Genomic DNA, 44,325 nt, shown 5'->3' on the forward strand with positions numbered 1-44,325 from the left:
GCCCGGCGGCGACCGCCGAGGCGAGGGTGCAGCCGGTCCCGTGGGTGTGCCGGTTGTCGTGGCGCGGGGCGCGCAGCCAGTGCTCCTCGGTGCCGTCGGTGAGCAGGTCGACGGCCTCCCGGCCGGTGGGCAGGTGCCCGCCCTTGATCAGCACCCACTCCGGGCCGTACGAGAGGACCGCCTCGGCCGCGACCCGCAGATCGGCCTCGTGGACGACGTGCACACCGGTGAGCTGTGTCACCTCGTCCAGGTTGGGGGTGGCGACGGTGGCCCTGGGCAGCAGCTTCGTACGGAGGGAGTCGAGGGCGCTCCCGGCCAGCAGCGGGTCGCCGTGCTTGGAGACGCCGACGGGGTCCACGACGACCGGTGCCGGGGTGTCCGCGAGGAGCGCGGCGACGGTCTCGACGAGTTCGGCCGAGGCCAGCATCCCGGTCTTGACGGCGTGGACGCCGATGTCGTCGACGACGGAACGGTACTGGGCGCGGACGGCGTCCACGGGGAGTTCCCAGACGCCCTGGACGCCCCGGGAGTTCTGGGCGGTGACGGCGGTGAGCACGCTCATGCCGTGGACGCCGAGCGCCAGCATCGTCTTGAGGTCGGCCTGGATGCCCGCGCCGCCGCCGGAGTCGGAGCCGGCGACGGTCAGCACCAGCGGCGGCGCGGCGCTCACTCCGTCTCCCCGAAGTGGTCCCAGCCGCCCGCGCTGTGCCAGGGCGCGCCGTCGACGGTGACCTGCGGCAGCGCGGAGGGGTTGAGGACCTCGCCGATGACCTTCCAGCGGGCGGGGAGCTTCACCTCGGGCGGGAAGGTGGCCACGATGGCGTGGTCCTCTCCCCCGGTGAGCACCCACTGCATGGGGTCGACGCCGACGGCCTGGCCGATGTCGTTCATCTGGGTGGGGATGTCTATGAGGCCGGAGCGCAGGTCGATGCGGACCTTGCTGGCCTCGGCGATGTGGCCGAGGTCGGCGATGAGGCCGTCGCTGACGTCGCACATGGCGGTGGCGCCGAGTGCGGCGGCGGCGGGGCCCGCGTGGTACGGGGGCTCGGGCCTGCGGTGGGCCTCGACGAAGGCGCGCGGGGAGCGGAAGCCCCGGGAGAGGACGGCGTACCCGGCGGCGGACCAGCCGAGCCAGCCGGTGTAGGCGACGACGTCGCCGGGCTGGGCGCCGCCCCGGGTGACCGGGTCGTGGTTGCGGAGGTCGCCGAGGGCGGTGATGGACACCATGATCGTGTCGCCGCGCACGACGTCGCCGCCGACGACGGCGGCGCCCGCGACCTGACATTCGTCGCGCAGGCCGTCCATGAGCTCGGTGGGCCAGGTCACGGGGAGTTCCGCGGGGACGACGAGGCCGAGGAGGAGCGCGGTGGGGACCGCGCCCATGGCCGCGATGTCGGCGAGGTTCTGCGCGGCGGCCTTGCGGCCGACGTCGTACGCCGTCGACCAGTCGCGGCGGAAGTGGCGCCCTTCGAGGAGGATGTCCGTGCTGGCCACCACGCGCCGGTCGGGGGCGGAGACGACGGCGGCGTCGTCACCGGGCCCGATCCGTACCGCCGGGGTGGACGTGAGCCGGGACGTGAGCTCCTTGATGAGCCCGAACTCGCCGAGCTCTCCGACTGTGCCCTTCACCGCGCCTCACCTCGTGTCTTCGTGCCGTCCTGCGGGTGGCGGCGCGTCCGTGCGCGCCGCGGGTCGCGGGCCGTCACCGTGCTGGGTACCGTCAAGTAGACCGTCAACTTCTGTCCTGCGTGTGCCACCGGGCGGGCGCCTCGGGTGGCGCGGGTCTCCCCGTCGCCCGTGGCGACGCGGTACCGTGGCGTCCCTTTCTCCCACAAGATCCTCGTGGTCGCCCTGGAGGTTCCGTGGTTCAGGCGTACATCCTCATCCAGACCGAGGTGGGCAAGGCGTCGTCCGTCGCCGACACCATCTCCAAGATTCCGGGGGTGATCCAGGCGGAAGACGTGACCGGGCCGTACGACGTGATCGTGCGCGCGCAGGCGGACACGGTCGACGATCTGGGCCGCATGGTGGTCGCGAAGGTCCAGCAAGTGGACGGCATCACGCGCACCCTCACCTGCCCGGTCGTTCATCTGTAGCCCCCGTCTACGCTTGGCCGGTGATGTCTTCCCACCGGCCCTTCGGCCTGCCCGCCGCCGTCACGGCGGCCGTGCTGCTGTCGGCCGTCACCGGCTGTTCCCCGTCGGACGCCTCGGCTTCCGTCGTGGTGCCCAGTCCTCCGGCGGCCGAGGCCGCCGTCTGCCGGGCCCTGGCGAAGGAGCTGCCGGACACCGTCGCGGGACTCGGACGGAGTGACCCGGAGCCGGGCTCCGAGCTGACCGCCGGTTGGGGTGACGGTGCGATCGTACTGCGCTGCGGGGTCCCCCGGCCCGAAAAGATGAGCGATCCGAAGGCGCGGGCCGTGGAGGCCGACGGTGTGAACTGGATGCTGGAGGACCCCGAGGGGAGCGGGCCGCGTTTCACCTCGACGTACCGCGTGACGTACGTCGAGGTGAGCTTCGGCGAGCGCTTCGCGCACGACGCGACGCCGCTCGCGGACCTGGCTCCGGCCGTGCGGAAGACCGTGCCGTCGAGCCTGTGAGGGGCGTCGGCACGGTCTCCGGGTGGGACCGGGTCAGCGCAGTCCCGTGGAGCGGGTCAGCGCCGCCTGGACGAGCCGGTCGACCAGCTCGGGGTAGCTCACGCCGCTCTCCTGCCACATGCGCGGGTACATGGAGATGGGCGTGAAGCCCGGCATGGTGTTGATCTCGTTGATGACGAAGTCGCCGTCCTCGGTGAGGAAGAAGTCGGCGCGGACCAGGCCTTCGCAGGACACCGCCTCGTAGGCGGCGACGGCGAGGCGCTGGACCTCGGCGGTGGCCTCGTCCCCCAGGGGGGCGGGCACGATGCCGGAGGCCGAGTCGATGTACTTCGCCTCGAAGTCGTAGAAGTCGTGGTCGGTGACCGGCGGGATCTCGGCGGGCACGCTGGCGCGCGGGCCGTCCTCGAACTCCAGGACGCCGCACTCGATCTCCCGGCCGCGCAGCAGCGACTCGACGAGGATCTTCGGGTCGTGGCGGCGGGCCTCCTCGACGGCCTCGTCGAGGCCGGAGAGGTCGTCGACCTTGGTGATGCCCATGGAGGAACCGCCGCGGGCGGGCTTCACGAAGAGCGGCCAGCCGTGCTCGGCGGCGAACTCGACGATCTTCTTGCGGGCCGCGGCCGGGTTCTGCTCCCACTCGCGCGGCCGGATGACCTCGTACGGGCCGACGGGCAGGCCGAAGGAGACGAAGACCCGCTTCATGTACTCCTTGTCCTGGCCGACGGCGGAAGCGAGGACGCCCGCGCCGACGTAGGGGACGCCGGAGAGCTCCAGGAGGCCCTGGAGGGTGCCGTCCTCGCCGTACGGACCGTGCAGCACCGGGAAGACCACGTCCACCTCGCCGAGGGCCCTGGGCACGCTGCCCGGCTCGGTGAGGACGACCTCGCGGTTGGCGGGGTCCACGGAGAGGACGACGTCGCCCTTCTCGGACTCGGCCAGGTCGGCGACGTTCGGCAGGGCGCGGTCGGCGATGGCCATGCGCTCCGGGGCGTCGGCGGTGAGCGCCCAGCGCCCGTCCGTCGTGATGCCGATGGGCAGCACGTCGTACTTGTCCCGGTCGATGGCGCTCAGGACGGCGCCCGCCGTGACGACGGAGATGGCGTGCTCGGAGCTGCGGCCGCCGAAGACGACGGCCACGCGCGGCTTGCGGGGGCTCTGGGTGTTCTCGCTCATATCGCGTTGAGAGTACCTTGCGGTTCCCGAACTCCTGAGCGCCCCGCTGCCGCCGCGCGCGTACGGCGCAGTGCCGTGCCGCGCGGCCGGGACCGGTCAGCGGCGCTCGGGCTTGGCGCTGCGGGACATCAGTTCCTTGAGGGCCACGACCGGCGGCTTCCCGTCGTGGACGATGGAGACGACGGTCTCGGTGATGGGCATGTCGACGCCGTGGCGGCGGCCCAGATCGAGCACCGACTCGCAGGACTTGACGCCCTCGGCGGTCTGCCTGGTGGCCGCGATGGTCTCCTGGAGGGTCATCCCCCGGCCGAGGTTGGTGCCGAAGGTGTTGTTCCGGGAGAGCGGCGAGGAGCAGGTGGCGACGAGGTCGCCGAGACCCGCGAGACCGGAGAAGGTCAGCGGGTCGGCGCCCATGGCGAGGCCCAGCCGGGTGGTCTCGGCGAGGCCCCGGGTGATGAGCGTGGCCTTGGAGTTGTCGCCGAGGCCCATGCCGTTGGCGATGCCGACGGCGAGGCCGATGACGTTCTTCACCGCGCCGCCGAGCTCGCAGCCGACGACGTCGGTGTTGGTGTACGGGCGGAAGTACGGGGTCATGCAGGCGGCCTGGAGCCGCTGGGCGACCGACTCGTCGACGCAGGCCGCGACGGCGGCGGCGGGCTGCCGGGTCGCGATCTCCATGGCCAGGTTGGGTCCGGTGAGGACGGCGACCCGCTCGGCGGGCACGTCCGCGACCTCGATGACGACCTCGCTCATCCGCTTGGCGGTGCCGAGTTCGACGCCCTTCATCAGGGAGACGAGGACGGTGTCGGGGGCCAGCAGCGGGGCCCAGGTGGCGAGGTTGCCGCGGAGGGTCTGGGAGGGGACGACGAGGACGGTGAAGTCCGCGCCCGAGGCGGCCTCCGCCGCGTCGGCGGTGGCCGTGATCCGCCGGGGAAGCTCGACGCCCGGCAGGTAGTCGGGGTTGGTCCGAGTGGCGTTGATCTCCTTCGCGAGTTCGGCACGGCGGCCCCAGAGGCTCACCTCGCACCCCGCGTCGGCGAGCACCATGGCGAAAGCCGTGCCCCAGGATCCGTTGCCGAAGACAGCTGCCTTGGTCACTTCGTGCCCTCCCCCGCGGCCCTGCGCCGCTGTTCGAGTCGCGCCCTGCGGTGGTCGTACGGCTCGGCGGGCGCCTTCTCGCCGCGAACCTCCTCCAGGAGGGCGGTGATGGCGGCCATGATGGTCTCGGTGGCCTCGCGGAGCACCTCGGGCGTGGGCTCCAGCCCCTCGAAGCGCGAGAGGTCCACGGGCGGACCGGCCTGCACGATCAGCGTCTTGCGGGGGAACAGCCGGAACTTGTTCTCCTCGGCGTACGGCGGCATCGCCAGGTTCGCGCCCCACTGGGCCACCGGGATGACGGGGGCCCGGGTGACCAGCGCGACACGGGCGGCACCGGTCTTGCCCGCCATGGGCCACATGTCGGGGTCACGGGTCAGGGTGCCCTCGGGGTAGAAGGCGACGCACTCGCCGCGCTCGACGGCGTCGACGGCGGCGCGGAACGCGTCGAGGGCGTTGGTCGTCTCCCGGTAGACCGGGATCTGGCCGGTGCCGCGCAGCATCATGCCGACGAAGGGCGTCCTGAAGAGACCGGCCTTGGCGAGGAGGCGGGGGACGCGGCCGGTGTTGTACTGGTAGTGCGCGTACGACAGCGGGTCCAGGTAGGAGTTGTGGTTGACGGCGGTGATGAATCCGCCGTCGGCCGGAATGTGCTCCGTTCCGCGCCAGTCCCGGTTGAACAGAACCACCAGGGGGGGTTTGGCGATGACCGCCGCGAGGCGGTACCAGAAGCCGATTCTGCGGCGGGGCACGCGGACACCTTTCTCCGGGACGGGCTGGCAGGGGATCAAGTGTCGCCCCCCGCTCCTGCTGTGTCGAGTGACACCGTACGCCCCGGGCCCTGGGGCGGACCGGGTGGGCGGGACAGAATGATTCCGATGAACGCGACGCACCCGACGCACCCGGACGCGGCCGACGGCTGGTCCCTGGTCGTGCCCCTGAAGCCGCTCTCACGGGCGAAGAGCCGCCTGGCCGCGACCGCCGGGGCGCGGCTGCGCCCCCGGCTCGCGCTGGCCTTCGCGGAGGACACGGTGGGCGCGGTCCTCGCCTGTTCGCGGGTGCGGGATGTGGCGGTCGTCACGGACGATCCGGCGGCGGCGGAGGCGCTGGCGGCGCTGGGCGCGCGGATCGTGCCGGACCTTCCGGCGGCGGGGCTCAACGCGGCGCTCGCGCACGGGGTGCGGGCGGTGCGGTCCCGGCGGCCGTGCGCGCGGGTGGCGGCGCTCAACGCGGACCTGCCCGCGCTGCGCCCCGGGGAACTGGCCCGGGTCCTGGACGCGGCCCGGGATTTTCCGCGAGCTTTTCTCGCGGATGCCGCCGAAATAGGTACGACATTCCTCTCGGCGGGTCCGGGAGTGGAATTGGAACCCGCATTCGGAGGCGCGTCGCGGCTTCGGCATTTGTCTTCGGGAGCGAGGGAAATCAGGCTCGCCGGAGTGGATTCCGTACGCCGGGACGTGGACACCGGCGAGGATCTGGCGGCGGCGGAGCTGCTGGGGCTCGGTCCCCGGACGGCCGCCCGGTGGCTCCCCGCCGCCGGATAGGCTGCGGTCCATGCAGGCGACCGCGTTCACGTACGACCCCGAGACCCGCAGCGGCAGTGTGCTGCTCGACGACGGCACCCCCGTGGAGTTCGGGGCGGCGGCCTTCGAGGCGGGCGGGCTGCGGCTGCTGCGGCCGGGGCAGCGGGTGCGGATCGAGACGGCGCCGGGGCCCTCGGGGGGCGCTCCGGCGATCACCCTGGTGACGCTGCAGACCTTCTGAGGTCCCGCACGGCCTTCCGGGGCCTGCCGACGCCCTTCCAGAGTCTCTCGGGGCTTCACCTCCCGACGTACTCCTGGCGCACTTCCGACGTACTTCCGAGAGCCTTCCGCGTATTTCCGAGGGCTCTCGGGGCCTGCCGATGCCTTTGCGGGGGCCTGCCGGAGCCTCTGCCGAAGCCCTCGCCAGGGTCCTTCCGCGGCCCTCCGGACGCGCCGCGGGCCGGGCTCCCCCTGAGGGAGCCCGGCCCGGCGGGTGTCCACCGTGGGTCCTACTTCTTGGCGGCGGCCTTCTTGGCGGTCGTCTTGCGCGCCGTCGTCTTCTTGGCGGGCGCCTTCGTCGCCGTGGCCTTCTTCGCGGCCGGCGCGGTCTTCTTCGCCGCGGCCTTGGTGACCTTCTTCGCGGCGGCCGTGGTGGCCTTCTTCGCCGCGGCCTTGGTCGTCGCCTTCTTGGCGGCGGTCGTGGCGGTCTTCTTCGCCGGGGTCGCCTTCTTGGCGGCGGCGGTCGTGACCTTCTTCGCGGGCGTCGCCTTCTTCGCGGCGGCCGTCGTGGTCTTCTTCGCCGGGGTCGCCTTCTTCGCGGCGGCCTTCTTGGCGGTGGTGGCCTTCTTGGCGGCGGCCTTCTTCACGGTCGCGGAGGCGCCACCGGTCAGGCTGCCCTTGGGGGCCTTCTTGACGGAGACCTCGCCGCCCTTGGGGAGCTTCTTCGAGCCGCTGACCAGGTCCTTGAAGCCCTGACCTGCGCGGAAGCGCGGGACGGAGGTCTTCTTGACCCGGACCCGCTCACCCGTCTGCGGGTTGCGGGCGTAGCGGGCCGGGCGGTCGACCTTCTCGAACGAGCCGAAACCCGTGACCGAGACACGGTCTCCCCCGACCACGGCACGCACGATGGCGTCCAGCACGTGGTCGACGGCTTCGGCGGCCTGCTGGCGACCGCCCATCTTGTCGGCAATCGCTTCTACGAGCTGCGCCTTGTTCACGTCTTCCCCTTCGGAGACATTGCCAGAACGAAAGTGTTCAAGCTTTTTCGCACGTTAGGCATGTATATACCGCAAATCAAACACGAAACGGTCTAATCACCCTAGTGCCGCAACGCGGAAGTCCCGTTGCGGAGTTCTCGGTGTCAGTCGTCCTCTGGGAATCGGCCCTCGTCGAGGTCCTTCATCAACCGGTCCAGACGCGTTGCCGCGTCCTTGAGATCGTGCTTCGCCGCGGCCGTCACGACCAGCAGCTTCCGGGACAGCGCCATCCTTACGCCCTCCGGGACTTGCAGTGAGCGCACTCTTGTGTGCGCTTCCTTCAATCGGGCGGCGACTGCCCCATAGAGCTCGAGTTGGCTGTCGCGTTCCATGCACCGATTGTGCCATCTAGGGCGAGTTGTCGCCCGACAGGGTCTCAACAAGCGACTGCGCCCCCCACCGGGCGGTGGGGGGCGCAGTCTTGGAAAAGCGCTGCTCAGGCCGTAATTGTACGGGGCTTGTGGGACGGCCTCACCGCTTCGAAGGCCGCGATGTCGGCTTCGTTCTGAAGGGTGAGGCTGATGTCGTCGAGCCCGTTGAGGAGCCGCCAGCGGGCGTTCTCGTCGAGCTCGAAGTCAGCGTCGATCCCGGTCGCCAGGACCTTGCGGCGCTCCAGGTCGACGGTGATCTCGGCCGTCGGGTCGGCCTCGGTCAGCTCCCAGAGGGCGTCCACCGTCTCCTGCGGCAGGACCACGGTCAGCAGTCCGTTCTTCAGCGAGTTGCCCCGGAAGATGTCCGCGAAGCGGGCGGAGATCACGGTCTGGAAGCCGTAGTTCTGGAGCGCCCAGACGGCGTGCTCGCGGGAGGAGCCGGTACCGAAGTCGGGGCCCGCGACCAGGACCGTGGCGCCCTGCCGCTCGGGGCGGTTGAGGACGAACTCGGAGTCCCGGCGCCAGGCCTCGAAGAGGCCGTCCTCGAAGCCGTCGCGGGTGACCTTCTTCAGCCAGTGCGCCGGGATGATCTGGTCGGTGTCGACGTTGCCGCGGCGCAGCGGGACGGCCCGGCCGGTGTGCGTGGTGAAAGCTTCCATGGTTCCTCAGACCCCCGCGGGCGTAGCGACGTCGGACAGATCGGCCGGGGAGGCCAGATGGCCCAGGACGGCGGTGGCGGCGGCGACCTGGGGGGAGACCAGATGGGTGCGGCCTCCCTTGCCCTGCCGGCCCTCGAAGTTGCGGTTGGAGGTGGATGCGGAACGCTCACCGGGCGCCAGCTGGTCGGGGTTCATGCCCAGGCACATGGAGCAGCCCGCGTGCCGCCATTCGGCCCCGGCCTCCTTGAAGACCTTGTCCAGGCCCTCCTCGACGGCCTGGAGGGCGACCCGGACGGAGCCGGGGACGACCAGCATACGGACACCCTCGGCGACCTTGCGGCCTTCCAGCAGGTTCGCCGCGTTGCGCAGGTCCTCGATGCGGCCGTTGGTGCAGGAGCCTACGAAGACGGTGTCGACCCTGATGTCCCGCAGCGGCTGCCCGGCGGTCAACCCCATGTACTCCAGGGCCTTTTCGGCGGCGAGGCGCTCCGAAGCGTCTTCGTACGAAGCCGGGTCGGGGACGTTCGCCGAAAGCGGCGCGCCCTGGCCGGGGTTGGTGCCCCAGGTGACGAACGGGGCCAGCGAGGGGCCGTCGATGACGACCTCGGCGTCGAAGACGGCGTCCTCGTCGGAGCGCAGGGTCTCCCAGTACGAGACGGCGGCGTCCCACTCCTCGCCCTCGGGGGCGTGGGCGCGGCCCTTCAGATAGGCGAAGGTCGTCTCGTCGGGGGCGATCATGCCCGCGCGGGCGCCGGCCTCGATCGACATGTTGCAGATGGTCATCCGGGCCTCCATCGAGAGTTTCTCGATGGCGGGGCCCCGGTACTCCAGGATGTAGCCCTGGCCGCCGCCGGTGCCGATCTTCGCGATGATCGCCAGGATGAGGTCCTTGGCGGTGACGTCCTCGGGCAGCTCGCCGTCGACCGTGATGGCCATGGTCCGGGGACGGGCCAGCGGGAGGGTCTGGGTGGCGAGGACGTGCTCGACCTGGCTGGTGCCGATGCCGAACGCCAGCGCGCCGAAGGCGCCGTGCGTGGAGGTGTGCGAGTCGCCGCAGACCACGGTGGTGCCGGGCTGGGTCAGGCCCAGCTGCGGCCCCACGACGTGGACGACGCCCTGCTCGACGTCGCCCAGCGGGTGCAGCCGGACGCCGAACTCGGCGCAGTTCTTGCGCAGGGTCTCCAACTGGGCCCGGGAGACCGGGTCGGCGATCGGCTTGTCGATGTCGAGGGTGGGGGTGTTGTGGTCCTCGGTGGCGATGGTGAGATCGAGGCGCCGCACCTGCCGGCCGTTCTGGCGCAGGCCGTCGAAGGCCTGGGGACTGGTCACCTCGTGCAGCAGGTGCAGATCGATGTAGAGGAGGTCGGGCTCGCCCTCGGCGCGCCGGACGACGTGGTCGTCCCAGACCTTCTCCGCGAGTGTCCTACCCATCGCTTTCCCTCCGGCCGACGTCAGCGTCGACACAACTAGAGACCCGTTCCGCGGGCCGTTGTGCGGCCGCCCCACCAGAGTGACAAGTTCCCGGGAAAATTGAACTTGCGTTTCACAGAGTGAGACGCGAATATCGTTGCATGGACAACTCTAGCGGCGTAGGCGTTCTCGACAAGGCAGCCCTTGTCCTGGGCGCCCTGGAGTCCGGTCCGGCCACCCTCGCAGGACTGGTCGCGGCGACGGGACTCGCACGACCCACGGCACATCGTCTCGCCGTGGCACTGGAACACCACCGCATGGTGGCGCGCGACATGCAGGGCCGGTTCATTCTCGGGCCCCGCCTCTCGGAGCTGGCCGCGGCGGCGGGCGAGGACCGCCTCCTCGCGACGGCGGGCCCGGTCCTGACGCATCTGCGGGACGTCACCGGCGAGAGCGCTCAGCTCTACCGCCGCCAGGGTGACATGCGGATCTGCGTGGCGGCGGCCGAGCGGCTCTCGGGTCTGCGGGACACCGTCCCGGTCGGCTCGACGCTGACGATGAAGGCGGGTTCGTCGGCGCAGATCCTGATGGCCTGGGAGGAGCCCGAGCGACTGCACCGGGGTCTCCAGGGCGCCCGCTTCACGGCGACGGCCCTGTCGGGCGTACGGCGCCGGGGCTGGGCCCAGTCGATCGGCGAGCGGGAGCCGGGCGTCGCGTCCGTCTCGGCGCCCGTGCGCGGCCCCTCGAACCGCGTGGTGGCCGCCGTGTCGGTCTCCGGCCCGATCGAGCGCCTGACGCGCCACCCGGGCCGTATGCACGCCCAGGCGGTCATCGACGCCGCCGCCCGGCTCTCCGAGGCGCTCCGCCGCACCGGCTGACACCCCCGCACCTTCTCGTACGGTCCCGGCCCACCGCTCCAACGCCGCAGCGGTGGGCCGGACTTGTGCGTACGGCCGGGAACAGCGAGGAAGCCCTCCCCCGAAGGGAAGGGCTTCCTCGTCTCGTACCCCCGACCGGATTCGAACCGGCGCTACCGCCTTGAGAGGGCGGCGTGCTAGGCCGCTACACAACGGGGGCCTTTGTGGATCTGATCCACGATGTGCAGATGAGCTCTGCGAGCTGGCCTACCTGGACTCGAACCAAGAATGACGGTACCAGAAACCGTAGTGTTGCCAATTACACCATAGGCCATGGCGGTTAAACCGTACCCCCGACCGGATTCGAACCGGCGCTACCGCCTTGAGAGGGCGGCGTGCTAGGCCGCTACACAACGGGGGCCCTAGCGATCCCACCCGGCCTGAGCCGGGTGATGTCACCACGTTTTCACCGGGAGCTACCCAAGTGTTCCGCAGGATGGATCTGTACCCCCGACCGGATTCGAACCGGCGCTACCGCCTTGAGAGGGCGGCGTGCTAGGCCGCTACACAACGGGGGCCTTTGTGGATCTGATTTCCACGATGCAGATGAGCTCTGCGAGCTGGCCTACCTGGACTCGAACCAAGACTAACGGAACCAGAAACCGTCGTGCTGCCAATTACACCATAGGCCACCGGGACAACCTCCCCCACCAGGAGGGATCTTGTTCGGCTTGCGCTTTCCGGGTTCTTGCCTTTCGGCTTGTTCCCCTCGGCGCAGGAAGAACATTACCCGAAGGTGGACGGTGCTCCAAAACGGGTATCCCCGCGGAGCAGGTCAGGGAGCTGACGGAGGCTGGTGATCCGGTTCAGCTCGGGTCGTCCGCCGGTGTCGGCCCGGTCCAGCCAGATGCCCACCAGCCCCGCCTCCACCGCGCCCCTGGCGTCGATGTCGGGCTGGTCCCCGACGTACGCCACCTCCCCCGGACGCAGGTCGAGGGCCTCGCAGGCGGCGTGGAAGGCCTCCGGGGCCGGTTTGGCCACCCCCAGCTCGGCGGCGCACAGCAGGGCCTCGAAGCGGTCCCGTACGCCGAGGACCCGCAGCTTGCGGTCCTGGTTGCGGAGGCTGGAGTTCGACAGGATCCCGTGACGATAGTCATCGGCCAGGAGGTCCAGGACGGGCACGGTGTCGGGGAAGAGTTCCCAGGCCGCCTCGTAGTGGACGAGATAGCGCATGAACCAGTCGTCGGCCTCGGCGGCGGTGAGCCCCGGCGCCCCGAGGAAGTCGCGGACGCGGTCCCTGCGCTGGTCCTCGAAGTCGATCCCGCCCGCCTCGAAGCGGCGCCAGTGGAGCGTGGTCAGCTCCCGCCAACGGCCGAGGGCCTGGTGGACGGAGTCGAATCCGTCCACCAGGCCCTCGGCCGTCAGGTGCGCGCCCATGCCGAGGTGGTCGGCGCGCGCGTAGTCGAAGATCGTGTCGTCGACGTCCCACAGCACCGCGCGGATGGTCATGGGCCGACCGTACCGCGCGGTGGGGGTCAGGCGGTGAGCTTCGCCAGGGCCGCGTCGATGCGGGCCAAGGTCTTCTCCTCGCCGAGGATCTCCAGGGACTCGAAGAGCGGCAGGCCGACCGTGCGGCCGGTGACGGCGACACGGACCGGGGCCTGGGCCTTGCCGAGCTTGAGGCCGTGGGCCTCGCCCGCGGCCAGGACCGCGTTCTTCAGGGACTCCGGGTCGTTCCAGTCGGCGGCGGCCAGCTTCTCCCGGGCGGTGGTGAGCAGGGCCACCGGGTCGCCCTTCATCGCCTTGTCCCACGAGGGCTGGTCGAGGACCGGCTCGGGCAGGAAGAGGAAGTCCACGTTGGCCGTGATGTCCGAGAGGACGGTCACCCGGGTCTGGGCGTGCGGCGCGACGGCCTCCCAGGCGGCCCGGTCGAAGTCCTCGGGCGCCCAGGGAGCGCGCGGGGCCACCAGCCAGGGCTCGCAGGCCTCGGCGAAGGCCTTCGGGTCCAGCATCCGGATGTGGTCGGCGTTGATCGACTCGGCCTTCTTGAGGTCGAAGCGCGCCGGGTTGGCGTTGACGTCGGCGATGTCGAACTTCGCCACCATCTCGGGGATCGTGAAGATGTCCTGGTCGGCCGAGAAGGACCAGCCGAGGAGCGAGAGGTAGTTCAGCAGGCCCTCGGGGAGGAACCCGCGCTCCCGGTAGAGGTTGAGGGAGGCCTCCGGGTCGCGCTTGGAGAGCTTCTTGTTGCCCTCGCCCATCACGTACGGCAGGTGGCCGAAGGAGGGGATCTCCTTGGCGACGCCGAGTTCGATCAGCGCCTTGTAGAGGGCGACCTGGCGGGGGGTGGAGGAGAGCAGGTCCTCGCCGCGCAGGACGTGGGTGATCTCCATCAGGGCGTCGTCGACCGGGTTGACCAGGGTGTAGAGCGGGGCGCCGTTGGCCCGGAGGATGCCGTAGTCCGGCACGTTCTCCGGGGTGAAGGTCAGCTCGCCGCGGACCAGGTCGGTGAAGGTGATCGGCTCGTCGGGCATCCGGAAGCGGACGATCGCGGTGCGGCCCTCGGCCTCGTAGGCGGCCTTCTGCTCGGCGGTGAGGTCGCGGCAGTGGCCGTCGTAGCCGGAGGGGCGGCCGGCGGCGCGGGCGGCGGCGCGGCGCTCGTCGAGCTCCTCGGTGGTGCAGTAGCAGGGGTACGCGTACCCGCCGGCGAGCAGCTTGTCGGCGACGTCCTTGTAGATGTCCGTCCGCTGCGACTGCCGGTAGGGCGCGTGCGGGCCGCCGACCTCCGGGCCCTCGTCCCAGTCGAGGCCGAGCCAGCGCAGCGAGTCGAGCAGCTGCTCGTACGACTCCTCCGAGTCGCGCGCCGCGTCGGTGTCCTCGATGCGGAAGACCATGGTGCCCTCGTTGTGCCGGGCGAAGGCCCAGTTGAAGAGAGCGGTGCGGACCAGACCCACGTGGGGGTTGCCGGTCGGCGAGGGACAGAAACGGACGCGGATCGCGTTAGCCACGCTTGATCACCCTATTGGTGAGAGTGCCGATGCCTTCGATGGTGACGGCGACCTCGTCGCCGGGGTTGAGGGGGCCGACCCCGGCGGGGGTGCCGGTGAGGATGACGTCGCCGGGCAGCAGCGTCATGGCCTCGGTGATGTGGACGACCAGGTCCTCGATGGAGCGGATCATGTCGCTCGTCCGACCCAGCTGGCGCTGCTCCCCGTTGACCGTGGCCTGGAGGGTCAGGTCGCCCGCGGCGGCCACGCTCAGGCCGGTCTCGACCCAGGGGCCGAGGGGGCAGGAGGTGTCGAAGCCCTTGGCGCGGGCCCACTGGTTCTCGCGCTTCTGGACGTCACGGGCGGTGACGTCGTTGGCGCAGGTGTAACCGAAGATCACGTCCTGGACGCGCTCACGGGGGACCTCGCGGCACATGCGGCCGATCACCACGGCCAGCTCGGCCTCGTAGTGCAGCTCCTGCGAGAAGGAGGGGTACTCGATGGCGTCGCCGGGGCCGATCACCGAGGTGGTGGGCTTGAAGAAGGCGACGGGGACGTCGGGGACCTCGTTGCCCAGCTCGGCGGCGTGCGCCGCGTAGTTGCGGCCGATGCCCACGACCTTGTTGGGGAGCACGGGCGGCAGGAGCCGGACCTTGCTGAGCGGGACCTTGGTGCCGCTGAGCTCGAAGTCGGTGTACGGGATGCCCTTGATGATGTCGAGGACGAGGCCGCCGGACTCGACGGTTCCCTCGCCCTCGACGGCGCCGAAGGCCACATTGCCGTCGATGGAGAATCTGGCGATGCGCACGAGTGCTGTCGCCCCTCACTTGATGCTTGCTGGAGTCTGACGCTCCAGGCTAACGCGGCGCGGGGGCGCTCGACCTGCGATGCCGGCGCCTCCCATGACGCGCGTCACAGGAGGCGGGGAAGCGCTACGGGGTCAGCGGGCGTACACGGCGTAGGGCTGCGGCTCGAACGGCGCGGGGGCCTGCATGAGGACGGTGCGGCGCGGGTTGGCCGTACGGGCGGGCAGCGCGGCCGGGTACTCCGGCCGGGCGCCCCGGTCGAGCTCTGCGGCGTCCGCGAGGTGGACGAGGGTGGAGCGGCGGGGGTTGGCCGTGGAGCCGGGCGTCGTCGTCTTCGTCGGGTTCATCGGGATGGTCTGACCCTGTTCCGGTACGGGCGCCGCCGAAGGGCGCGAAGGGGTGTAAAGCGTCAGGCTAAGCACGGGATTCCCCGGAGGAGCATGGCCAAGACATCGGGAAGAGTGTGAGTTTGCTCACCCATGGGTGAGCATTTCAGGCATTACGGGCAACAGTTTGTCACCTCTGAAAGGTACATTCCGCCACTGAATACTCCATTCCGCTCCTGATCATGGCGACTGGGACACAGGGGTATGCCCACTCATTGGAGTGGAAAAGTCCGAATCCTCCGCGATCATCGTCTACATGGGGTGACCCACCGGGCACGGGTTGTCATTCCCCTCCCGGCCGGGTACTCGGCCCTTGTTGGAGATCCTGCACTGTGCTGCAATTCCACGCACCGCCGCGGGTTTCGAAGCCGGCGCGCACGGGGCGCACCGCAGCGCCGGCCGAGTGGCGGGAAAGGGGGAGCTGCGCCGGTCACCGATGACCACCTGGGGCGTCACACACGCCCCGACGAAGCCGACACCGTCCTCCGTTCATCCGGAAGGACGCCTGGTCAAGAGGTTGCGACGCTAGTGCAGGGACGTTTCAAGAGGGATGGCTCCGGGTCTGCCCAGGCCCGTCAGGGCCGCGCGGATGCTCCGGCGGAGCAGGAACCGCGCGCCGGGACCGACCGCGGTCCCTCGGCCCCGCGCACCCCGAAGCAGGGCCAGGGCCCGTCCGGCGACGCCGGTGACGCGGGCAGGCGCCCCCACGCCGGTGCCGCCCCCGCCGAGTCCGCCGAGGTGCCCGTCAAGCCCCGCGCCGAGAACGAGGTCGGCCCGCGAATAGCCCTGCGCAACTGGCGCATCTCCACGCGTCTGGTCGCCCTGCTCACCCTCCCCGTGGTCGCCGCGACCTCCCTGGGCGGCATCCGCATCAACGAGTCGCTCAAGGACATGGAGCAGCTCGACCACATGCAGCTGCTCACCAAGCTGACCCGTGAGGCGACCGACCTCGCGCAGGCCCTCCAGGCCGAGCGCGACCTCTCCGCGGGGCCGCTGGCCAACAGCCGCCCCGTCAGCGACTACCAGGTCGCCAACAACCGCCGGAAGACCGACCGCGAGTACAAGGCGTTCCTCGAGGCGACCGAGGACATCCCGGCCACCGAGGGCGACGAGGCGCTGCGCAGCATCCGCCAGAACGTCAGCCAGATCGCCTCGCAGGTCATCCAGCTCAACACGATCCGCGGCAACGCCTACTCCAAGGGCGTCTCGCACTCGGTGACGGTCGAGGCGTACAGCCGTCTCGTCCGCTCGCTGCTCAGCCTGTCGCAGGACATGGCGCAGGCGACCAGCAACCCCGACATGATCAAGCGGACCCGGGCGCTCGCCGCGTTCTCGTCCGCCAAGGAGTACGCCTCCATCCAGCAGGCGATCATCGCCGGTGCGCTCCCGCAGGGCGACAAGACCACCGGGAAGCTCCAGCAGGGCGACCGCCTCTACGGCGAGGCCGCGCTCAACTCCGAGGGCGTCGAGCTCAAGTCCTTCCAGGCGATCTACGAGTCGACCGGCGGCGACGCCAACGAGCTGACCGCCTCCCTGAACAGCGGCAACCCCTCGATCCTGGCCGCCGAGAAGTACGCCGAGCGCGTGCTGAAGTCCGACGAGGCGATGCAGTCCGGCGCCAAGCGCGGCCACCTGAACTTCACCGACGAGTACGGCACCAAGATCGCCGCCATGAACCGCATCGAGCGCGGTCTGCTCGGCGACATGGAGACCATGGCCCGTGAGCTGCGGCAGGAGTCGCAGCGCGAGGCCATCGTCAACGGTGCGCTGATCCTCATCGTCCTCGGCGTCTCGCTCATCGGCGCCTTCGTCGTGGCCCGGTCCATGATCCGCTCGCTGCGCCGCCTCCAGGACACCGCCACCAAGGTCGCCCAGGAACGCCTGCCCGAGCTGGTCAAGCAGCTCTCGGAGTCCGACCCGCAGGACGTCGACACCTCCGTCGAGTCCGTCGGTGTGCACTCCCGGGACGAGATCGGCCAGGTGGCCGCGGCCTTCGACGACGTGCACCGCGAGGCCGTCCGCCTCGCCGCCGAGCAGGCCCTCCTCCGGGGCAACGTCAACGCGATGTTCACCAACCTCTCGCGCCGCTCCCAGGGCCTCATCCAGCGTCAGCTCTCGCTCATCTCCGAACTGGAGTCCCGCGAGGCCGACCCGGACCAGCTGTCCTCGCTCTTCAAGCTCGACCACCTCGCCACCCGTATGCGCCGGAACGGCGAGAACCTCCTCGTCCTCGCCGGTGAGGAGCCGGGCCGCCGCTGGACCCGTCCGGTCCCGCTGGTCGACGTCCTGCGCGCCGCCGCCTCCGAGGTGGAGCAGTACGAGCGCATCGAGCTGTCCTCGGTCCCCGCGACCGAGGTCGCCGGCCGGGTCGTCAACGACCTCGTGCACCTGCTCGCCGAGCTCCTCGAGAACGCCACCTCGTTCTCCTCCCCGCAGACCAAGGTCCGGGTCACCGGTCACGCGCTGCCCGACGGCCGGGTGCTCGTCGAGATCCACGACACCGGCATCGGCCTCTCGCCCGAGGACCTGGCGGCGATCAACGAGCGGCTCGCCTCGCCGCCCACCGTGGACGTCTCCGTCTCCCGCCGCATGGGTCTGTTCGTGGTCGGCCGCCTGTCCCTGCGACACGGCATCCGCATCCAGCTGCGTCCGTCCGACTCGGGCGGCACCACCGCGCTCGTCATGCTCCCGGTGGACGTCGCCCAGGGCAACAAGAAGCCGATGCCCAAGCCGGGCGGCCAGGGCGCGATGCCGCCCGGTACCGCCCCCGGCGGCCGTCTCCCCGCGGGTCCCGGTGGCCCCGGCGGCGCACGGCCCGGCCAGGGCGGCGCGTCCTCGGCGGCCGGCCGGCTCGCCTCGGGCGCCGCGGCGGCCCGCGGTCAGGTCGGTACGGGCGCTCCCCGCCCCGCGCTGCCCGCCCGCGACGGCTCCCCCCTCCCCGGCGGCCCGCAGCACGCCCCGCAGCCGCAGAACGCCCAGCTCGACCAGACCGGTCAGCTGCCGCAGGTCCCCCAGGGCCCGCAGGCACCCCAGGGCCCGCAGGTCCCGGGGGTCGACACGATGCGCCCCGGCGGCGGCCTCATCGGCGGCGCCGCGAGCGCCATCCCGTCCCGCACCGACGTGTGGGGCAACCAGGGGAACCAGGGCAACCGCGCCCACCAGGCACCGGCCGTCCCCCAGCAGCCCCAGCAGCCCCAGTCGCAGCAGGGGAACCAGCCCGGCGGGTACGAGTTCCCGCGCGCCGAGCTGCCCGGCGGCAACCCGCAGCAGCCGCGCCCGCAGGCCGCGAGCTGGGGCGACGACCCGGCGCAGCCGCCGGTCCGGCGTCCGCAGCAGGAGATGAGCCCGCTGGACGCCCCGCGCGGCCACGAGGAGCCCGAGACCACGGGTCTCTTCGGTGCTCCGCAGGGTCCCGGCTCCACCGGCCAGTTCCCGCGCCCCGACTTCGGCGCCCCGCAGAACCCGGCCGCCACCGGCCAGTTCGCCCGCCCGGACGCGCCCCAGGATCCCGCCTCCACCGGCCAGTTCCCGTACCCCGACTTCGGCGCCCAGGCACCGCAGCAGCAGGGACTCCCGCAGCGGGCCCAGCAGCCGCAGGCACCGCAGCCGTACCAGGGTGTCCAGGACCCGGCGGAGACCGCGCAGTTCCCGCGTCCGGACTTCGGCGCCCCGCAGGGTCCCGGCTCCACCGGCCAGTTCCCGCGCCCCGACTTCGGTGCTCCGCAGGGTCCCGGCTCCACCGGCCAGTTCCCGCGCCCCGACTTCGGCGCCCCGCAGAACCCGGCCGCCACCGGCCAGTTCGCCCGCCCGGAGTTCGACGCTCCGCAGGATCCCGCCTCCACCGGCCAGTTCGCGCAGCCCGACTTCGGCGCCCAGGCACCCCAGCAGCAGGGACTCCCGCAGCGGGCCCAGCAGCCGCAGGCACCGCAGCCGTACCAGCAGGGCGGCCAGCAGCAGTTCGGCCAGCAGCCCTACGTGCCGCAGGCGCAGCAGCAGGGTGGCCAGCAGCAGCCTCCGGCCCCGCGTCAGCGGCCCGCCGGTGACTTCGGCGCCCCGCGCCCGGTCGGCGAGCAGCCGCTGGAGCCGCGTCAGCCGCAGCTCCAGCAGCCGCGACGGCCGGAGGCCCTGCCGCCGGCCGGTGGCACGGGCGACGGCCGCACCCCGCTCTACGACACGCTGGAGACCAACTGGTTCCAGCAGCAGGAGCAGGCCCAGCGGCAGGCGCAGGCCCCGGACGCGACGCGCACCGGGCAGCCCCCGGTCGCCGCGCAGCCGCCCGCCCCCGCGGGCCGTCCGGGCGATCCGGCCGCCGACGGCCGCCAGAACGGCGGGGCCGCCTGGCGGACCTCGCCCAACGACGAGCTGGTGCGCCAGGCCGAGCGGGTGCGCAAGCCCGCGGCCGGCGGCGTCACCACCTCCGGTCTTCCCCGGCGCGTGCCGAAGGCCAACCTCGTACCCGGGACCGCACAGGAGCAGGCGCACACCGCCGGCCCCCAGGTCTCGCGTGCACCCGACGACGTCCGCGGCCGGCTCACCAATCTGCGCCGCGGGATCCAGCAGGGCCGTCAGGCGGGCAACCCGACCACGGGTGGCAACCCCTCCGGTCCGAACCACCAGCAGGAGCGTTAGTTGAACGCGATGAGCCAGGCGGCGCAGAATCTGAACTGGTTGATCACCAACTTCGTGGACAACACCCCCGGGGTGTCCCACACGGTGGTGGTCTCCGCCGACGGACTCCTGCTGGCCATGTCCGAAGGATTCCCCCGCGACCGCGCCGACCAGCTGGCGGCGGTCGCGTCCGGACTGACCTCGCTGACCGCGGGCGCGTCCCGGATCTTCGAGGGGGGCCCCGTCGCCCAGACGGTGGTGGAGATGGAGCGCGGCTTCCTCTTCCTCATGTCGGTCTCCGACGGATCCTCGCTGGCCGTGCTCGCCCACCCCGAGTGCGACATCGGCCTCGTGGGCTACGAGATGGCGCTGCTGGTCGACCGGGCCGGCAGCGTCCTCACCCCGGATCTCCGTGCGGAGCTCCAGGGCAGCCTGCTGCACTGACGGGCCGTCTCCGGACCAAGCCCCACCGCACGACCGCACGACCGGGCGGTACGCCCCTCCGTACCGCCCTTTGGCACCGTTCACCGTCCGGCCGCCCCGTCCGGCCCCCCACCGGCCCCATCAGACGGCAGAAGTTTGCTGTCACGCCCGGAGGATTCATGACCCCGCCCCCCGCCTCTCACGATCCGTACGGCGCCTCAGTCGACGAGTACGGACACGAGGGCGACCAGCCGCTGGTACGTCCGTACGCGATGACCGGTGGCCGGACCCGGCCGCGTTACCAGCTCGCCATCGAGGCACTGGTCAGCACCACGGCCGATCCGGCACACCTCGCGACGCTGCTCCCCGAGCACCAGCGGATCTGCCACCTGTGCCGTGAGGTCAAGTCGGTGGCCGAGGTGTCGGCGCTCCTGTCGATGCCGCTCGGCGTCGCCCGAATCCTCGTAGCCGACCTGGCGGAGGCCGGCATGGTGGCGATCCACCAGCCGGGCAACGGAGAGACCGGCGGTACGCCGGACGTGACACTGCTCGAAAGGGTGCTCAGTGGACTTCGCAAGCTCTAGCGGCGGCGCGGCCCGTTCAACCACCAGCGCGAAGATCGTGGTGGCGGGCGGATTCGGCGTGGGCAAAACCACGTTCGTCGGCGCGGTCTCGGAGATCAACCCCCTGCGCACCGAAGCCGTCATGACCTCCGCCTCCGCGGGCATCGACGACCTCACCCACACCGGCGACAAAACCACCACCACAGTCGCCATGGACTTCGGCCGCATCACCCTCGACCAGGACCTCATCCTCTACCTCTTCGGCACCCCCGGACAGGACCGCTTCTGGTTCATGTGGGACGACCTCGTCCGCGGCGCCATCGGCGCCGTCGTCCTCGTCGACACCCGACGCCTCGCCGACTGCTTCCCCGCCGTCGACTACTTCGAGAACAGCGGCCTCCCCTTCGTCATCGCCCTCAACGGCTTCGACGGAAACCAGCCCTACCAACCCGAAGAAGTACGCGAAGCCCTCCAGATCGGCCCCGACACCCCCATCATCACCACCGACGCCCGCCACCGCGGCGACGCCAAGAGCGCCCTCATCACCCTCGTCGAACACGCCCTCATGGCACGACTCAAGTGACAGGACGGACCGGACGGTTGTCCCATGCCCCCGTCATGGGCGGTCTGTGTCCTTCGACACGGCCGCCCGGCTGTTCATAACGTTTCGACAGAGAATTGGGGCGCCTCGGACACCCGACGCATCCGATCGGTGTCGCTGTGCTCACCTGAGCCCCGCCTTTTGGCGGGGCTCGCTCTTTATGCCCGTTTTATGTCAGGCCTCGGCCGTGGCGGGGGCCCGCTTCCCACTGTTTGGAACGAAACCCCTTCACGTGCTGCAATTCATGAACTCCCGAGTAGTACGGCCCTGAACGAAACACCGGCACAACGTAGGTGCCGACGCCGAGAGGTTGTTGGTCGAGTGAGGCGAAGCAAGGAAAGCTCCGCGGAGCAGGAGACGCGGGGCAACTTCACGCCGCCGTCGCGCGCCGCCGTGTCGCCCGTGGACGTGCCCGTCACGCCCCCGCCCGCCGCGGCCGCCGTCGGTACGGGAAGCTCCAGCAAGCTCTCGCCCCGCAACTGGCGGGTGCCCACCCGTCTGAACGCGATCCTGCTCATACCCGTGCTCGTCGGCCTCGTCATGGGCGGCTTCCAGGTCAAGGGGTCCGTCGACACCTGGCAGGAGGCCCGGGAGGCCGAGCGGACCGCGCTCGTCGTGCGGGCCGCCTCCGACTACAGCACCGCCCTCCTGAACGAGCGTGACCTCACCGCCGCTCCCCTGCTGGCCTCGCCGCCCCCCGAGGGCCTCAAGAGCGAGCAGGTACGGAAGGCGTACGCGGCGACCGACGCCGCCCGCATCGCCTTCGACCAGGCCGTCGAGGACCTCCCCCCGGGCCAGGGCCTGGAGCGGCGGCTGCGCCTCTTCAAGGACGAGGAGCCCAAGCTCGACGCGCTCCGCAAGATCGCGTACACCCGCTCCCTCGACCCGGTGAACACCCAGCTCGGCTACACCGGCGTCCAGCACTACCTCACCGAGTTCTCCAACGAACTGGGGCTCGGCACCGGCAACGTCACCGCCTACGGCCGCAGCGTCTACGCCGTCCAGCTCGCCAAGGGCGCCGAGTCGCTCCAGCGTTCCATCGGCACCCAGCTCCTGGTCCGGCCGAGCCGCGAGGAAGCCGTCTTCGCCCAGCAGTCCGTGGCGTTCAACTCGTACAACTACCTGGAGCAGATCGCCCTCGGCGAGTTCTCCTCCGGTGGTGCGCCCGAGGACGTCGAGCTGCTGAAGAGGACCATGGCCGCCAAGGCCACCGAGAGCGCCAAGCAGCTGCCCTCCTCCGACGTCGAGCCGCCCAAGGGCAAGGACGGCTCCGTCTACTCCGGCCTCACCGCCGCGATCGGCAGCGCCAAGGACCCCGACGCCCTCGCCGCCCTGAAGTCCAAGGGGATCACCCCCGAGGTCTGGGCCGCCGTCGCGGGCGCCAGGTTCGCGGGCTACTCCGAGGTCGAGAAGGCCCTCGTCGACAAGGCCGTGGCCGAGGCCGCCAGGATCTCCGGCGACGCCAAGCGGGACGCCTGGGTCAACGGCGGCATCGTCGTCGTCGCCCTGCTCGCCGCCTTCGTGCTGGCCGGGATGATGGCCCGCCAGATGAGCCACTCGATGCGCGCGCTGCGCACCGCCGCCTTCGGGATCGCCGAGCAGCGCCTGCCGATGCTGGTCGACCAGCTCTCCCGTGCCGAACCGGGCCGGGTCGACACCCGGGTGCAGCCCATCCCGATCGACTCGCGGGACGAGATCGGCGAGGTCGCCCGCGCCTTCGACCAGGTCCACCGCGAGGCCGTCCGGCTCGCCGCCGAGCAGGCCATGCTCCGGGGCAACGTCAACGCGATCTTCACCAACCTCTCGCGCCGCAACCAGTCGCTGATCGAGGGCCAGCTGACCCTCATCACCGGCCTGGAGAACAACGAGGCCGACCCGGACCAGCTGGCGAACCTCTTCAAGCTGGACCACCTGGCGACCCGTATGCGCCGCAACGGCGAGAACCTCCTCGTCCTCGCGGGCGAGGACCCGGGCCGCCGCTGGGACCAGCCGGTCCCGCTGGTGGACGTCATGCGGGCGGCCTCCTCCGAGGTGGAGCAGTACGAGCGCATCGAGCTGGCGGGCGTACCGGAGGCCGAGATCCACGGCCAGGCCGTGACCGACCTCGTGCACCTGCTCGCCGAGCTCCTCGAGAACGCCACCACGTTCTCCTCCCCGCAGACCAAGGTCCGGGTCACCGCGACCCGGCTCCCCGACGGCCGGGTGATGGTCGAGATCCACGACAAGGGCATCGGGCTCACCGCCGAGGACTTCGCGGACATCAACCACAAGCTGGCCAACCCGCCCACCGTCGACGCGGCCGTCTCGCAGCGCATGGGCCTCTTCGTGGTCGGCCGGCTCGCCGACCGGCACGGCATCCGCGTCCAGCTCCGCCCCTCGGGCGAGCAGGCGGGCACGACCTCGCTGGTCATGCTCCCGGACGCGATCACGCACGGCGGTGGCGGCGAGCAGCCGCTCCAGGACGACTTCACGGTCTCCCAGATCATGCCGGAGCAGCGGGGCGGCTTCGAGGCCGCGCCGACGCGGCAGCAGCCGGTGCTGACCGCCGCGGACCTCGGCTTCGACGACTCGCGGTACGAGCAGCTGCCCGCCGCCGAGGAGCACCCGGCAGGGCCCGCGCCGCAGCGCGGCGGGCGGCGCGGCGGCCCGGGGGCCCGGCCGGGCGGCGGACAGCCGCTCTTCCGCGACGAGACCGCGCCGGTGGCGCGGGAGCGGGGAGAGCAGGCCCCGGCTCAGGGATTCGGCCAGCAGGCACCGGTCCAGGAGCACGGGCAGCAGGCCCCGGCCCAGGAGTACGGGCAGCCGCAGCAGACCCCGGAGTACCCGGCGGAGCCGTACCCGCAGCAGGGGTACGCGCAGCCGCCGGGGTACGGCCAGGAGTACCCGGCGGGCCTTCCCCAGCAGGATGGTTTCGGCTATCCGCAGCAGGGTCACGAGGGCTTCCCGCCGCAGGGCCATCCGGAAGGTTCGTACGCGGCCCCGCAAACCGAACACCAGCAGTACGGCAACGCGTTCGATCCTCAGCCCCACCAGGGTGAGTGGCCGGATCGGAACAGCTACGGAAACAGCTGGCCGCAGACGTACGGAACGGAATCGGAATCTGCTCCGGGCGCTGCCGAACAGGCCCCCGACCGCGTAGGCTTCGACCGTCCGGGTCCGACCCCGAGTGCCGCCCCGGACGCAGGTCACCAGCTGACCGACGCCGGTCTGCCGCGCCGCGGCAGTGCCGCCCCGCAGGACCAGGGGACGGCGCAGCAGCGGGCACCGCAGCGGACCGAGCCCACGCAGCCGGTGCGGGAACAGCAGCCGGAGGCCGAAGGTTCCGACACATGGCGGTCGACGAACGACGAGCGCTGGCAGCGGGCCGGAAAGCTCAAGGAGCCGAAGGCGGGCGGGGTCACCGCGTCCGGTCTCCCCCGCCGGGTCCCGAAGGCCAACCTGGTCGAGGGCAAGGCCGAACAGACCCCGCAGGGCGGCCCCCAGGTCTCCCGCGCACCCGAGGACGTGCGGGGCAGGTTGAGCAACCTGCGCCGGGGCGTCCAGCAGGGGCGCAACGCGGGATCGGACACGAACGGATCGGGCCTCGGCCCCAGCAGCACCTACAACCAGGAGCGTTAGTGTGAGCATGAGCCAGGCGGCGCAGAATCTGAACTGGTTGATCACCAACTTCGTGGACAACACCCCCGGGGTGTCCCACACGGTGGTGGTCTCCGCCGACGGACTCCTGCTGGCGATGTCCGAGGGCTTTCCCCGGGACCGCGCCGACCAGCTGGCGGCCGTCGCGTCCGGACTGACCTCGCTGACCGCGGGCGCGTCCCGGATCTTCGAGGGGGGTGCGGTCAACCAGACGGTGGTGGAGATGGAGCGCGGCTTCCTCTTCATCATGTCGGTCTCGGACGGCTCCTCGCTGGCCGTCCTCGCCCACCCCGAGGCCGACATCGGTCTCGTGGGCTACGAGATGGCCCTCCTGGTGGACCGGGCGGGCACCGTGCTGACGCCCGACCTCCGGGCGGAGCTCCAGGGAAGCCTCCTCAACTAGGGAACTCTTCTCAAACAACAGACAGACAGTGCGTTCCGCGCCACCGCCCCGTAGGGTGCGGTGGCGCGGCTCCAAGGGACATGGACCGCGAGGCAGTCGGAGGAGGAGACGTGGGTACACCACCGGGCTCGAACCCCTACAACGGTTATGACGCGTACCAGACGCCCCTGGGCGACCCCGCGCGCAACCGGTACAACTTCCCCTCCACGCCGAGCAGACCTGCCACCTCGCAGCCCCATCGGCAGTCCCCGGCCCCGTCCACGGGCGCGTACGGCTCCTCGCGCGCGTCCTCGGGCGGCTACGGTTCCCCGGGCGGTTCCGGCGGACACAATCCGCTCGTCCGTCCGTACGCCATGACCGGCGGCCGGACCCGGCCGCGTTACCAGCTCGCCATCGAGGCGCTGGTCAGTACGACGGCCGATCCGTCCCGGCTGCAGGGCCAGTTGCCCGAGCACCAGCGGATCTGCCGGTTGTGTTTCGAGATCAAGTCGATCGCCGAGATCTCGGCCCTCCTCTCCATTCCCCTCGGCGTCGCCCGGATCCTCGTAGCCGACCTGGCGGAGGCCGGCCTCGTCGCCATCCACCAGCCGGGCGGCGACGAAGCCGCCGGCGGTCAGCCAGACGTGACACTGCTCGAAAGGGTGCTCAGTGGACTTCGCAAGCTCTAGCGGCGGCGCGGCCCGTTCAACCACCAGCGCGAAGATCGTGGTGGCGGGCGGATTCGGCGTGGGCAAAACCACGTTCGTCGGCGCGGTCTCGGAGATCAACCCCCTGCGCACCGAAGCCGTCATGACCTCCGCCTCCGCGGGCATCGACGACCTCACCCACACCGGCGACAAAACCACCACCACCGTCGCCATGGACTTCGGCCGCATCACCCTCGACCAGGACCTCATCCTCTACCTCTTCGGCACCCCCGGACAGGACCGCTTCTGGTTCATGTGGGACGACCTCGTCCGCGGCGCCATCGGCGCCGTCGTCCTCGTCGACACCCGACGCCTCGCCGACTGCTTCCCCGCCGTCGACTACTTCGAGAACAGCGGCCTCCCCTTCGTCATCGCCCTCAACGGCTTCGACGGAAACCAGCCCTACCAACCCGAAGAAGTACGCGAAGCCCTCCAGATCGGCCCCGACACCCCCATCATCACCACCGACGCCCGCCACCGCGGCGACGCCAAGAGCGCCCTCATCACCCTCGTCGAACACGCCCTCATGGCACGACTGCGGTAACGCCGTCCCCGACGCGCCGAAGGCCGCGTTCCCCCGCCCGGGGGACGCGGCCTTCGGCGTTCCTCGTGCCTCCCGGGCCGGACGGCACGCGAAAGGGCCGGGTCCCGGTGGTCACCGGGGCCCGGCCCTTCGTCGTACGGGGTCCGTACGGCCCGTGAACGGGTCCGTACGGTCAGCGCCAGCTGTGCGGGGCGCGGAAGCCGGGCTCGCGCTCCAGACGGCGCCAGCCGGCCGCGGTGCGGTCGCGGTGGCCCCCGTCGGGGGTCTCGTCGGCGCGGGTGGCGGCGCGGGCGAGCAGCACCGCGGTGATCGCGGCGAGCTCCTCGGGGTCGGCTTGGCCCTTCTCGACACGGAGAAGGTTGGCAGGGGTGCTCACGTGGATGACTCCTCCTACTGAGGCGGGTTGCCGTGCTTGCGGGACGGCAGGTCGGCGTGCTTGGTCCGCAGCATCGAGAGGGACCTGATGAGCACCTGGCGGGTGTCGGCCGGGTCGATGACGTCGTCGACGAGGCCGCGTTCCGCCGCGTAGTACGGGTGCATCAGCTCGGCCTTGTACTCCTTGACCATGCGCATCCGCATGGCCTCGGGGTCCTCCGCCTCGGCGATCTGCTTGCGGAAGATCACGTTGGCGGCGCCCTCCGCACCCATGACCGCGATCTCGTTGGTGGGCCAGGCGTACGTCAGGTCGGCACCGATGGACTGGGAGTCCATGACGATGTAAGCACCGCCGTACGCCTTGCGCAGGATGAGCGAGATCCGGGGGACGGTCGCGTTGCAGTACGCGTAGAGCAGCTTCGCGCCGTGCCTGATGATTCCACCGTGCTCCTGGTCGACGCCGGGAAGGAAGCCGGGTACGTCCAGAAGGGTGATGATCGGGATGTTGAACGCGTCGCACATCTGTACGAAGCGGGCCGCCTTCTCGGAGGCCTCGATGTCCAGGACTCCGGCCAGGGTCTGCGGCTGGTTGGCGACGAGGCCGACGACCTGCCCGTCGAGGCGGGCGAGGGCACAGATGATGTTGCGGGCCCAGCGCTCGTGGATCTCCAGGTAGTCGCCGTCGTCGACGAGCTCCTCGATGACCTTGTGCATGTCGTACGGGCGGTTGCCGTCGGCGGGCACCAGGTCGAGGAGGACCTCGGAACGGCGGTCGGCCGGGTCCTCGCCGACGACGGCCGGGGGGTTCTCGCGGTTGTTCTGGGGAAGCATCGACAGGAGGTAGCGGACCTCCGCGATGCAGGTCTCCTCGTCGTCGTAGGCGAAGTGGGAGACGCCGGAGACGCCCGCGTGGACGTCGGCGCCGCCGAGTCCGTTCTGGGTGATCTCCTCGCCGGTGACCGCCTTGACGACGTCGGGACCGGTGATGAACATCTGCGAGGTCTCGCGGACCATGAACACGAAGTCCGTGAGCGCCGGGCTGTAGGCCGCGCCGCCCGCGCAGGGGCCGAGCATCACGGAGATCTGCGGGATGACGCCCGAGGCCCGGGTGTTGCGCTGGAAGATGCCGCCGTACCCGGCGAGGGCGGAGACGCCCTCCTGGATACGGGCGCCCGCGCCGTCGTTCAGGGAGACCAGCGGGGCACCGGCCGCGATGGCCATGTCCATGATCTTGTGGATCTTCGTGGCGTGGGCCTCGCCGAGGGCGCCGCCGAAGATGCGGAAGTCGTGCGCGTAGACGAAGACCGTCCGGCCCTCCACCGTGCCCCAGCCGGTGATGACACCGTCGGTGTACGGCTTCTTGGCCTCCAGTCCGAAGCCCTGCGCGCGGTGCCTGCGCAGCTGCTCGACCTCGTTGAAGGAGCCCGGGTCGACGAGCAGCTCGATGCGCTCGCGCGCGGTCAGCTTGCCCTTCGCGTGCTGCGCCTCGGTCGCTCGCTCGCTCGGCCCCGCCAGTGCCTGCTCGCGCAGGACACGCAGTTCGGCCACCCGGCCTCGGGCGTCAACGGGCTCGCTCGGGATCTGGTCCACAACGGTCATGTCTCGACCCTACGAAGCCGGACAAGAAATCTCCGCCGTCGAGTCCGTACAGTCTCCTGTGTCGAATCCTGGTGGGGCTGGACAGAACTACCCCGTTCCCGGTCCGAGTCAACAGTCGAGCACCCCTCGCATTTGTAGGGTTCCCATAATCGCCCGGTGAAGCGGGGCGCCACTACGAGTGGTGCCCCGCGCACCCGGCGTGATCCGTCGGCGGGTGCGCGGGGCGGGGCCGGGGGCCCGGACGGAGGGCCCGGGTCCGGGGGTCCGGACCCGGGGCCGTCCGGGGCCGGTCAGCCGCCGCAGTGGAAGCGGGCGTTCCCCCAGTCCGCGTGGTCGTTGCCGTTGCCGTCTCCGCCGTCGTCGGCCACCAGGTCCACGTAGGAGGCTCCGGTGACGTCGGCGGTCAGGGACCGGGCCGGGTCCGTGGCCCGCAGGACCGGGGACTTGGCCTTCTCCGTACCGTCCGCGAGGACCGTGAACCGGACGCTGCCCCGGCTGGTCTGGACGTCGTCGACGCCGACCTCGGCGGTGAGGGAGGTGCAGCGGCCGCCCAGGTAGTAGCGGACCGTGGCGGGGGCGTGGCTGCCCAGGCCCTTGGCGTAGGTCACTCCCCCGATCCGCAGCGGGGAGCCGTCGCCGGTGCCGGTCTCTCCGTTGGAGAGGTCGCGCTCGACGGGGCCCCAGCCGTTGGTGGCGGAGGTCCAGTCGTGGTCGCTGGCCCAGGTGTCGGCGGTGGGCGGCGGGGGCAGGGTTCGGACGGTGGTGGCGGCGGTGAGCCCGCGCCCGTCCCCGCCGAGGGTGTAGGTGAGGGAGGCGGTCAGCGGGTAGGGCTGGTAGGCGGCGTCCACGGGCGGTGTCACCTGCCAGGTCGCGGTGGTCCTCCCGCCTGCCGGGACGGTGCCGAGGACGACCGGTGCGGCCGGTTCGGCGGTCCACCCGGCGGGCAGGGCGAGGGTGGCGGTGGCGTCGGCGACGGCGCCCGTCTCGTCGTTGCCGAAGGTGGCGGTGATCCGGTTCGGGCGGCCGGGCTCCAGGGTCTCGGGCGCGGTGACGGTGAGCGTGCCGCAGGCGGCGCGTTCGGGGGCCGGTCCGAGGTCGGTGACGGTGAAGTCGTCGAGGACGAAGTCGGCGCCGTCGGGTGCGTCGGCGCGCTTGCGCAGGCCGGTCCAGGTGTCGCCGCAGCCCGCGGTGACGGTCTCGGAGAACCGCGCGTCGGTGCGCTGCCGTCCGAGCGGGGTCCTGCGGGTCTCGACCGGGGTGCCGTCGGCGCGGTCGTAGCCGGTGATCCACTCGTAGGCGCCCGCGTGGCTGGACTGGTAGGCGTACTCGACGCGGTAGCGGTGGCCGTCCTTCATGGGCACGGTCCAGGGGGCGGTGCGGTAGACGAGTCCGCTGTTCTCGTCGTGGGACTTGAGGCTCTCGGCGCCGCCGAGGACGTCGTCGGTCGGCTTTCCGTTCCAGCCCGCCTGGGTGTACGGGGCGTTCAGCTGGGCGATGTGGGTGCGCGGGTCGGTGGTGCCGCCGGAGTCGCCCTTGAGGAAGGGGCCCCAGCCCTGGTCGACGGCCTCGAAGTCCTCGTACACGAGGGTTCCCGGCTTGGTGGCGGGGTCGTTGGCGACGATCCGGACGTCGTCGACGCGGACGGTGGCGGCGCTGCCGCCCGCGGCCTCGATCCGCAGCGGGGTGCTGCCGCCCCGGGGTGCGGTGAAGGTGACCTTGGCGCGCTGGAAGCGGGTGCCGTTCCAGTCGGAGGCGGCGACCCGGTCCTGGAGCGCGGAGCGTTCGACGGTGACGGAGCGGCCGCCGACGGAGAGGGTGGTGGGGCGGGTGGCGCCGGGGGCGACCTCGATCAGGGCGGAGGCGGTGTAGCGGGCGCCGGGGGTGAGCCGGGTGATCCGCTGGCCGAGGGACGCGGCGGCGGCGCCGGAGAGCTTCGCGCTGTTGCGGCCCTCGGCGTCGGTGTCGCGGGTGACGGTGCCGGTCCTGGTCCAGGCGGTGAGTCCGGCGTCGTTGAAGCCGGGGTCCGCGACGGGGGCGCCCTGGCCCCAGCGGGGCGCGGGCTGCGCCGGGGCGCGGTCCGGGTAGAGGACGTAGGGCTGTCCGGCGACGGCGTCGAGGGTGATCTTCCCGGCGGTGGGCCGGACGGTGCCGGTCTTCACGCGCCCGTTGTCGGTGAGCCGGTAGACCGTGTACGAGCGGGGGCCCTCGGGGACGGCCCAACTGCTCGTGCCACCGGTCTTGTTGTAGTGGTAGAGCTTCTCGCCCTCGTCCCAGGGGAGCAGGTAGGCGTCGCCGTCGAGGACCTTGCGGCCGTGGTCGTAGAAGGTACGCCTGCCGTCCTCCACGGTGCCGCGGACGTCTCCGGTGAAGGTGATGTCGTCGCCGTTCCAGCGGGTGATCTTCTGCTGCTGGAGGTACTTGGCGGGCAGGTTGCGCTGCCAGATGTTGGCGGTGAAGGCGTTCCAGTCGGTCTCGCCGGTCCAGCCCTCGAAGTCGACGAGGGCGGTCTGGCCGAGGACCGGGTGGTTGTTCCAGACGTCCTTCTCGCCGTTGCGGATGAAGCGGACGATCTGCGAGTTGAGGCCCTTGTTGGTGGCGCCGCCGTAGTCGAGGTCGTTGGCCCAGTGGGACCAGAGGGAGGCCCGTTCGAACTTCTCGGACCACTCGGTGGCGATGTTCCAGCCCTGCGCCTGGACGGCCCGCACGGTCTCGTCGGCGATCCACCCGTGGGTGTAGTAGACGTCGATGTAGAGGGTGGAGAGGTTGCGGTCGGTCTCGGCGCGCAACTGCTGGAAGCGGCGGGCGAGGTCGCCGCTGTTGAGGTCGCGGCGCTGGTCGATGTAGTAGCTCTGGTTGAGCCAGTTCCAGCCGGGCTTGGTCTTGTCGACGAGGGTCTCGCTGAAGTTCTTCGCCTCGGGGTACGACTCGGTGGCGTTGACGTGGACCCCGAAGTCCGCGCCCCACTCGCGGCCCTTCCTGAGGAGGGTGTTGAGGTCCTTCAGGCCACCGGCGCGCTTGTTGTAGTTGCCGCCGTAGTCCGGGTGGGCGGAGTCGTGGCCCTCGGAGCCGTACCCCTTGAGCAGGGCGAACTGGCCGAGGCCGTCGGTGGCGAGCGAGATCCGCTTGACGTCGTCGAGGGTGCGCAGGAAGGGGTGGGTGGCCTGCGAGGCGAAGTTGAACGGGATGTGGGCGACGACCCGGTCCGGGGTCCGGTCGCTGCCGGGGGCCTTGGTGCCGATGGTCCGGAAGGCGACGGCGCCGTCCTGCCAGTCGGTGGCGCCGTCGCCGTTGGCGTCGGGGGTGACGACGACCTTCGCCCAGGGCAGGCCGTCTCCGGTCGCGGGCTTCGGGGCGCCTTCGCCCCGGTAGGTCCACTGGCCGGACCAGACGCCGACACGGGTCTCGGTGCCGGTCCTGCGGGCCTGGTGCCAGAAGCGGGCGCCGTCGCGGGCGGAGGCTCCGGTGGGCTTGTCGTAGCTGGAGTTGGACTCGACGGCGGCGGCGAGGCGGCCGGTGCTGACGATCGCGTAGCTCGCGCCGACCGGGGCGGTGTCGGCGGCGGTCCCCTCGGTGACCTGCGCGAAGACGTCGGCGGTCCGGGTGGAGTCGGGGTCGAGCCGGGTGAAGGCGGTGGCCGCCCCGGCGTCCGAGGAGCCCACGGAGACCAGGTCGTGGCCGGGTATGTCGAGGGTGCCGACCCGGAAGGCCTCGGTGTCGCGGACGGCGGTGACCCGGAAGGTGGTGGTCCGTCCCTCGACGCTCAGGCGCGCGTCGATCTCGACGCCCGGCAGCTCGGGGAAGGTCAGGGTGTACGTGGCGGAGGAGGCCCGCAGGACGGGGGCGGCCTTGGCGCGGACCTCGCGGGCGGTGCCGTTGAGGACGATCCGGGTCACCGGGGCCGTACTGCCGAGGAGCCGGGCGCCGGTCGCGCGGTCGGTGTACGACAGGACGCGGGGGAAGTCCTCGGCGACGGCGACGGAGAGCCGGGACGAGGTGAGGACGGGGGTGGCCGCCGTGACGGCCCCGGCGGCCGGGACCGGGCCGGCCGGACCCTCCGCGAGGGCGGGCCCGGCCAGGGCGAACACGGCGGACGAGGCGGTGGCGAGCGCGCAGGCCGCACGGACTCTTCGCGAGTGGGGGAGGGACATGCGCTCTAGTTGGCCCCGCCCGCGCGGCACCGTCAACGAGATGGTGCCGAGCGGAGGCCGCCAGTCCAAGCATCCCCGTCGGTTAGTCCAAGTGGCTTCCGGAGGAGGCGACTCGGGCGGAGCGGGTCAGCAGCCGCCGCAGTTGTAGAAGGTCACGTCCCAGTGGTTGCCCTCGTCGGCGTAGACGTTGCCCGCGCCGGACTTCCACTGCGGGGCTCCGTCGGCGCGCACCCCGATGTAGCTGAAGGTGTTCTTCACGTAGTTGGTGACGCAGGTGGCCTTGCCGAAGTCGAGCTTGTAGCCGTTCCAGTGGGAGTACGTGCCGCTGGCGTGGCCGGTCTCGGTGCCGCCGGTGATGTTGAGGGCGCAGCCGCTGGCGCTCCTGAGGGTCTGGGCGCCCTGGGCGGTGGCCAGGTTGAGCTGGTCGAAGGACGTACAGGTGGCGACGTTCCGGTTGGAGCAGTTGCCCGAGGAGGACCAGGTGATCCCCGAGGAGCTGAACATCGAGGTCGCGGTGGCGTGACTGATCTTGTCGGCCGCGTGGGCCTCGCCCGTGGCGGCGAGGACGCCGACGCCGGGCGCGAAGAGCGCGCCGAGGACGAGGCCGAGGGCGGTGAGGACGGAGCGGAGCTTCATCGGAATGTGCCTCCTGCTGGTGACCGTGACGGCTGGGGACGGCGGTGCAGGTGGTGCCGGGGCCCTCGCCGGGCGGGGGCCGCAGGGAGATGGTGCCGCAGCTCTACGCGCGTCCGGAAGGGGTCCCGGGCACCCCCTTTCGGGTGAACCGCGTCCCGGGATGTTGAAAGTTGAACGGGATGGAGCTACAGTCATTCTCGTTGAAGGTTCAACAAGCGAGTCCGACAAGCGCCGACCCGATCGGCACCGGAACACCGATCAAGGAGCAGTCAGTCATGGGTCTCTTCAACCGCAAGAGCAACGAGTCCACCGCCACCGCCACCCTCCCCGTGGACCCGGCGCTCGCCGCCCTGACCGGCGACTACACGATCGACCCGGCGCACAGCAGCATCGGTTTCACCGTCCGGCACGCGATGGTCACCAACGTCCGGGGCACCTTCGCCGAGCACGAGGGCTCGCTGAAGCTGGACGGTGCGGACCCCGGCGCCTCCACCGCCTCGATCGACGTGCGGATCGCCTCCGTCGACACCGGCATCGGAGACCGCGACGGCCACCTGCGGAGCGGCGACTTCTTCGACGCCGAGCAGTTCCCGCTGATGACCTTCCGCTCGACGACCGCCGAGCAGCTCGGCGGCGACAGGTACCGGATCACCGGCGACCTGACGATCAAGGACGTCACCAAGCCGCTCTCGATCGACCTGGAGTTCAACGGCTCCGCCACCGACGTCTACGGCAACGAGCGCGTCGGCTTCGAGGGCTCCGCCGAGATCCTGCGCTCCGCCTGGGGCCTGACCTGGAACGCGGCCCTGGAGACCGGCGGTGTGATGGTCAGCGACAAGGTCAAGCTGAACTTCGACATCTCCGCGATCAAGAACGGCGGCTGACCGGGAGGATCCGGCACCCGGACCGGACCAGGCCGGTCCGGCGGTCCCGGCCGGACTCCGACCGGATCAAGACCGGACCCAGACCTGACCCAGACCGGACTCCGACCGCCTTGATCACCCGGTCGTCCCGGCCGCCCCCGGTCGTCCCGGCTGGACCCGTCGCCGATTCCCCGTACGAGCGCGCCCGCCCTCCGCAGCAGCGGAAGGCGGGCGCTCGGCGTTCCCTGGGTCCTGGGGGGGCTGGGTGGCTGGGGGCTCCGGCCCGGGTGGTGGGAGAGTTCCGGGGTCGGCGGCCCCTGAGGCTCCGGGGACGGCGGCTTCCTGACGGGACCGGCCCGAGGCGGTTCCCTCCCGTCAGTCCCGGGTGGCCGCCGCCGTGGCGACCGCCGTGACCAGCCGGGCGTTCTCGGGGGCGCCGGGCCCCCCGGCGAAGGCGAAGCGGCGCCGGGTGTAGCTGTACGCGAGACCGGACGCCGGGTCCGCGAACGCCTGCGAGCCGGGCGCTCCGCTGTGGCCGACGGCGGTGGGGCCGAGCTCCGGGTAGCGCGCGGCGAGCGGGACGAACCCGAGACCGAAGGCGTTGTCGTTGCCCGTCACCAGATCCGTACCGGAGGAGTGGACCCGGGCGAACTCGGCCAGGACGTCCGGCTTCAGGAGCGGACCGCGCCCGTCGAGTTCACCGGCGACCGCCGCGTACATCCGGGACAGACCGCGCGCGGAGCCGACACCACCGCCCGAGAGCGGCCCCAGCTCCCGGACCCTACGGGAGTTCCCGTAGGCGACGATGTCGAACGACGGATCGGCCCGGACGTTGAACGCGAGGGCCGCCAGGCTGTCCGGGTCGATCGGGTGCTCCGCGAGGAACGCCTGCTCGGCAGGGGTGAGCAGGGCGGGCAGGGCCGTACGGAAGCGGGGTTCGAGCGCCTCGGGCAGCCCCAGGTAGTAGTCCAGGGCGTACGGCGCCCGGACGCGCTCCTCGAACAGATCCCGCAGGGTCCGTCCGGTGGCCCGCAGGACCACCTCGCCGACGAGGGCGCCGATCACGAGGGCGTGGTAGCCGTGGCCCGCGCCCGGCTCCCAGGCGGGCCGTCGGCCGGCGAGGCGCGCGGCGATCAGCCGGTCGTCGGCCAGTTCGTCGAGGGTGAGGCCCTCCTCGGCGCCGATCACGCCGGACCGGTGGGCGAGCAGCTGGCGCAGGGTCAGCGCCTCCTTGCCCCCGGCGGCGAACTCCGGCCACCAGGAGGCGACCTCGCGGTCGAGTTCGAGCGTGCCGTCCTGGACGAGGAGGGCGGTGACCAGGGCCATCGCGCCCTTGGAGGAGGAGTAGAGCGCGAGGAGCGAGTCGCCTTCCACCCCGTCCCCGCCCCACAGGTCCACCACGAGGCGGCCCCGGTGGTGGACGGCGAGCTGGGCGCCGCCGTCCCGCGCCTCGTCCGCCACGACCGTGGCGAACTCCTCCCGTACGGACTCGAATCCGGGCTCGACCGTGCCGTGGACGTCGGTCATCACACTGCTCCCCCTGTACGTCGTCGTCTGCGCGTCGGCGCGTCTGCGCGTGCCTGTGAGAGGTGGAACGATCAAGGGCGGGCGCCTCTTCCCGGATCGGCGTCCCGGAATCGTCCCGGAACACCCGGCCGACCGGCCGAACCGGCTGGACGAGGACGTATCCGCAGTCCAGCGGTGTGGCCAGCGGCATTGTCAGTGGTGGCGGATAGCGTCGGCGGCATGGAATTCCGTATCGACAGCGGTGTGTTGACCGATGCCGTGGCCTGGGCCGCGCGCGTCCTCCCGGCCCGTTCTCCCCTGCCCGTGCTCGGCGGGCTGCTCCTGGAGGCGGCGGACGGACGGCTGCGGGTATCGGGCCTCGACCACGAGGCCTCGGCCCGGATCGAGGTGGTGGCCGACACCGGCGTCGAGGGGCGGGCCCTGGTCCTCGGGCGGCGGCTGCTCGACATCTGCAAGGTGCTCCCCCGGGGGCGGGCGGAGCTGGCCGTGGAGGGCTCGCGGCTGTCCGTGACGTCCGGCGACGCCCGCTTCGGGCTCTCCCTGCTGCCGCTGGAGGACCACCCCGCCCCGCCCGCGCTGCCCGAGGTGCGCGGGGCGGTCGACGGAGACGCCTTCGCCGCCGCGGTCGGTCAGGTCGCGGTGGCGGCGGGCCGGGACGACTCGCTGCCGGTCCTGACCGGGATACGGCTCGCGCTGGACGGCCCGGTCATGACGCTGGCCGCCACCGACCGCTACCGGTACGCCGTCCGCACCCTGGAGTGGCGGCCGGGACCCGGCGCGCCCGCCGCCGGGACCGATGTGGTCGTCCCGGCCCGGCGGCTGACCGAGATCGCCCGCTCCCTCGCGGGCGGCGGCCCCGCGAGGCTGGCCCTCGACGAGGGCTCGATCGGCTTCGAGAGCGCCGGGCTGCGCACCACGACCCGGCTGCTCGACGGACGGCTGCCGCGCCACGACAAGCTCTTCGCCCTGGACGGCCCCGCCCTCGCCACCACCGGACGGATCCCGCTCACCGAGGCGGTCAGGAGGGTCGCGGTCGTCGCCGAGGGCGACAGCCCGGTCCAGCTGACCTTCACCCCCACGTCGGTCGCGCTCCGGGCGGGCTACGAGGACGACGTGGCCTCCCAGCGTCTCCCGGCCGTCTTCACCGGCCACGAGGACCTGACGGTGGCCTTCAACCCGGGCTACCTGCTGGACGCCCTGACCACCCTGGACACCGAGGAGGTCCACTTCCACCTCCTGGGCCCCGGCCAACGAGCCCTCCTCACCAACGGCCCGACCCCCACCCACCGCCACCTCCTGATGTCGGTGAAACCGCTGGTCTGAGCGGCGCCCCGGAGCCGCTGGGCCCGTCCCTTCCGGGGCCGACCGGAAGAGACGGGCCTAGAACCCGCCCCCGCCGTCGAAGCCTCCGCCGCCGCCGAAGTCGCCGCCTCCGAGGCCGCCTCCGTCGCCGCCGAAGTCGTCTCCGCCGAAGTCGGACGGGGTGAAGTCGGCGCCTGAGAAGTCGCCGCCCTGGAAGTCCGTGCCGCCGTATTCGGCGGCGTAGGCCGGGGTGGCGAGCATCGAGCCGAGGAGGGTGCCGGTCAGGAGGACGGGGAGGACGCCGCCGCCGAAGTAGCCGCCCGCCCAGGGGCCGTACGCCGGGCCCGCCTCCCAGTAGGGGCGGCGGCCGCCGTCCGTCTCGACCTCACGGGCCAGCGGGGCGCGGCCGTCGTCGAGGCGGGCCGCGTCGGCGGCGCAGACGGGGACCTCGCGGGCGGCCCCGCCGGACGGGGTCCAGGCGCGGTCCGCCACGGAGGGGCCGTGGCGCGGGTCGAAGAAGCAGGGGGCGCGGCGCTCGGGCGGCGGCCGGTGCTCGCGGCGGGCGGCGAGGACGGCGAGGGAGTAGCGGCCGTCCTCCAGTGCCTGGGTGACGGCCCGGACGTCGTGCGGCCGGGCGGCGGTGGCCATCAGGGACTTCGCCCGGTCGTAGGAGTCGAGGGCGCGTTCGTAGTCGCCGCGCATGGCGTCGTCGGCACCGGCTTCGGCGGGGTGGAAGTCGAGCCGTTCGAGTTCCTCGCCGAAGGCGGTGATGTCCTCGTCGACGACGACACGGAGCTTGTCGAGGGCGGCCCGCCGCTCGGCCTCCTCGCGCAGCCGTCGGCGGCGGACGACCGCGTAGGCGCCCGCGCCGCCCGCGACGACGACTCCGCCGAGGACGGCGAGCCCGGCGACCGGCACCCCGGAGTCCCCGCCGGAGCCGGTGGCGCCCCAGCCCGCGGGGGCCGAGCCGCCCATCGAGGGCAGGGCCTGGGTGACGAAGTCGTCGAGCTCGGTGGCCGCGTCGACGCCGGGGGCGCGCACGGCGGTGACCAGGTTCCGTACCGCCCTCGGGGCGAGGACGGAGGCGTCGGCGCCCGCGTCGAAGCCGGTGCCGAGACGGACGGCGTACAGGCCGGTGATCCCGGTCCGGGTCCGCAGGTTCGCGAGGAGGCCGTCCGCCGGGAACCGCGCGTCCGCCGGGAGGACCGCCACGAACAGCGGCTTGTCCGCGTCCTTGATCTTCTTCGCCAGGGCGTCGGCGTCGGCCTTCGGCAGCTGGTCGGCGGCGCCCGGATCGACGTACACCGGGCCCTGCTTCAGCGCGGCGGCCACGTCGGGGACGCCCGTGGTCCCGGCCCCCGCGACGGGAGCCAGGACCAGGAGCAGCAGCAGGGTCAGCCCCGCGAGGGCCGACGGTACGGTGAGCGGCCTCGTCCTCATGGTTCGACGCTACCCGAACGGCATCGAACAGGACATGGCGGGCGTTCCGCCCTTCTCTGCTGGCGCTTCCCTCCCGCCGCGTCTCCCCCGTTACTCGGCCGGGTCGATCCCCGCCCGGAGCAGCCCGTAGGTGAAGGCGTCCTCCAGGGCCTGCCAGGAGGCGGCGATCACGTTCTCGGCGACGCCGACCGTGGACCACTCGGTGTTGCCGTCGCTGGTGGTGACCAGGACCCGGGTGGTGGACTCGGTGCCGTGGCGGCCCTCCAGGATGCGGACCTTGTAGTCGGTCAGCTCGAACTTGGCCAGCTGGGGGTAGATCCGCTCCAGGGCGACCCGCATCGCCCGGTCGAGGGCGTTGACCGGGCCGTTGCCCTCGGCGGTGGCGACGATCCGCTCGCCCTTGGCCCAGAGCTTCACGGTGGCCTCGTTGGCGTGGGTGCCGTCGGGGCGGTTCTCGACGATCGCGCGCCAGGACTCCGTACGGAAGTAGCGGCGGGCGCGGCCCTCGGCCTCGGCGCGCAGGAGCAGCTCGAAGGAGGCGTCGGCCGCCTCGTACGTGTAGCCCTTGAGTTCGCGTTCCTTGACCCGCGCGACGACCCGGCCGACGAGCTCGCGGTCGCCGCCGAGGTCGACGCCGAGCTCCTTGCCCTTGAGCTCGATGGAGGCGCGGCCCGCCATGTCGGAGACCAGCATCCGCATGGTGTTGCCGACCCGCTCGGGGTCGATGTGCTGGTAGAGGTCGGGGTCGATCTTGATGGCGGAGGCGTGGAGTCCGGCCTTGTGGGCGAAGGCGGAGACGCCGACGTACGGCTGGTGGGTGGAGGGGGTGAGGTTGACGACCTCGGCGATGGCGTGCGAGATCCGGGTCATCTCGGCGAGGGCGCCCTCGGGCAGCACCTTCTTGCCGTACTTGATCTCCAGGGCGGCGACGACGGGGAACAGGTTGGCGTTGCCGACGCGCTCGCCGTAGCCGTTGGCGGTGCACTGGACGTGGGTGGCCCCGGCGTCGACGGCGGCGAGGGTGTTGGCGACGGCGCAGCCGGTGTCGTCCTGGGCGTGGATGCCGAGGCGGGCGCCGGTGTCGGCGAGGACGGTGGCGACGACGGCCTGGATCTGGGCGGGGAGCATCCCGCCGTTGGTGTCGCAGAGGACGACGACGTCGGCGCCCGCCTCGTGCGCGGCACGGACGACGGCCTTGGCGTAGTCGGGGTCGGCCTGGTAGCCGTCGAAGAAGTGCTCGCAGTCGACGAAGACGCGGCGGCCCTGGGCGCACAGGTGGGAGACGGTGTCGCGGACCATCTCCAGGTTCTCTTCGAGGGTGGTGCGCAGGGCCAGTTCGACGTGCCGGTCGTGGGACTTGGCGACCAGGGTGACGACCGGGGCGCCGGAGTCGAGGAGGGCCTTGACCTGGGGGTCCTCGGCGGCTTTGCCGCCCGCCCTGCGGGTGGCACCGAAGGCGACGAGCTGCGCGTTCTCGAACGCGATCTCCTGCCGGGCGCGGGCGAAGAACTCCGTGTCGCGCGGGTTGGCACCGGGCCAGCCGCCCTCGATGAAGCCGACGCCGAACTCGTCGAGGTGGCGGGCGATGGTCAGCTTGTCCGCGACGGTGAGGTTGATGCCTTCACGCTGCGCCCCGTCGCGCAGCGTCGTGTCGAAGACGTGGAAGCTGTCGTCGAGGGGCGATTCCCCGGCGTTCTCCGTGGTCATGGCTGTGATGGCTCCTGTCGGATGTGGCTCCGGTAGGTCTGGATCCACTTGCCCCCATTCTCACGCGTCGTCCGTTTCCGGCCGGGGTGGGGCCGGAAAACGAAAAAACCCCTCGCGGGTGCGAGAGGTCTGCGCGCGGGTCTGAGGCACGGTGTCCACTGCCGCGGGGGGTCGTGTCGCGGTTCAGTGGCCACTGCGGACCGGCGCGCCGCTGCCGATAATCATCGTGGTAGCAAGCACGCCGGAAGTCTGACACAGCCGACGCCCGGGGGCGACGGTGGTCTCACGATACGGGCAGCTCGTCCCGCTTCCGGCCGGGCTCGGCCGCGTCGCCCTTCCCGACCCGCCCCAGGTCGATGTCGCGGGTCTCCCGCATCGTGAGGTAGACGATCAGCGAGACGGCCGCGCAGCCCGCCACGTACCAGAAGAAGCCCGATTCGAGGCCCGCGTCCTTGAACCAGAGGGCCACGTACTCGGCGGTACCGCCGAAGAGGGCGTTGGCGACGGCGTACGGCAGGGCGACGCCGAGGGCGCGGATGCCGGTGGGGAACAGTTCGGCCTTCACGCAGGCGTTGATCGAGGTGTAGCCGGTGACGACGACGAGGGCGAGGAGGGAGAGGCCGAGGGCGGGCCAGAAGGAGCCCGCCCGCTTCATGAGGGTCATGATCGGAACGGTGAGGAGGGTGGAGCCGACCGCGAAGGTGATGAGGAGGGGGCGGCGGCCGATCCGGTCGGAGAGCCGCCCGGCGAGCGGCTGGAGGCAGGCGAAGACGGTGAGGGCGCAGAGGGAGACCAGGGTGGCGGTCTGCTTGGGGAGTCCGGCGGAGTTCGAGAGGTACTTGGTGAGGTAGGTGGTGTACGTGTAGTAGGCCACCGTGCCGCCCATGGTGAGGGCGACGACGAGGAACGCCTCGCGCCGGTGGGCCCAGAGCGCGGTGAGGGTGCCCTTGCGGTCGTCGGCGACGACGTCGTCGGAGGTCTCCGCGTACACCTCGGTCTCCAGCATGGTGCGCCGCAGGTAGAAGACGACGGCCGCGCCGAGGGCTCCGATGACGAAGGGGATGCGCCAGCCCCAGCCGTGCAGGGCCTCGCTGCTCAGGGTGTGCTGGAGGACGAGCAGCAGGCCGAGGCCGAGGATCTGTCCGGCGGTCATCGACACGTACTGGAAGCTGGAGGCGAAGCCCCGGTGGCCGGGGGCGGAGGCTTCGGTGAGGTAGGTGGCGCTGGCGGCGTACTCGCCGCCGACGGAGAGCCCCTGGAGGAGCCGGGCGACCAGGAGGACGGCGGCGCCGCCGTATCCGGCGACGGCGTAGGTGGGGGCGACGGCGATGAGGAGCGCGGAGGCCGACATCAGGGTGACGGTGAGGGTGAGGGCGGTCTTGCGGCCCTTGCGGTCGGCGACCCGGCCGAGGAGCCAGCCGCCGACGGGCCGCATGAAGAAGCCGACGGCGAAGATGCCCGCGGTGTTCATGAGTTTGGCGGTGTCGTTGCCCTCGGGGAAGAACGCTCCCGCGAAGTAGGTGGCGAAGCTCGCGTAGACGAACCAGTCGAACCACTCGACCATGTTGCCCGCGGAACCGACCCAGATCTTCTTCCAGTGCTCTCGTCCCATGGGCAGGAACCGTGCCGGAGAGGGCGCGGCGGCAACAAGGGAGCGGCCCGCAACGATCCTGTGTACTTACGTGCCTTGTGGTCGCGCGAGCAGTTCCTGCTCGATGAACTCCCTTACGTGGCAGAGGACTTGCTCTCGTCCCGTTCCGGGGAGGCCGACGGCGACATGGACGCTGAAGCCGTCGAGGAGGGCCCTCGTACGGGTGGCGAGGCGGTCGGCGTCGACCGGCCGGAACTCGCCGCGCGAGACCCCTTCGGCGAGGAGCGCGACGAGGTCGCGGTGCCAGGCCCCCTCGATGGCCGCCTGGCGCGCGCGGGCGTCGGCGTCGGCGTTCCGCGAGCGGTTCCAGACCTCCAGCCAGAGGGTCCAGTGCGGGTCGCGCGGGCCCTTGGGCAGGTACACGTCGACATAGCCGTCGAGCCGCTCGCGGGCGGTCCCCGGCCGGGACAGCAGGGCGCCGCGCTCGGCCCCGAGCCGCCCCTCGCTCCACTCCAGGGTCTGGAGCAGCAGCTCGTCCTTGGTGCGGAAGTAGTAGAGGAGGTGGCCGCTGCTCATCCCGACCTGCCGCCCGAGCCCGGCCATGGTGAGCCCGTCGAGCCCGCGCGCCGCGATGGTGTCCATGGCGGCGGCGAGGACGTCCTCGCGGGGCGGGGCGGCCTGGTTGCGCCTGCGGGAAGGGCTGCTGCTCTGACTCACTCGTACGTTCTACAGGATGGGGGCGACGGGGCTCCGGACCGCTGTCCCGGCCGGGACACGGCCCTGACCGCTCCCGCCCCCGGTGCTCCCGTCCCCGGCGCTCCCGTCGCCGGTGCTCCCGTCGCCGGGGGCGGGTGCACGGCGTCGGCTGCCGCCGGGCTCACGGCTTCGGCTGCTGCTGGGTGATGCAGTGGATGCCGCCGCCGGCCGCGAAGATCGTGCGGGCGTCGACGAGGACGACCTCGCGGTCGGGGAAGAGTTCGCGGAAGATCCCGGCGGCGACCTCGTCGTGGGGGTCGTCGAAGGCGCAGAGGATCACGGCGCCGTTGCACAGGTAGTGGTTGATGTACGAGTAGTCGACCCAGTCGCCCTCCTCGTCCCTGAGGACGGTCGGGGCGGGGACCTCCACGACCTCCAGCGGGCGCCCCCGCGCGTCGGACCGGCCGCGCAGCAGCTCCACGTAGGTGCGGGAGCGCTCGAAGTCGGGGTGGGCGGGGTCCTGCTGGCTGTGTACGAGGACCGTGCCGGGGCGGGCGAAGGCGGCGACGATGTCGACGTGGCCCTGGGTGCCGTACAGGCCGTAGTCGGCGGCGAGGCCGTGCGGGAGCCAGATCGCCTCGGTGGTGCCGAGGCGGGCGTGGATCTCCGCCTCCACCTGGGCGCGGGTCCACTCGGGGTTGCGGCCGGGGCCCAGCTGGACGGTGTCGGTCAGCAGGACCGTGCCCTCGCCGTCGACGTGGATCGCGCCGCCCTCGTTGACCAGGGGACTGCGGTGGACGGGGACGCCCGCCGCGCCCGCGACCTGGCGGCCGATCTTCGAGTCGTGCTCCCAACGGGCCCAGTCCTGGGCGCCCCAGCCGTTGAACACCCAGTCGACGGCGGCGAGTCCGGTGCCGTCCGTGACGAAGGTCGGGCCGATGTCCCGCATCCAGGCGTCGTCGAGTTCCCGCTCGACCAGGTCGATCTCCGGACCGAGGAGGGCACGGGCGCCCTCGGCGTCACCGGGGGCGACGACCATCGTGACCGGTTCGAAGCGGCGGACGGCACGGGCCACCGAGGCCCAGGCCGTACGGGCTCCGGCCAGCTCCTCGTCGTCGGTGAAGGTGGGGTTGGGGCCGGGCCAGGCCATCCAGGTGCGCTCGTGCGGGGTCCACTCGGCGGGCATGTGGTACGTCATGGTGCGGGTCCTCGCGGGGTCGGCGGGATGGCGGAAGAGAGGGCCTTCGGGGGAAGCCTGAGGTCGGGGGTCGGGGCCCGGGGCCCGGGGCCGGGGGCCGGGGGCCGGGGTGAAGCCCGGGGCTCGGGGAGGACCAGGGCCCTGGGACCCCCGAGGCCCCCGTGAAAGCCGCGGCCTCAGAGGAAGTAGAGGCGGTTGAGGGAGACGGAGTCGACCGCTTCGGAGCGGATCGGGGCGCCGTCCAGGGAGACGAGGCCGGTGCGGTCGTCGACCTGGACGTCACCGACACGGGAGTTGAACAGCAGGTCGGCGGGGCCGATGCCCCGGGTGCCGCGCACGGCGACACGGCGTCGGCGGGTCGGCATCAGGTCGGAGCCGAGGTCGACGGCCGCCTGGGCGACGAACGCGACCGAGATGTCGGCGGGGGTGGCGCCGTGCGCGCCGAACTGCGGTCCGAGGACGAGCGGTTCACAGGTGTCGGTGGCCGCGTTGGGGTCGCCGACGACCCCGAACGCGGGGAAGCCGTTCTTGAGGACCATCTGCGGTTTGGCGCCGAAGAACTGCGGCTTCCACAGCACGATGTCGGCCATCTTGCCGACCTCGATGGAGCCGATCTCATGGGCGAGGCCGTGGGCGACGGCCGGATTGATGGTGAGC

General features: G+C 71.8%; 39 protein-coding genes and 5 tRNA genes (1 of these 44 running past the window's edge). 15 read left to right on the forward strand and 29 right to left on the reverse strand.

Features of this window, described 5'->3' with window-relative positions:
* Together thiD and ACIO92_RS27310 are read right to left on the reverse strand one after the other, a co-directional pair.
* Nucleotides 1-670: the 5' portion of a bifunctional hydroxymethylpyrimidine kinase/phosphomethylpyrimidine kinase gene (gene thiD, locus ACIO92_RS27305; RefSeq protein ID WP_401241319.1), read on the reverse strand. The gene continues 131 nt to the left of window position 1, outside the view; the window shows 670 of its 801 coding nt (coding positions 1-670); its start codon is at nucleotides 668-670; its stop codon lies beyond the left edge, outside the window.
* The gene (locus ACIO92_RS27310; RefSeq protein ID WP_366443916.1) at nucleotides 667-1,629 is read right to left on the reverse strand and encodes a thiamine-phosphate kinase; all 963 of its coding nucleotides are present in this window, start codon (nucleotides 1,627-1,629) and stop codon (nucleotides 667-669) included. The genes thiD and ACIO92_RS27310 overlap by 4 nt, the downstream gene beginning before the upstream one ends.
* 233 nt (nucleotides 1,630-1,862) lie before the next feature.
* On the opposite strand from ACIO92_RS27310, the gene ACIO92_RS27315 reads away from it, so the two are divergent.
* Both ACIO92_RS27315 and ACIO92_RS27320 read left to right on the forward strand, forming a co-directional pair.
* Nucleotides 1,863-2,096, forward strand: a complete 234-nt coding sequence (locus tag ACIO92_RS27315) for an Lrp/AsnC family transcriptional regulator (RefSeq protein ID WP_189949729.1) — start codon at nucleotides 1,863-1,865, stop codon at nucleotides 2,094-2,096.
* Nucleotides 2,097-2,119: 23 nt separating this feature from the next.
* The gene (locus tag ACIO92_RS27320) at nucleotides 2,120-2,599 is read left to right on the forward strand and encodes a DUF3515 domain-containing protein (RefSeq protein WP_366444019.1); all 480 of its coding nucleotides are present in this window, start codon (nucleotides 2,120-2,122) and stop codon (nucleotides 2,597-2,599) included.
* A 33-nt stretch (nucleotides 2,600-2,632) separates the two neighbouring features.
* On the opposite strand, the gene ACIO92_RS27325 is transcribed toward ACIO92_RS27320, so the two are convergent.
* The 3 genes from ACIO92_RS27325 to ACIO92_RS27335 all read right to left on the reverse strand — a co-directional run bounded on the left by ACIO92_RS27325 (nucleotide 2,633) and on the right by ACIO92_RS27335 (nucleotide 5,619).
* On the reverse strand, nucleotides 2,633-3,772 hold the full coding sequence (locus ACIO92_RS27325) for a D-alanine--D-alanine ligase family protein (RefSeq protein WP_401241315.1): 1,140 nt from the start codon (nucleotides 3,770-3,772) through the stop codon (nucleotides 2,633-2,635).
* Between the two features lie 96 nt (nucleotides 3,773-3,868).
* Nucleotides 3,869-4,870, reverse strand: coding sequence for an NAD(P)H-dependent glycerol-3-phosphate dehydrogenase (locus ACIO92_RS27330; RefSeq protein WP_366443914.1), 1,002 nt, complete (start codon nucleotides 4,868-4,870; stop codon nucleotides 3,869-3,871).
* Entirely contained in the window at nucleotides 4,867-5,619 is a 753-nt protein-coding gene (locus ACIO92_RS27335) for a lysophospholipid acyltransferase family protein (RefSeq protein ID WP_366443913.1), read from the reverse strand. The genes ACIO92_RS27330 and ACIO92_RS27335 overlap by 4 nt, the downstream gene beginning before the upstream one ends.
* Before the next feature lie 126 nt (nucleotides 5,620-5,745).
* Here ACIO92_RS27335 and cofC point away from each other — a divergent pair, with 126 nt between their 5' ends.
* Nucleotides 5,746-6,411 (forward strand): 2-phospho-L-lactate guanylyltransferase, encoded by a 666-nt coding sequence (gene cofC / locus ACIO92_RS27340; protein WP_401241311.1) that lies wholly within the window; start codon nucleotides 5,746-5,748, stop codon nucleotides 6,409-6,411.
* A gap of 10 nt (nucleotides 6,412-6,421) precedes the next feature.
* Nucleotides 6,422-6,631 (forward strand): hypothetical protein, encoded by a 210-nt coding sequence (locus ACIO92_RS27345; protein ID WP_366443911.1) that lies wholly within the window; start codon nucleotides 6,422-6,424, stop codon nucleotides 6,629-6,631.
* Nucleotides 6,632-6,899: 268 nt separating this feature from the next.
* Here the strand turns inward: ACIO92_RS27345 and ACIO92_RS27350 are convergent, their stop codons facing one another.
* From ACIO92_RS27350 to leuC, 4 genes are all read right to left on the reverse strand, one after another.
* Nucleotides 6,900-7,607, reverse strand: a complete 708-nt coding sequence (locus ACIO92_RS27350) for an HU family DNA-binding protein (protein ID WP_366443909.1) — start codon at nucleotides 7,605-7,607, stop codon at nucleotides 6,900-6,902.
* 143 nt (nucleotides 7,608-7,750) lie between these two features.
* Nucleotides 7,751-7,978 (reverse strand): hypothetical protein, encoded by a 228-nt coding sequence (locus ACIO92_RS27355; protein WP_351787330.1) that lies wholly within the window; start codon nucleotides 7,976-7,978, stop codon nucleotides 7,751-7,753.
* Nucleotides 7,979-8,082: 104 nt separating this feature from the next.
* Entirely contained in the window at nucleotides 8,083-8,676 is a 594-nt protein-coding gene (leuD, locus tag ACIO92_RS27360; RefSeq protein ID WP_366443908.1) for a 3-isopropylmalate dehydratase small subunit, read from the reverse strand.
* Between the two features lie 6 nt (nucleotides 8,677-8,682).
* Nucleotides 8,683-10,107, reverse strand: coding sequence for a 3-isopropylmalate dehydratase large subunit (gene leuC, locus ACIO92_RS27365; RefSeq protein WP_366443907.1), 1,425 nt, complete (start codon nucleotides 10,105-10,107; stop codon nucleotides 8,683-8,685).
* A 140-nt stretch (nucleotides 10,108-10,247) separates the two neighbouring features.
* Between leuC and ndgR the strand changes: the two genes are divergently transcribed.
* The gene (ndgR, locus tag ACIO92_RS27370; RefSeq protein ID WP_317875038.1) at nucleotides 10,248-10,964 is read left to right on the forward strand and encodes an IclR family transcriptional regulator NdgR; all 717 of its coding nucleotides are present in this window, start codon (nucleotides 10,248-10,250) and stop codon (nucleotides 10,962-10,964) included.
* Nucleotides 10,965-11,090: 126 nt separating this feature from the next.
* Here ndgR and ACIO92_RS27375 read toward each other — a convergent pair.
* From ACIO92_RS27375 to ACIO92_RS27415, 9 genes are all read right to left on the reverse strand, one after another.
* Nucleotides 11,091-11,163, reverse strand: a tRNA-Glu gene (locus tag ACIO92_RS27375).
* Between the two features lie 42 nt (nucleotides 11,164-11,205).
* Nucleotides 11,206-11,277, reverse strand: a tRNA-Gln gene (locus ACIO92_RS27380).
* A gap of 14 nt (nucleotides 11,278-11,291) precedes the next feature.
* A tRNA-Glu gene (locus tag ACIO92_RS27385) sits at nucleotides 11,292-11,364 on the reverse strand.
* Between the two features lie 84 nt (nucleotides 11,365-11,448).
* Nucleotides 11,449-11,521 (reverse strand) — tRNA-Glu (locus ACIO92_RS27390).
* A gap of 42 nt (nucleotides 11,522-11,563) precedes the next feature.
* Nucleotides 11,564-11,635: transfer RNA gene (locus ACIO92_RS27395), tRNA-Gln, on the reverse strand.
* A gap of 94 nt (nucleotides 11,636-11,729) precedes the next feature.
* A complete protein-coding gene (locus tag ACIO92_RS27400; protein ID WP_366443906.1) occupies nucleotides 11,730-12,452 on the reverse strand; it encodes an HAD family hydrolase in 723 nt (240 codons plus the stop codon).
* Nucleotides 12,453-12,478: 26 nt separating this feature from the next.
* Nucleotides 12,479-13,951, reverse strand: a complete 1,473-nt coding sequence (gene gltX, locus ACIO92_RS27405) for a glutamate--tRNA ligase (RefSeq protein ID WP_366443905.1) — start codon at nucleotides 13,949-13,951, stop codon at nucleotides 12,479-12,481.
* Nucleotides 13,944-14,738 (reverse strand): fumarylacetoacetate hydrolase family protein, encoded by a 795-nt coding sequence (locus ACIO92_RS27410; RefSeq protein WP_366443904.1) that lies wholly within the window; start codon nucleotides 14,736-14,738, stop codon nucleotides 13,944-13,946. The genes gltX and ACIO92_RS27410 overlap by 8 nt, the downstream gene beginning before the upstream one ends.
* 132 nt (nucleotides 14,739-14,870) lie before the next feature.
* On the reverse strand, nucleotides 14,871-15,083 hold the full coding sequence (locus ACIO92_RS27415) for a hypothetical protein (RefSeq protein ID WP_366443903.1): 213 nt from the start codon (nucleotides 15,081-15,083) through the stop codon (nucleotides 14,871-14,873).
* 567 nt (nucleotides 15,084-15,650) lie between these two features.
* Here ACIO92_RS27415 and ACIO92_RS27420 point away from each other — a divergent pair.
* The 8 genes from ACIO92_RS27420 (at nucleotide 15,651) to ACIO92_RS27455 (ending at nucleotide 26,586) form a co-directional block, all read left to right on the forward strand.
* Nucleotides 15,651-19,751, forward strand: coding sequence for a nitrate- and nitrite sensing domain-containing protein (locus ACIO92_RS27420; protein WP_402283518.1), 4,101 nt, complete (start codon nucleotides 15,651-15,653; stop codon nucleotides 19,749-19,751).
* A 9-nt stretch (nucleotides 19,752-19,760) separates the two neighbouring features.
* Nucleotides 19,761-20,174, forward strand: coding sequence for a roadblock/LC7 domain-containing protein (locus tag ACIO92_RS27425; RefSeq protein ID WP_030496942.1), 414 nt, complete (start codon nucleotides 19,761-19,763; stop codon nucleotides 20,172-20,174).
* 158 nt (nucleotides 20,175-20,332) lie between these two features.
* Entirely contained in the window at nucleotides 20,333-20,737 is a 405-nt protein-coding gene (locus ACIO92_RS27430; protein ID WP_017235980.1) for a DUF742 domain-containing protein, read from the forward strand.
* A complete protein-coding gene (locus ACIO92_RS27435; protein WP_402283520.1) occupies nucleotides 20,718-21,299 on the forward strand; it encodes a GTP-binding protein in 582 nt (193 codons plus the stop codon). The genes ACIO92_RS27430 and ACIO92_RS27435 overlap by 20 nt, the downstream gene beginning before the upstream one ends.
* A gap of 339 nt (nucleotides 21,300-21,638) precedes the next feature.
* Nucleotides 21,639-24,935: a nitrate- and nitrite sensing domain-containing protein gene (locus ACIO92_RS27440; RefSeq protein WP_402283522.1), complete on the forward strand. Its 3,297-nt coding sequence runs from the start codon at nucleotides 21,639-21,641 to the stop codon at nucleotides 24,933-24,935.
* 7 nt (nucleotides 24,936-24,942) lie between these two features.
* Nucleotides 24,943-25,356 (forward strand): roadblock/LC7 domain-containing protein, encoded by a 414-nt coding sequence (locus tag ACIO92_RS27445; RefSeq protein ID WP_056644956.1) that lies wholly within the window; start codon nucleotides 24,943-24,945, stop codon nucleotides 25,354-25,356.
* Nucleotides 25,357-25,466: 110 nt separating this feature from the next.
* Nucleotides 25,467-26,024, forward strand: a complete 558-nt coding sequence (locus ACIO92_RS27450) for a DUF742 domain-containing protein (RefSeq protein WP_366446468.1) — start codon at nucleotides 25,467-25,469, stop codon at nucleotides 26,022-26,024.
* Nucleotides 26,005-26,586, forward strand: a complete 582-nt coding sequence (locus ACIO92_RS27455; RefSeq protein ID WP_402283524.1) for a GTP-binding protein — start codon at nucleotides 26,005-26,007, stop codon at nucleotides 26,584-26,586. The genes ACIO92_RS27450 and ACIO92_RS27455 overlap by 20 nt, the downstream gene beginning before the upstream one ends.
* Nucleotides 26,587-26,758: 172 nt before the next feature.
* Here the strand turns inward: ACIO92_RS27455 and ACIO92_RS27460 are convergent, their stop codons facing one another.
* From ACIO92_RS27460 to ACIO92_RS27475, 4 genes are all read right to left on the reverse strand, one after another.
* Nucleotides 26,759-26,962 carry an acyl-CoA carboxylase subunit epsilon gene (locus ACIO92_RS27460; protein WP_366446278.1) on the reverse strand — a complete coding sequence of 68 codons (204 nt, stop codon included), beginning with the start codon at nucleotides 26,960-26,962 and terminating at the stop codon, nucleotides 26,759-26,761.
* A gap of 14 nt (nucleotides 26,963-26,976) precedes the next feature.
* A complete protein-coding gene (locus ACIO92_RS27465) occupies nucleotides 26,977-28,560 on the reverse strand; it encodes an acyl-CoA carboxylase subunit beta (protein WP_401243269.1) in 1,584 nt (527 codons plus the stop codon).
* A gap of 290 nt (nucleotides 28,561-28,850) precedes the next feature.
* Nucleotides 28,851-32,708: an endo-alpha-N-acetylgalactosaminidase family protein gene (locus ACIO92_RS27470; protein ID WP_402283527.1), complete on the reverse strand. Its 3,858-nt coding sequence runs from the start codon at nucleotides 32,706-32,708 to the stop codon at nucleotides 28,851-28,853.
* A gap of 126 nt (nucleotides 32,709-32,834) precedes the next feature.
* Nucleotides 32,835-33,344: a hypothetical protein gene (locus tag ACIO92_RS27475; RefSeq protein WP_366446281.1), complete on the reverse strand. Its 510-nt coding sequence runs from the start codon at nucleotides 33,342-33,344 to the stop codon at nucleotides 32,835-32,837.
* Between the two features lie 275 nt (nucleotides 33,345-33,619).
* Here ACIO92_RS27475 and ACIO92_RS27480 point away from each other — a divergent pair, with 275 nt between their 5' ends.
* Nucleotides 33,620-34,228 (forward strand): YceI family protein, encoded by a 609-nt coding sequence (locus ACIO92_RS27480; RefSeq protein ID WP_402283529.1) that lies wholly within the window; start codon nucleotides 33,620-33,622, stop codon nucleotides 34,226-34,228.
* Between the two features lie 354 nt (nucleotides 34,229-34,582).
* Here ACIO92_RS27480 and ACIO92_RS27485 read toward each other — a convergent pair whose 3' ends face one another.
* Nucleotides 34,583-35,734 (reverse strand): serine hydrolase domain-containing protein, encoded by a 1,152-nt coding sequence (locus ACIO92_RS27485; RefSeq protein ID WP_366446283.1) that lies wholly within the window; start codon nucleotides 35,732-35,734, stop codon nucleotides 34,583-34,585.
* A 219-nt stretch (nucleotides 35,735-35,953) separates the two neighbouring features.
* Here ACIO92_RS27485 and dnaN point away from each other — a divergent pair, with 219 nt between their 5' ends.
* Nucleotides 35,954-37,057 carry a DNA polymerase III subunit beta gene (gene dnaN, locus ACIO92_RS27490; protein WP_366446284.1) on the forward strand — a complete coding sequence of 368 codons (1,104 nt, stop codon included), beginning with the start codon at nucleotides 35,954-35,956 and terminating at the stop codon, nucleotides 37,055-37,057.
* A 57-nt stretch (nucleotides 37,058-37,114) separates the two neighbouring features.
* Here the strand turns inward: dnaN and ACIO92_RS27495 are convergent, their stop codons facing one another.
* The 6 genes from ACIO92_RS27495 to ACIO92_RS27520 all read right to left on the reverse strand — a co-directional run.
* Nucleotides 37,115-38,476: a hypothetical protein gene (locus tag ACIO92_RS27495; RefSeq protein WP_402283532.1), complete on the reverse strand. Its 1,362-nt coding sequence runs from the start codon at nucleotides 38,474-38,476 to the stop codon at nucleotides 37,115-37,117.
* Between the two features lie 90 nt (nucleotides 38,477-38,566).
* Nucleotides 38,567-40,183: a citramalate synthase gene (gene cimA, locus ACIO92_RS27500; protein WP_402283534.1), complete on the reverse strand. Its 1,617-nt coding sequence runs from the start codon at nucleotides 40,181-40,183 to the stop codon at nucleotides 38,567-38,569.
* A 283-nt stretch (nucleotides 40,184-40,466) separates the two neighbouring features.
* Nucleotides 40,467-41,795: an MFS transporter gene (locus tag ACIO92_RS27505; RefSeq protein WP_401243284.1), complete on the reverse strand. Its 1,329-nt coding sequence runs from the start codon at nucleotides 41,793-41,795 to the stop codon at nucleotides 40,467-40,469.
* 66 nt (nucleotides 41,796-41,861) lie between these two features.
* On the reverse strand, nucleotides 41,862-42,416 hold the full coding sequence (locus tag ACIO92_RS27510) for a TetR/AcrR family transcriptional regulator (RefSeq protein ID WP_366446290.1): 555 nt from the start codon (nucleotides 42,414-42,416) through the stop codon (nucleotides 41,862-41,864).
* Between the two features lie 235 nt (nucleotides 42,417-42,651).
* Entirely contained in the window at nucleotides 42,652-43,668 is a 1,017-nt protein-coding gene (locus ACIO92_RS27515; protein WP_401243287.1) for an agmatine/peptidylarginine deiminase, read from the reverse strand.
* A 176-nt stretch (nucleotides 43,669-43,844) separates the two neighbouring features.
* Nucleotides 43,845-44,325 (reverse strand): amidohydrolase family protein (locus ACIO92_RS27520; protein WP_402283536.1); only part of this gene is annotated, 481 nt, incomplete at its 5' end.

Origin of the sequence: Streptomyces sp. NPDC087215 (genome assembly GCF_044744885.1) — a bacterium.
In the GTDB taxonomy this organism is placed as follows: Bacteria; Actinomycetota; Actinomycetes; order Streptomycetales; family Streptomycetaceae; genus Streptomyces.

What these genes read in the sequence shown, in the direction of transcription:
- dnaN (WP_366446284.1), top strand. Translation starts at nt 35,954, where the DNA reads ATGGAATTCCGTATCGACAGCGGTGTGTTGACCGATGCCGTGGCCTGG.
- cofC (WP_401241311.1), top strand. Translation starts at nt 5,746, where the DNA reads ATGAACGCGACGCACCCGACGCACCCGGACGCGGCCGACGGCTGGTCC.
- cimA (WP_402283534.1), bottom strand. Translation starts at nt 40,183, where the DNA reads ATGACCACGGAGAACGCCGGGGAATCGCCCCTCGACGACAGCTTCCAC.
- ACIO92_RS27495 (WP_402283532.1), bottom strand. Translation starts at nt 38,476, where the DNA reads ATGAGGACGAGGCCGCTCACCGTACCGTCGGCCCTCGCGGGGCTGACC.
- ACIO92_RS27465 (WP_401243269.1), bottom strand. Translation starts at nt 28,560, where the DNA reads ATGACCGTTGTGGACCAGATCCCGAGCGAGCCCGTTGACGCCCGAGGC.
- ACIO92_RS27430 (WP_017235980.1), top strand. Translation starts at nt 20,333, where the DNA reads ATGACCCCGCCCCCCGCCTCTCACGATCCGTACGGCGCCTCAGTCGAC.
- leuC (WP_366443907.1), bottom strand. Translation starts at nt 10,107, where the DNA reads ATGGGTAGGACACTCGCGGAGAAGGTCTGGGACGACCACGTCGTCCGG.
- ACIO92_RS27425 (WP_030496942.1), top strand. Translation starts at nt 19,761, where the DNA reads ATGAGCCAGGCGGCGCAGAATCTGAACTGGTTGATCACCAACTTCGTG.
- ACIO92_RS27355 (WP_351787330.1), bottom strand. Translation starts at nt 7,978, where the DNA reads ATGGAACGCGACAGCCAACTCGAGCTCTATGGGGCAGTCGCCGCCCGA.
- ACIO92_RS27400 (WP_366443906.1), bottom strand. Translation starts at nt 12,452, where the DNA reads ATGACCATCCGCGCGGTGCTGTGGGACGTCGACGACACGATCTTCGAC.
- ACIO92_RS27480 (WP_402283529.1), top strand. Translation starts at nt 33,620, where the DNA reads ATGGGTCTCTTCAACCGCAAGAGCAACGAGTCCACCGCCACCGCCACC.
- ACIO92_RS27470 (WP_402283527.1), bottom strand. Translation starts at nt 32,708, where the DNA reads ATGTCCCTCCCCCACTCGCGAAGAGTCCGTGCGGCCTGCGCGCTCGCC.
- ACIO92_RS27515 (WP_401243287.1), bottom strand. Translation starts at nt 43,668, where the DNA reads ATGACGTACCACATGCCCGCCGAGTGGACCCCGCACGAGCGCACCTGG.
- ACIO92_RS27505 (WP_401243284.1), bottom strand. Translation starts at nt 41,795, where the DNA reads ATGGGACGAGAGCACTGGAAGAAGATCTGGGTCGGTTCCGCGGGCAAC.
- ACIO92_RS27345 (WP_366443911.1), top strand. Translation starts at nt 6,422, where the DNA reads ATGCAGGCGACCGCGTTCACGTACGACCCCGAGACCCGCAGCGGCAGT.
- ACIO92_RS27415 (WP_366443903.1), bottom strand. Translation starts at nt 15,083, where the DNA reads ATGAACCCGACGAAGACGACGACGCCCGGCTCCACGGCCAACCCCCGC.
- ACIO92_RS27510 (WP_366446290.1), bottom strand. Translation starts at nt 42,416, where the DNA reads ATGGACACCATCGCGGCGCGCGGGCTCGACGGGCTCACCATGGCCGGG.
- ACIO92_RS27485 (WP_366446283.1), bottom strand. Translation starts at nt 35,734, where the DNA reads ATGACCGACGTCCACGGCACGGTCGAGCCCGGATTCGAGTCCGTACGG.
- leuD (WP_366443908.1), bottom strand. Translation starts at nt 8,676, where the DNA reads ATGGAAGCTTTCACCACGCACACCGGCCGGGCCGTCCCGCTGCGCCGC.
- ACIO92_RS27325 (WP_401241315.1), bottom strand. Translation starts at nt 3,772, where the DNA reads ATGAGCGAGAACACCCAGAGCCCCCGCAAGCCGCGCGTGGCCGTCGTC.
- ndgR (WP_317875038.1), top strand. Translation starts at nt 10,248, where the DNA reads ATGGACAACTCTAGCGGCGTAGGCGTTCTCGACAAGGCAGCCCTTGTC.
- ACIO92_RS27320 (WP_366444019.1), top strand. Translation starts at nt 2,120, where the DNA reads ATGTCTTCCCACCGGCCCTTCGGCCTGCCCGCCGCCGTCACGGCGGCC.
- ACIO92_RS27445 (WP_056644956.1), top strand. Translation starts at nt 24,943, where the DNA reads ATGAGCCAGGCGGCGCAGAATCTGAACTGGTTGATCACCAACTTCGTG.
- ACIO92_RS27475 (WP_366446281.1), bottom strand. Translation starts at nt 33,344, where the DNA reads ATGAAGCTCCGCTCCGTCCTCACCGCCCTCGGCCTCGTCCTCGGCGCG.